The following is a 56,115-nucleotide window of genomic DNA, read 5'->3' on the forward strand; positions in this document are numbered from 1 at the left end:
CACGACGGTGGCGGGCGCGGGCGCGATCGTACTGTGGGGGGCAATGGCGATGGCAGTGTCGCCGATGCTGCAGTCGGCGGCCATGCGCACCGCGCCCGACGATCCCGACGGTGCGTCGGGGCTGTACGTGACGGCGTTTCAGGTCGGCATCACCGGCGGCTCGCTGGCCGGCGGGCTGCTGTTCGAGCGGGCCGGGACCTCGGCCAGTGCTGTTCCGCAACCGAGCGTGAGACTGACGGCCAAACCAGCGGTGCTGAGCCACGCGCCGAGTTGCGCAAGCTTCCATCCCGACATCTACCTACCTCCGGTCACGATCTTGATCTCCAGTGTCTCACAGGATGGTCTCCAGCTAACTCTCCAAACGGGCGACATACGACGCAACACGTGTTAGACGATGGTCTTGAACTGGCCTTTTGACGGCCGGCGAAGTGGCGAACGTTACCGCTGCAAAAGCTTCAGGGAACTACGAACAGGCGTTTACTGGCCGCGATGCCGACCGCGGCGACACCGACCAGCAGTGCCGAGGCCGCCAGCATGGCCGAGGTCCCGGCCCGCTCGAACAGCAGCCCGCCGGCCAGCGAGCCGCCGGTGATGCCGACCTGAAACGCCGTCACGTACAGCCCCGACGCACCGTCGGGATCGTCGGGCGCGGTGCGCATGGCCGCCGACTGCAGCATCGGCGACACTGCCATCGCCATTGCCCCCCACAGTACGATCGCGCCCGCGCCCGCCACCGTCGTGCCGGTGGTGTGATGCCCGCCGATGGACAGCGCCGCCAGGACGACGAACGCCGCCGACATCGCGGCCATGCAGCCGCCGGTGACCAGCTTGGGCCGATGGTCGACCGGCCGGGCCAACAGCGGCATCGCGATCAACCCGGCGGCACCGAATGCGGCCAGCAACCACGCCAGGCGGGCGCCCGGCACACCGACCACATCACCGATGATCACCGCGATGAAGGTGTAGGAGATGAAATGCCCGGTGACGGCGATCAGCATCAGCGTGCTCACCGCCACCAGTCGCCCGTTGCGGTGGTGATGGTTTCCGACCAGCGCCAGCTGATCGGTGGTGAGCACCAGGGGCGGCAGCGCTATGCGGGCGGCCAGGGTGATGGCCGCCGCCGCCACCGTGATCACCACTACCGCCAACCGCCACCCCCACAGCAGACTCATCGCCGACGTCAGCGGGATGCCGACCACCAGCGCGAGGCTGGTGCCGACATAGATCGCCGTCGTCGCGCGGCCCGAATGGCTGGGGGGCACCAACCGGGTGGCGATGGGCGCCAGCACCGACCACATCAGGCCGTGCGTGACGGCGCACAGCGCCCGGCCGCCGGCCAGCACGGCGAAGTTGGGCGCCAGCGCCGAAATCACCTGTGAAGCGGTCAGGCAGACCAGCGTGAGCAGCAGCACCCGGCGGCGCGGCCAGAACGCGGTCCAGCGCACCAGCGGAAGCGTTGTCGCCGCTGCCACCACCGCATACCAGGCCAGCAACGTCCCGACCAGCGCTTCGCTGACGTTCAGACCGGCCGAGATCGCGGGCAGCGCGCCTACCGGCAGGATCTCGGCGGTGGCGTAGATGAAGGCCGCGGCGGACAGGATCGCCAACCGCGCCGTGGTCTGTGGTGTCCACGGCCGCAATCGGGCATTTCCGGTTTCGACAGTCATGTGTTGGGGGCAGCGTCGAGGGGTGTGTGGCGCATGGCGCTCCCGGTAACTGCCGGCTCACATGGTAACGGCGAGCGGGTCAGGAACGAACCAACCGCGCAATTGCCGCCGAGGCTTCGGTGAGTTTGGCGTCGGCCTCAGCGCCACCGGCTGCGACGGCCCCGCTGACGCAGTGCGCGAGGTGTTCGTCGAGCAGGTTCAGCGCCACCGACCGCAGCGCGCTGTTGACCGCGCTGATCTGGGTGAGGACGTCGATGCAGTACTTGTCGTCATCGATCATCTTGGCGATGCCGCGCACCTGGCCTTCGATACGACGCAGCCGTTTGGCGTAGTTGTCTTTTCGCGGGGAGTACCCCGGAGCCTCGGTGGTCATGGCGCCCCCAACAGTCGGTTCATCTGATTGATCTCGGCTTGCTGAAACGGCAGGAGGGATTGCGCGATGCTGATCGCCTCCGGGCTCTTGCCGTGTTGAATCTGGTTCTGCGCCATCGCGATCGCGCCGCGGTGATGGGCGATCATCGTTTGCAGCCACAGCGTGTCGAATGCCGGGCCGCGCAAGGTGCGCAGCTTGTCGATGGTGGCCGTGTCCACCATGCCGGGAATGTCCGCGGCGTGGTCGCGGTCGGGGCTCCCGCCGGGGACCTCCCACTGCAGCAGCTGCGCCTGGCAACCCTGCAGCTCGGTGCGTTGCTGGGCTGCACTCTGGTCGGCGAACGCCACCAGCGCCGGGTCGCCGCTCTGGCTGTACACCATGGCCGCCAGCTCCAAGGACTGCTGGTGGTGGATCACGATGTCTTCCAGAAACCTCACGTCGCCGGGACTACCGGTGCTCATTCCTGCCGCGCTGGTCGACGCTTCGGGCGCCGGGGTGGGCGCGTGCTGGCAACCGCCGGCGGCAATGCTGACTATGGCCGCGACGACGACGGTGGGGACCGATCTCATGCGCCCACCTTAACGCATACCCCCGCGGGGTATTTATTCGTTTGGCCCGGTCCAGCCCTACCGGCATACTGAGCTGGTGAATTCGCCGAGCACCGACGCCGCCGGGGCGTCCGTCGATATCAAACCGCGCAGTCGTGACGTCACCGACGGCCTGGAGAAGACCGCCGCCCGCGGCATGTTGCGGGCGGTCGGCATGGGCGACGACGACTTCGCCAAGCCCCAGATCGGTGTGGCCTCGTCGTGGAACGAGATCACCCCCTGCAACCTGTCGCTGGACCGGTTGGCCAAGGCCGCCAAAGAGGGCGTCCTGGAAGCCAGCGGTTACCCGCTGGAATTCGGCACCATCTCGGTCTCCGACGGCATCTCGATGGGCCATGAGGGCATGCACTTCTCGCTGGTCTCGCGCGAAGTCATCGCCGACAGCGTGGAGACCGTGATGTGCGCCGAGCGGTTGGACGGCTCGGTGCTGCTGGCCGGTTGCGACAAGTCGCTGCCCGGGATGCTGATGGCCGCGGCTCGTCTCGACCTGGCCTCGGTCTTCCTCTACGCGGGCTCGACCATGCCGGGCTACGCAAAATTGTCCGACGGCACCGAGCGCGAGGTGACGATCATCGACGCGTTCGAGGCGGTCGGCGCCTGTTCGCGCGGACTGATGTCCCAAGAGGACGTCGACATCATCGAGCGCTCGATCTGTCCCGGCGAGGGCGCCTGCGGCGGCATGTACACCGCCAACACCATGGCCAGTGCGGCTGAGGCACTGGGTATGTCGCTGCCGGGCAGCGCCTCGCCGCCGGCGATCGACCGGCGCCGCGACGGGTATGCCCGCGCCAGCGGCCAGGCGGTGGTGGAGTTGCTGCGCCGGGGCATCACGGCCCGCGACATCTTGACCAAAGAGGCGTTCGAGAACGCGATCGCGGTGGTGATGGCGTTCGGCGGATCGACCAACGCGGTGCTGCACCTGCTGGCGATCGCCCGCGAGGCCGAGGTGGATCTGACCCTGGCCGACTTCTCCCGGGTGGGCGCCAAGGTGCCGCACCTGGCGGACGTCAAGCCGTTCGGGGCGCACGTCATGTACGACATCGACAAGATCGGCGGCGTGCCGGTCATGCTGAAGACCCTGCTGGAAGCCGGTCTGCTGCACGGCGACTGCCTGACCGTCACCGGAAAGACGATGGCGGAGAACATCGCCGAGCTCAATCCCCCGGTCGTCGACGGCAAGGTGCTGCACGCGTTGACCAACCCGATTCACCCGACCGGTGGCATCACCATTCTGCGCGGCACCCTGGCGCCGGAGGGTGCGGTGGTCAAGTCGGCGGGCTTCGACACCGACGTGTTCGAAGGCACTGCGCGGGTTTTCGACGGCGAGCGGGCAGCACTGGACGCGCTGGAAGACGGCACGATCAGCGCCGGCGACGCCGTGGTGATCCGCTATGAGGGACCCAAGGGCGGGCCCGGGATGCGCGAGATGCTGGCGATCACCGGGGCCATCAAGGGCGCCGGCCTCGGCAAGGATGTCCTGCTGCTGACCGACGGCCGGTTCTCCGGCGGTACCACCGGCCTGTGCGTCGGCCACATCGCCCCCGAAGCGGTGGACGGCGGGCCGGTCGCGTTCCTGCGTGACGGCGACAAGATCCGCCTCGACGTGGCCAACGCGACCCTGGACGTGGTGGCGGATCCGGACGAATTCGCCGCCCGCGCCCAGGGTTTCACCCCGCCACCGCCGCGTTACACCACCGGCGTGCTGGCCAAGTACCGCAAGCTGGTGGGCTCCGCCGCCCACGGCGCCGTCTGCGGCTGACCGTCGGCGGCCCCTGGGGCCCACCTGCCTGCGAGGGGACCACTCGCGGGGAGTTCGTCAGGCGTGCCTGGCTGACTCACCGCGCGCCCGCATACCGAAGTACGCGGCATTGAGGCCGAGGATCGTCAACACCGCACCGGTGATCACGTTGGACCAGATCATCTCGGTGCTCGGCGATCCGTGCATCAGGATCCAGGGCGAGGCGATGAACCACACCCCGAAGACCGGCAGGGCCCAGGCGAGCCCGTGCATGCGATCCAGTGCCGCCGCCATCCCGCACGCGAGGAAGGCGACGCAGAGTCCGACGACCAGGTTGGTGATGGTCAGCCTGGTGGTCGCGTCGAATCCGACGACCCACGGGGATACCGCCCCGTAGACGGCCGCAAGCAGCGTCAATCCGAAGGTTCCCTGCGCAGTCATCGACTCGGCGGCGCGCTCGTACCGTGCACGCAGAGCTAACAGATCAGGGTGGTGATCGATTGATGAATGGACTGTACTCATTTCGTAACCTTTCTGTTATTTAACAGGCGGTTTGGTGCCAGCTGCACCCATCCATCTGATGAAAGATTACGCCCGGACGCTGTTCGCCAGCAACGAAAAATTAGCCAGCAAGACGGGGGTCGGCCACCGCTAGTCGACGATGGCCAGGGCGAAGCCGTCCCAGCCCTTGGCCCCGACTGTCTGCAGCGCTGCGGCCCGCAACCGCGGATGTTTGCCCATCAGCTCCAACACGTCCCGGCTACCGCGCGCCGTCGCGTCATCCGAGCGCGGGTGAAGGATCGCGCCCTCGCGGATCACGTTGTCCACCACGATCACCGAGCCCGGACGGCTTAGCTGCACGGCCCAGTTCAGGTAGCCGACGTTGTTCTCCTTGTCGGCGTCGATGAACACCAGATCGAACGGCTCGCCGGTCAACGTGGGCAGGGTGTCCAGCGCGGCGCCCACCCGAATCTGCACACGATCACCGACGCCGGCCCGGTCCAGATTGCCCCGAGCCACCTCGGCATGCGTGGGTTCGTACTCCAGCGTCACCACCGAGCCAGTCGGCCCGACGGCGCGCGCCAGCCAGATGGTGCTGTAGCCACCCAGCGTGCCGATCTCCAGGATGCGGGTGGCACGGGTCGCGGTCGCCAGCAGATTCAGGAACTTGCCCTGTTGTACCGAGACCGCGATGGGCGGTAGACCGGCATCGTCGCTGGCGGCCAGCGCCGCTGTCAACGCCGGGTCTTCTCCGGCGAACAGGTTGTCCAGCAAGGCATCGACATCGCGGGGCGTGGGCTTTTCAGTCACTTCACCCAGGCTAGCCCGCGATCGCGCTTCCGGCTCCCGAATTTTCTTTACCCTATACCCCTATGGGGTATATAGTCAGAGGACCCGGCGCCCGCTGGGGGATCACAGAGGAAGGTGTGACACATGGCGAACTACGAGGATGGGACCGTACTGACGTGCGGCCACGACGGCTGTGGATGCCGGGTGCGTATCGAGACTGCGTGCCACTGCTCCGGAGCGAACGTGAGCTACCGCTGCACCTGCGGCGACGAACTGGTACCCGTCAGCAGCTGACGACAGACGGCGCCGGTGACGCACAACCTCGACCGTTGTGCGTCACCGGCGCCTCTTCTTGGTCTACACCACCTGGTCTGCTGAGGCCATGACAGAACAGACGCAGATCGTCACAAGGGTTCGCCGATGTCTGGAAGTAGCGCAATGTCCTGCGGTTGCCCGTTGCGGAAGAGGGCCGCGGTCTCACGGACATTTCTCTTCGCCCAGCCGACATTGAATTCGCTTAGCACCTCGTATTCATACCTGAAACGCTCTCGACGGTCACCGACTTCCCTAGATGCTTGTCGCGAGACGATACCTGCGCAGTACCAATAAAGTAGGTCATCGAGACTTCCCACCCGGTCGAATCCAAGTTTTCCCCGCTCGTAGAAGGTGAAGTGGTAGGAGCCATCCTCGTCGACGAAGATATTGAGCCCGTCATTGGTCCGTAGCCCGACAGGCATGGACCGGGCACCTAGGGCTTCCGACAGTTGATCGATCTCCACCTGGAGCGCGTTGGATTTATCGTCCAAAGGGCGGTCCATACTCATCGAGAACCCCTCGTCTTACGAGCTCCCACACGGATGGCCGGATGCCGTCGGGCGCAGTGATTACATATTGCGTCGCATTTGGCGATGGCGCCTGTCCGTAGTAAGGCTCAACTGGCCCTTGCACTATTTCCCAGCCGTCAGGCAATGGTTTCCCGGTGACAATATATCGATTGTAGTCCGAACCGACCGATTCCGGCGCCAAAGACCGGTCCGCAAATGGTGTGCCGTCTGGCGAGAGGTAGTGGCCCCATTCAGTACCGAACCTGTCGATAATCGTACCTTCAGTCAACTGTGCGGGCTGCGGAATATAGCCCGCCGGGAACCCGCCGTTTTCAGGCCAGACCCGGGTTTCAGGCCTGCCGAAGCTGGCCTCAAATTCTTGCCACGACAGACCGCCGGTCGGATTCCAGCCCCGCAGAACAGCCGCCGGCGCACCGCCCTCGGTCAGAACTTCGGCGGGCAGCCCCGCACGGACTATTGCTCCCTCCGCGCCAAAGGGAAGGGTCACTGCGGCCGAACTGACATCGAAAGCCTTCTCGCCCAGAAAGTATGCGGGACTGGGCGCATTCAGGGCGTCTTTGACTTGGGCGACACCCGCGCCGACCGGGTTGAGGAAGGAGTCACCGAGCCCCTTGGCCAGGCCACCCCACGATTCCAGGACGCCGGGGGCGCCTGGTCCGCCCTGCCCGAGCAGGTTCTTGACGGCCTCTTCGGTGGTTCGCCAACGTTCCCCGAAGCCATCGCCGAACCCCAACGGCGCCCGCCGCTGCGACTCGGGGGCAACGTAGCGCGATAGCGGCTGTTGGGCCTGCAGCACCGCTGCGTTGATGCGCGCTTCGATCTGATCTGGCGGAACTCCGTCGTTGGCCAGGATGTCCCGAGCCAAGACCTTGAAACTCTCCACATCCGCGGGGTTCAACGGCACCGGCGCAGCGGGCACGCCGTCTGCCGGCACGTCGCGGTCGGCCTCGAAGCTGCGTGCCACGACACCGGGGTCGTAGCCATCCTTGACCCGCAGGTTCGTCAGCGCAGACTGCAGCACCTTGGCATAGCCGCCGCGGATGAGCGTGACGTTTGACAGGACCGTCCGTGTGTCGGTTATCGCACCGTCCCAACACTTTTCGATCAGGCCATCAACGTCGTCGCCGTGCAACGTATACGCCAAGTAGTGGGTGTTGTAGTCAGCCAGATACTCGTCGTAGCCCCGCAGATTCGCATTGAGCGCCTCGATCTGCTCATCGCAGCGCTGCCGGGCCTGGGCCAGGGCGGCGGCGATGGTCTCCAAGTCGGCTGCGATCTGGCCGAGCTGCTGGTTGGAGGCGCGCAGGCCGTCCTTGACCCGTTGCACCTCGGCGCTGTTGTTGATCGGCTGCTCGCCGTTCTCGCGGTTGTACTGCTCGAAGTGCTGCTGGGCGGTGCGGAAGGCTTCCTCGGCCGCGGTGGACGAGCCGGCCGCCGAATGAAACGCCTGCGCCAGGAAGTTGATCTGGGCGGGGCTGCCGGCCTGCACGCCGTCGTCAACGGCCCACGGATCACCGCCCGCGGCGGCAACAAGGTCACCGAGCCCGAGATGCTGCAGGCTCGGACGACTCACGGCGCACCCGCGCTACTCGCCATCGTCAGATCATGACCGACACCGCACCAGAGCGCACGTCACCGCACACCCTCTTTGGCGAACACCACCCGCAGCACATAGCCCAGCTCCGGACCCATCACGATTTCGGCCAGCTCGCAGAATGTCGCGACGAATTCCGGGCCGTGCGGCGGTCGCGCGTCACACAGATGGTGCGCAATCTCATGCAGCACCACCAGTTCCCGCAACGCCCAGTCCACGCCGCGCTGATCCGGTACGGCGATAACGCCTGCCGCACCAAGCCTTTCGTAGTGCGCCGCCGCGGTTCCCCGGCGCGCGCGCACGCTCAGCGCAGAAGCATCCGGCCACCGGGCGCGCACCGTCGACAACGCCATCACGTCATCGACGTAGCGCCGGACGGCGGCCACCGAACCGAAGCGGGCCTCGGGCGGCAACGTCAGTTCGGTGCCGAAGAACTCCACGCTGCGCCTGCCGCTCTCGGCAGCGCGGTCGAACAAGGTGCGGACGAAGACCTCCGCGGCGTAGACCTTGGCGCGCTGACCGTCGCGCTCGGAAGCGCCGTCACTCAATGTTCCCGCGCTCACCGCTCCAGCGCGGACCGCGCCCCCGACAGCTCGGCATTCTCGCCCAGCCGGGCGTTGCGCCCAGCCCGGTCCCCGGCGCGTCGTGCCGCAGACGAATACCCCGCGGATGCCCGGGTGGCCCGCCAGGTGCCCCGCGCCTTGGAGTTACCACGGTAGAAGTCGTGAAGCTCGACCTCCTTGTTGCGCAACGCAATCGCGGTGCCCGGGGGCCGGCTCCGGTCCTTCTCGGCCGCGCGTCGGGTCTCGTCGCGGGCCTCGGCGAGTCGCTGGCCCACCCGAGCGCCGAATGCCAGATGGAAGTTCAGCCGAGCGGTGATGGTCGGGGTAGGGCGGTGCGCACCGGTGGCGATATAGGCGTCCGAGGCCCGGACCATCTGAACGACCAGGCTGGCATAGAGCGCATGGGTGGCGTCGATGTCCTCGGCGAATCCGTAGGCGTAGACATAGGTCGAGTTGGTCGCCACGTCGCAGCGCACGTCGTTGGCCGCGGCGATCCCCACGAACAGCTGCACATAGGTGCGCAGCCCCCGGGCGCCGGGCTCGCCGATGGTGATGGTGCGCTGCACCGGCGCGGTGGCCGCCGTCCGGGTGGCTGAATGCGCGCGAGCCACCGCCAGGTCGATAGAGGTCGCGGTGGCCAGCCGTTGCGCCGCCGCCATGAAGGCGTCGGCTTCGTGGGCGTTGTCGGTGCCCTCGGCCTGGCGCAACAGTGCGGCGATCCGCGCCAACATCTTGTCGTCGGTGCTCACTGCCGCCGCCCCTCAGCATCGCTGCGCTCTGCCTCGTCGTCGGTGCTCATGGCCGCCACGCTAACCGACATCGGCGACACCGCGCCGCCAGCAACTCACAGGTGCGCGTCGATCCAGCCCACCACGTCGTCGAGCACCTGCGCACGCTCGGGCTCGTTGAACACCTCGTGGTAAAGCCCCGGGTAAACGGTCAACCGCACATCGTTCGAACCGACGCACTCCACCAGCCGCCTGCTTCCCTCGGCAGGCACCAGACCGTCGTCAGCGCCGTGCACCACCAGCAGCGGCACCGTCAGTGCCTGCGCCCGCGTCGGCATGGTCTCGCCGACCTTCATCAGCGCCCGCGCCACCCCGGCCGGCACCAGACCGTGGTGCACCAGGGGATCCTCGTTGTAGGCGACCACCACCGCCGGGTCGCGCGAGACCAGCGCACTGTCGAGTTTCTCCACCGGCAGGCTCGGCGCGACAGCGCCCACCGCCTTCGCGACGAACGCCAACCCCGGCGACACCGTGTCGGTCATGGCCACCGCGGGTCCGGACAACACCATCAGCTGGTAGTCGTCGGGACGGTCGACGCCGTAGCTGAACACGATCGCCCCACCCATGCTGTGCCCGAGCACCACGCGCGGCAGCCCGGGGTGCTCGCGGGCAGCGATACCCGCCAGCGTGTGGAAGTCACCGGTGTATTCCGCGATGTTGCGGCACAGCACCCGCTTGCCGCCCGAGCGGCCGTGTCCGCGGTGGTCCAGCGCATAGGTCACCAACCCCGCGGCAGCGAACCGCTGTGCGACGTGGTCGTAGCGACGGGCATGTTCGCCGAAGCCGTGCGACAGCACCACCACGGCGCGCGGCCGCGCGTCGGGCGTCCAGGTGTCGTAGACGATCGGAACCCCGCGCACGCCTTCAAAGGTTCGCTCGGTGCGGGTCCCGAAACTGGGAGATGCCATCAGGGCAGCGTAACGGGCAAAGAGTCCGCCCAGGTAACCTCGCCAGCCATGGGACGAGTCGAAGGCAAAGTTGCGCTGATCAGCGGCGGGGCGCGGGGCATGGGCGCGGCACACACCCGGGCGCTGGCCGCCGAGGGCGCCAGGATCGTGATCGCCGACGTACTGGAGGACGAGGGCAGCAAACTCGCCGATGAGCTGGGGGCCGACACCGCCCGGTTCGTCCGCCTCGACGTCACCCAGGCCGAGCAATGGCAAACGGCCGTGGCGACCGCGGTCGATGCCTTCGGCGGCCTCAACGTGTTGGTGAACAACGCGGGAATCGCCAAGTACAACACCCTGGAGAACTTCGACGCGGCCGCGTGGCAGCAGGTTCTCGACGTCAACCTGACCGGAACCATGCTGGGCATGCACGCCGCCGTCGCCCCGATGAAGGCCGCCGGCGGCGGTTCCATCATCAACATCTCCTCGGTGGAAGGGATGCGCGGCACCGCCGGCCTGTACGGCTACGTCGCCTCCAAGTGGGGCGTACGTGGGCTGGCCAAGGCCGCCGCCGTGGAACTTGCACCGCACAACATCCGGATCAACAGTGTGCTGCCCGGCCTGATCCGCACTCGGATGACGATCGCGATCCCCGACGACTCCCTGCAGATTCCGCTGGGCCGGGGCGCCAAGTCCGCGGAAGTGTCCACCGCGGTGGTTTTCCTGGCCTCCGACGAGTCCTCCTACATGACCGGGTCCGATCTGGTCATCGACGGAGGCCTGTCCGTGGGCATTCCGCACAAGACCAGCTAAGACAGCATTTTCCCAGGTAAGAGCACCCGTCGGGCCAGCTTCTGAAACGTGTTCTATGATGGCCGGTCATGAAGACCAAGGGCGCATTGTTGTGGGAGCTGAACTCGCCGTGGCGGGTCGACGAGATCGAGTTGGGCGACCCCGTTGAAGGCGAAGTCCAGGTCCGGATGCACGCCGCGGGGATGTGCCACTCCGACTACCACCTGACCACCGGAGCCACCCCGATGGCCCTGCCCGCGCTGGGCGGCCACGAGGGCGCCGGCGTCATCACCAAGGTCGGCAAGGGCGTCACCGGCCTGGAAGAGGGCGACCACGTCGTGATGGCCTTCATCCCGGCCTGCGGCAATTGTCCGCCGTGTATGAAGGGCTTCCGCTCGCTGTGCGACCGCGGGGCCGTACTGCTGGGCGGCAAGGCCATCGCCGACGGCACCAACCGGATCCACGCCGGTTCGCACGAGGTCTCCGCGATGAACCTGCTCGGCACGTTCTCGCCCTACATGACCGTGCACCAGGACTCCGTGGTCAAGATCGACAAGGACGTGCCGTTCGAGACCGCGGCCATCATGGGCTGCGCGGTACCCACCGGGTTCGGTTCGGCCACCAACGTCGCCGAGGTCAAGCCCGGCGAGACCGTGATCATCATCGGTGTCGGCGGTATCGGCATGAGCGCCCTGCAGGGCGCGGTGCTCTCCGGGGCACGCCGCGTCATCGCGATCGACCCGGTCCCCTTCAAGCGTGACCAGGCGGTCAAGTTCGGCGCCACCCACGTCTACCCGTCCATGGCCGAGGCGATCATGCCCGTCATGGAGGAGACCTGGGGCCTGATGGCCGACAAGGTGATCATCGCCGTCGGCGACATGAAGGGCGAGTACATCGAAGAGGCGCTCATCCTGACCGCCAAGACCGGAACCTGCGTGGTCACCGGCATGGGCTCGATGGTCGACGCTGACGTCAAGCTGAACCTGTTCCTGTTCACCATGTTGCAGAAGACGTTGAAGGGCAACATCTTCGGCGGCGGCAGCTCACACATCGAGACCCCCAAGCTGGTGGGCCTGTACAAGTCCGGGCTGCTCAAGATCGACGAGATGATCACCACGACTTACAAGCTCGAGGACATCAACACCGGCTACCAGGACATGGTCGACGGCAAGAACATCCGCGGCGTCATCACCTACGACGAGTCGGACTGGTAGGCGGTTACTTCTTGTCCTGCGGCAGCCGGCAGCCGGTGTAGCCGGAGACCACGAGGTTGCCGCGGTAACCGACTTTGATGAAAAGACCGGTGGGACCGTAGAAGCCGACATCGTGATTGCCCGGCTGGTTCTGCATCACCTGAACCTCGGTGGCGTCCAGCTTGGCGGCCGCCGACTTGGCGGCCTGTTCGAGCTTGGCCCAGGCCTGCTCTGACACCGCGACATCCCGGGCAACCGCGTCCGGCAGGAAGTAACGCTTACCGCCGGTTTGCTCGTATGGCCGCTCGCAATTTCCGCCATCTCCCTCGTCCAGGGTCTCCCAGACGATGGATGGGATGAGTTGTTTTGCGGCGGAGGTTATTTCATTCATCGTGGCGGCTACCTGAGTTTGAGTGTCCTCAAACGACGGCAACGACTTGAGAACAGCCAAGGCCTCGGCAGCGACGCTGGACGGCGTGGGTTCATGCGGTTGGGACACGTGACATCCTGCGGTTAGTGCGACGATGGCCAAGACAGCGAACCGGCATCGTCGCGGCTGGGGTGGGGACACTTCGTGCAACTTCAATTTCCTTGAACCGCCTTGTCGCCCAGGCCGGCCAGGACCGCGGCGATGTTGTAGTTGGTCGTCCGCAGGCCTCCGCCGTCGGGGAAGCGCGGGTAGTCACTGTGCCCGTGGGCCTCTTGCAGGGTGATCGTGCCACCGTGGCCGTCGGTCACCGTGGAGGGCCCGGTAGCCAAGCGGGTGAATTCGGGGTTGGTGGCCGGGTTGGGCCCGAAGTCGCCGAGCTCGTTGTTGAGGTAGGTGCCGATGATCGGAATGCCCTGGCCGACCGCTCTGGCGTCGTAGACCCATTGGATCTTGTCGTCGGGGGCTTCCATGGCGAACACCTGACCATGCTGCAGGTGCAGGTCGCCGGGCGTGGACGCCTCGATTCCGGGAGATCCGTAGAACAGCGCCCGCGACACCCCGTGATCGCCGGGCTCCTGCAATGCCAGTCCGGTGGTCAGCGACCCGTAGGAGTGCCCGATCGCGGTGAGATCGGCGGGGCCCCCCAGGTGCGAGGCTTGAATCCCGTCGTAGAAGCGAGCCAGATCGTGGGCGCCGGCTCTGGCGAGGTCGTCGTGGGTGACTCCCCAGAGTCCGGCCAGCGATGCGGTCTTGTCGTCGAAGCCGGGAACCTGTGGGGGGTCGTACCCGATCCAGGCGATCGTCGAGACGGTATCGCTCTCGTGTCCCGGCTCGAACCGCAATTGCCGCAGTGCTTCCCGTCTGAGGTTGGTTGCTTCTTCGGTCATGTTCCCGATGCCTCCGTGCACCGTGGTGTTCAGCCCGGGCGCGGTGACCGAGACATGGGTGGCCTTGTCCGGATCACCGACCGCAATGGCCGCGCGGGCCTGCGTACCGCTCTGGGTGTCCAGCAGCATCAACTTGCGGTCTGGACTGGCACTGACCGCGGCGTCGACGGCCTTGAGGTCGTCCAGGTACTTCGAACCGTCCCGGGCTGCGTCGTATTGCCGTTGCCAGTTCTCGTAGGCGACGCGGTCATCGAAAATCGCGCCCGGCTCATTGGGGTGCGGAATGTTGTTGCCGGCAGCCCAGTCCGGATGCTGGTTGCGCAGCGCATCGGCCTGCGCGGCGGCGCCCTGCGCCCGGCTGAGTTCGTCAGCCAGATGCAGCTTGTTGTAGTGGTCGTAGCCCAAATGATCCGGCGGATCGCAGGGCATGCCCGGATGGTTGCCGATGTTGTGGTCTTGGCTGTAGAGCCAATCCTTCTGCCCCGGGGTCAGGCTGTTCCAGTAGTCGTTGAACTGCGTGGGATCGTCGGGCACGGGGCCCGGGGGCGCCGGCGCGTCCGCGTCGAACTTGCGCAGCTGCGCGTCGGGGTCGTAGCCGTCTCGTACCCGCAGATTCGTCAAGGCCTGTTGCAGGGTTTTGGAGTAGCCGTTGCGGATGACCGTCGCGTTGTGCAGCGCGGTCGCGGTATCGTCCTCGGCCAACTGGCGGCACGCGGCGATGTCCGCGTCGTGGTCGTAGCCCTGATTCTCCTGCTGCAGGTACACGCCGATCCGGGCGTCGAGGACGAGCAGGTTGGCGTTGAGCGCGGTGATGTTGGCCTGCGAGGCGGCGCGGGCCTGGGCCAGGGCCGCGGCGATGGTCTCCAGGTCGGCAGCGATCTGGCCGAGCTGCTGGTTGGTGGCATGCAGGCCGTCTTTGACTCGCTGCACCTCGGCGCTGTTGTTGATCGGTTGCTCGCCGTTCTCCCGGTTGTACTGCTCGAAGTGCTGCTGGGCGGCGACAAAGGTTTCCTCGGCCGAGGTGGCCGATCCGGCGGCGGAGTGGAACGCCTGGGCCAGGAAGTTGATCTGGGTGGGGCTGCCGGCCTGAAGACTGTCGTCGACCGCCCACGGATCACCGCCGGCCCGGGAAATGAGCTCGGCGATCTGCAGATGCTGCAGCGTCGGACGGCTCACGCGACCTCCGTATCCCCTCGGCGGTTGCAAGGAGACTACCGGCAATGACCAGGTTGCGCGTTAGCCTTGGAGCATGGGTTTGCTCGATGTGCGACGAGCGGACGACCGGGTGGCCACCCGTGCCCCGTGGCTCACCTCGCGGCATTCGTTCTCGTTCAACGATTACTACGACCCGGACAACACCCATCACGGACTGCTGCTGGTCAACAACGATGACGTCGTCGCGCCGGGCGCCGGTTTTGATACCCACCCCCACCGCGACGCCGAGATCGTCACCTGGGTGCTGTCCGGTGCACTGAGCCATCGCGATTCGATCGGCAACACCGGCGTCATCCATCCCGGCCTGGCGCAACGAATGTCGGCGGGCACCGGGATTCTGCATTCAGAGGAGAACCACTCTGCCAGCGAGCCAGTGCATTTCATTCAGATGTGGATCATGCCGGACTCACCGGGGCGTACTCCCGGCTACCAGCAGCACGACATCGGCGACGCCCTGGCGGGCGGTGGTCTCATCACCGTCGCCTCGGGCCGTGACCCTGACGCCGCGATCAGCATCGGCAATGCGGGTGCCACGCTGTACGTCGCGCGGCTACAGCCCGGAGACCATGTCGCACTACCTGACTCGCCGTATGCCCATCTGTTCGTCGCGCTCGGCCATGTCGATCTAGAAGGCGCCGGTCCGCTGCACACCGGCGACGCGGTCCGCTGCACCGGCGTCGGCGGCCGACGCCTTACCGCCTCCGCCCCGTCGGAGATCCTGATCTGGGAGATGCACAGCCGCCTCGGCGAATGAGCGCTGGCCATAACCGATCCGCCACCGACGCAGCACAATCCGGTCACGTAGGTTGTCCCGGCGGTTTCGGTGGCTACCGTAGGAATCTGGTGTCTCCCCCAGTCCGGAGCCGAAGGGACAAACAGTGTCGACCCCAGTGGCTTTCGCGCGCCGGCTGGCGGCTGGCTGCGCCGCGCTGCTGCTTTGCGCAGTCCTGGCGATCGGCCCGGGCCAGCCGACCGCGCAGGCCGCCGCCCAAGATCAGTTGGCCGCCGCGATCGCGCGGACCCCGGGCTCCTACCTGGTGTACAACTTCGGCGGCGGGCATCCCACACCGATGCTCAACGCCGCCGGCGAGTGGTACGAGATGTCCGGCGGCGGGCATCTGGTGGTTCTCAAGTCCGCCTCGCAGCGGATCGAGCCGCACCTGCTGGTCGACAGCCATCGCGGCGCTCAGGGCCGCTGCGAACGCGATCCGCGGGCCCGCACCAGCGAGGGACTGATGCAGGCCTCCGAGCTCTACACCCCGCTGCAGGCCTGGCAGGCGCTGGGTCGGCCCACGGTGGCGATCAACGCCAACTTCTTCGACATCCGCGGCCAGCGAGGCGGATCCTGGCGGACCACCAACTGCAGTTCCCCGCTGGGCGCCTACGTGGACAACACCCGGGGCAACGGCCGCGCCAACGTCGCGGTCACCGGCACCATCCCCTACGCCGGCAAACAAGGACTGTCCGGCGGCAACGAGCACTGGTCGACGCTGACCACGATGATCCTGCCGACTCGCGGCGCGCCCTATGTGGTGTGGCCGCGCGGTGGCCGCGACGGTGGGGACTACGACTCGGCCGGGCCGACGGTGACCGGCCTGGTGGAACGCGGGGACCGGTTCGTCGCGGTCAGCGGACTGGGCTTGCTGGCCCCTGGCGTCACCGGGCAACTCAACGACGGCGGGCCGAGCGCGGCACGCACTGCCGTGGGCTATTCGCGTGCCAAAGACGAGCTGTACATCTTTCAGGGCGGCCACTACACACCCGACAACATGCAGGATCTGTTCCGCGGCTTAGGCAGCGACCACGCCATCCTGCTCGACGGCGGTTCGTCGTCGGCGGTCGTGCTGCGCCGCGATGCCGGCGGCATGTGGACCGGCGCCGGGGTGCCACGCGGAACGTGTGACACCGCGCAGGTCCTGTGCGACGCGCACGAACGCGCGCTGCCCAGCTGGCTCGGATTCAACTAGCGGCGAAGCCGGGTCGCTATCGCTTAGGGCATGTCAACCTTGGCGGCCAGCCAACGGCCCTTCACCTTCTCCATCGTGATCACGATGCGGCTGCGGTCGATCTGCGCCTGGGGGGAGGTTTTGTTGCTCACCGACTGATCGACGAACAGCAGCACCTCAACCTTGTTCTTGGTGGCGGATTTGACCGCCGAGTCGATGACGGTGCCGTGCGCGGACGCCTTGTTGTCGATCAGCAGTTGGCGCAGTTGTTCACTGGACGCGCTGTAGATGTCCTTGAACTCGCCGGTGGCTCCGTCGAGGATTTCGGTGAAGTTCTTGTCGATCGCGGTGGGGTCCACACTGGTGAGCGCCAGGGTGTATTTCTCGGCGGCTTCCAGTGCCTGCGCGGCGGCCGCCGTGCGCTGGTGGTGGGCGAACAGCAGCCAGCCCTCGTAGGTCGCTCCGATCAGGCCCAGCGCCAGGACCGCCACGGCGATCCAGCGCCGATTCGGTTTCAGGCCGCCGATGCGTCCCCTGAGCCCAGCGGCCTCGCCAGCGGTCTCGTCAGCGGCGACAGATTCGGTGGACTCGGTTTCAACGGACTCGGTTTCAGCGGCCTCGGTTTCAGCGGCCTCGGTGTCGACGGTCTCGACCGCCGGTTCCACGGCCTCGGTTTCGGTAGCCGCCTGCTCGTCCTCACGGTCCGACACCTGAACTACCTCTCGTGGTCCGCCTGCTGGGGGCCGTCCGGCCGCAACGCCCCCCGAACCTACCCCAACCCGCTCCCGCGGGTTCTCGCTTGATGGCGGCGACCTGCAGCGCCCGGCTTCGCCGCGCTTGCAATCGCCGCTTAGGTGCAGGCCCGGGAATTCCGCAGGGCGTTGGCCCATCCGATTGCGGAGTCGATGTGTGGGCGGGTGAAGCCTGCCGGCTGCTTTTTGCGCATGCTGTCGGCGATGCGCGACAGCTGGAACAGCACGCCGGTCAGCTGTTCCCCGCCGTAGATCGGCGAGTAGGGACCGAAGTTGTCGGGGGTGTTGCGGATGGTCAACGGCTGCAGTCGTGGCCCCAGGAAGCCGGTCGACCGGTCGATGTTGGCCACCACCGCATCCGCCTGCGACTGCACGCCGGCGTAGGCGTCGCGGTGGTCGGCAAGGTTGCGGTTGAAGGCGTTGATCTGCCCCATCAACGGGTCGAACTGCGCGTTGAACCACTGGCACGAATCCGACATGCCGCCGATCATCTCGGGCGTCACCTGATAGGTGAAGGTGCTGTACGGCCAGATGTCCATGTGTGGAGACCAGTCGGTGGGCGCGGGGGTGAATCCCGGAAGCGCCGGCGGCTGATCCGGGTCGGCGAGCGCGGAACCCGGTGCCAGCACACCGGTGACTGCCGTCGCACACGCGACTGTGGCAGCGATCTGGGTCCACCCTGCCCGCTTCGGCACCGCCCCGATCTCCTTCCACGTCTCGCGCTTGTCCCGGTCGAGTATCGCCATCGACGCCCGCACGAGGATGCCAAAACCACGAAAACGCGTGCTACTGGCCGGTAACTCCGCCATAACCGGAGTCATGTTGCCTGAAGCGCCCTTGCCGGGGCATTGTGTCCGACATCATGTCCGGATGAAAGGTCGCGGCGAGACCCCATGAGCTCATCCCCCTTGGTAGCCATGCGTATCCTTTTTATCTACCCACCAGTTGGTCCGAGAAGTTCCGAACCCTACCGCGGAGTACGAACGCTGACTATGGTGGCCGCCATGGATCATCTGCCGCACCCGCGAACGGCAACCTCAGGTGATCTCACGACCACGATCGGCGACAAATGACCACCCAGGACGACCGCGACCTCGCCGCCGAGCCTGCGCTCGACGGAGTGGCAGCCATCCAGGACTGGACCGCCGGTTATGTCAACCGCCACCCGCTGGCCTCGCTGACCACCGTCGGCGAACAGTGCGTCCTGGCGGTGCGCACCGTGCAGTACTTCTTCTCCGACCTGTTCGGCGGCCGATTCCAATGGGGCGAGTTCGTCCGGCAGAGCGCCTTCATGGCCAACACCGCTGTGCTGCCGACGGTTTTGGTCGCATTGCCGATCGGGGTCACGCTCTCCATTCAGTTCGCGCTGCTGGCCAACCAGGTCGGCGCCACCTCACTGGCCGGCGCGGCTGCCGGGCTCGCTGTCATCCGGCAGGCTGCCTCGCTGGTGGCGGCCATGCTGATGGCCGCCGCGGTCGGGTCGGCCATCACCGCCGACCTGGGTTCGCGAACCATGCGCGAGGAGACCGACGCCATGGAGGTGATGGGCGTCTCGGTGATCCGTCGGCTGGTGGTCCCCCGCTTCGCCGCGGCCATCATGATCGGCGTAGCGCTGACCGGAATCACCTGCTTCGTAGGCTTTTTGGCCAGCTACCTGTTCAACGTGTATTTCCAGAAGGGCGCGCCCGGCAGTTTCGTGGCCACGTTCTCCTCGTTCGCCACCACCGGCGACATGATCGTCGCGCTGATCAAGGCCGTGGTCTACGGCGCGATCGTCGCGGTGGTGTCCTGCCAGAAGGGACTGTCCACCCGCGGCGGTCCGGCCGGCGTCGCCAACTCGGTGAACGCTTCGGTGGTCGAGTCGATCCTGGTTCTGATGATCGTCAATGTCGGCATCAGCGAGCTCTATAACGTGCTCTACCCACGGACGGGGCTGTGAGATGACCGCGTCGTCCTATGTCCCGGCATTCGCGCGCCCGCTGCTGCGCGCCTACCGGATGGCGTCCGAGCCGACCATCCGCTTGGGACACATGCTGGTGTTCTTCGGCCGCGCCGCGGCCGGTGTTCCGACCGTGCTACGTCACTACCGCAAGGAGTTTCTGCGGTTGCTCTCCGACATCGCCTGGGGCAACGGCTCCATCGTGGTGGGTGGCGGCACCGCTGGGGTGGCGATCGTCCTGGGCTTCACCGCCGGTGCGCTGGTGGCGATCGAGGGCTACAACTTTCTGAATCTGCTGGGGCTGGGGCCCGCGACCGGCATCATCTCATCACTGGTCAACACCCGCGAGCTGGCACCGATCATGGCCTCGATGGCGTTCGCGATGCAGGCCGGTTGCCGCTTCACCGCGCAGCTCGGCGCCATGCGAATCGCCGAGGAGATCGACGCCCTCGATTCGATCGCGATCCGGCCCATTCCGTTCCTGGTCACCACCCGACTGCTGGCCGCGACCATCGCGGTGATCCCGCTCTACGTGGCCTGTCTGGCGATCACCTACCTGACCTGCCAGCTGGTCACCGGCATCATCGGCGGCGGCTCCATCGGCCCGTACACGCACTACTTCACAATGATGTTGAGCGGCAAGGACATCGTCTACTCCGTGCTCAAGTGCGTGGTGTTCGTGTGGCTGGCCTCTACCGTGCAGTGCTACTACGGCTTCTACGCCTCCGGCGGACCCGAAGGCGTCGGGGTGGCCTCCGGCCGGGCCATGCGGGCTTCCATCACGATCGTGATCATGGTCAACATGCTGCTGACGATGGCGCTGTGGAGCATCGACGCCGGCGCAAGGTTCGGTGGCTGACATGGCCAACTCGCTCGACACCGACGGCCGCGGCCCCTCCGAACAGCAACTGCTGGGCGCGGGGATCGCGGTCCTGCTGGTGATCGCGCTGACCACCGGCGGCCTGTTGGCCAAGTCCACCGGCATGCTCAACTCCTACGTGCGGGTGGTGGCCGACCTGATCAACGTCGGCGACGGGCTGCCGGCCCAGTCCGACGTCAAGTACCATGGCCTGCTAGTCGGTAATGTCACCGACGTGATCCCCGCCGCCTACGGCAAACCCAACTACGTACACATCAACCTCAAGCCCGACTACGCCAAGGACATCCCGCATTCGGTGACCGCCCGCGTGGTGCCGTCCAACGTTTTCGCGGTCTCGTCCATCCAGCTGGTGGACTCCGGAACCGGTGGACCCACCATCCGTACCGGCACCCACATCGCCGAGAACGGCGAACTGTCCACGGTGATCTTCCAGACCACCGTGTCCAAACTGCGCGACATCCTGGCCGCCACCGGTCGCGGGCGCGAAGACCACAGTCTGGGCATCCTGGCCGCCGTCGGCGCGGCCACCGACAATCGGCGCGTCGCGTTGCTCAATGCGGGCGCGCACATGTCCCGGCTGCTCGATCAGCTCAACGGCATCGTCGCCACCGACCCCGGCCCATCGACCGTCTCGGCCTTGCTCGATGCCACCCATGGCCTGCAGTCCACCGCTCCCGACCTCGTCGACGCGCTGCACCAGGCCGTCGAACCGATGCGCGCGTTCGCCCAGAAGCGCGCCGAGTTGGCCTCGTTGGTCGGCGGTGGCCAGCACACCGTGGGTGTGGCCCGGGAAGCCCTGGACAACCACATCGACCAACTGATCCAGATCACCCACGACCTCACGCCCGTTGTTGGCGTGCTGGCCAACAACGCCGACAAGTACGTCCCGATCTTCACCCGGGTCAATCGGCTCTCCGAGAAATTCTTCGACCACTTCTACGACCCCGACCTCGTCTCCAAGAACACGCGGTTCAACCTGTCGTTCACCCCGATGCACACTTACACCCGCGCGGACTGCCCGCAGTACGGCGAGCTGAAGGGGCCGAGCTGCTTCACCGCGCCGATGATCGAGGTGCGTTCCGAGCTGCCTGAGAACATGCTGCCGCAGAACTACCACTTCCCGGCCGGCCTGGAACCGCCGGCGGGCACCGAGATCGGCCCGGATGGGAACCTCCGTGCCGTCGGACCGCCCCTGGTCAACCCGAATCGCAGCCTGGAGGGCACCAACCCGCCGCTGCCGTGGTGGACCGGCCCGGCCCCCCGGATTCCCAGCACCGGCGACCCGCTCGACCTCGGCCCGCCGCCTCCGCCCGAGCCGCCAATCCCGTCACTGCCGCATGCACCGGAGTGGCAGCCGGCCTCCCCGATGGCGCCCGCGGCCCCCGCGGCCTTCGGCGGCAACGTGGGTCCGGTCGGCAGCCAGGCCGAACGCAACCAGCTGGGCCTGATCACCGGCCAGCGTGAGCCGGCATCTGTGGCGGCGCAGCTGCTGCTCGGCCCGGTCGCCCGCGGTAACGCGGTCTCGTTCGTACCCGCCGACACGGGAGGCCACAAATGAGATTCCGCGGCCCGCTGATCGGACTGTCCATCTTCATGGTCGTCTCGATGGTGCTGACCTGGCTGGTCTATGCCACGCTGCGCCGCGACGTCTCTGGTGCGACGACGCCGTATGCGGCCGTGTTCACCGATGTGTACGGCCTGCGCGAAGGCGACGACGTCCGGATGGCCGGGGTCCGGGTGGGCCGGGTCGACGAGGTGGCATTGGAAGGGAAGTTAGCGAAGGTCTCGTTCATCGTCCAAAGCAACCAGAAGCTGTATGCCAACACCGTCGCGTCGGTGACCTACCAGAACATTATCGGGCAGCGTTATCTCGGGCTGTCGCTGGGCAAAGACGGCGAGTACACCGGGGGGGACGAACGAGTGCTGCCCCGCGGCGGCGTGATCGGGGTGGACCACACCGAACCGTCCTTCGACGTCGGCGCGCTGCTCAACGGCTTCAAACCGTTGATGTCGCTGCTGGATCCCAAGCAGGCCGACGATCTGACCCGGGGTGTGCTGGAGTCGCTGCAAGGCGACCAGGCGTCTATCACCGCACTGGTGGATCAGTCGTCGACGCTCACCGCGACGCTGGCCGGGCGCGACGAGGTGCTCGGCGACCTCATCACCAGCCTGAACCGGCTTACCGGCACCATCGCCGGGCAGAACGATCAGTTGGACCACGCGCTGACGCAGGCCCGGCGAGCGGTCGCCGACCTAGACTCGCGTCGCCCGGCATTGCAGTCCTCGGTCGGCTCCCTGGCCCAGGTGACCCGGCAGCTGTCGACGATCGCCGACGAGGTCTTCCCCTCCCTGGATGAGATGATCAACCGGGAACCCGGGTTCTCCAAGCACATGGCCGGAATCGAGCCGCAGCTGGCTTTCACCGGCGACAACCTGCCACTGCTGCTCAAAGGCCTGGGTCGGGTACTCGGGGACGGCGCCTACGGCTCCACGTATGTCTGCGACCTGAACATCACCGGGTTCTTTCCCGGCCTCAACGACATCACCACGATCATCGTCAACGCCGCCACGCCCGGCAACGCCACGCCCATCACCATGAAGAACCTGGCCTGGCACACCCCGAGATGCAGGAACACCGTCAATGGATAATCAGTCGCTCCGCAGGTGGCGCTCCCGGACACTGGAGTCCTACAACACCACCTGGCTGGGGTTCGCGGCATTGGCGGTTGTCGCGGTCGTCGTCGCCGCGGCGCTGCTGGTCAAGCTGGCCGGCTTCGGCTACACCCGCTACACCGCGGAGTTCGCCCAGGCCGCGGCGCTGGCGCCGGGCAATCCCATCGTGATCGCGGGCATCGAGGTGGGCCGGGTAACGAGCATGCGGCTCGCCGGCGATCACGTCGAGGCCGGTTTTACCGTGCGCAACAACATTCCGCTGGGCAAAGACACCGGGGCCAAAATCCAGGTGATGACGATCCTCGGGTCGCGCTACCTGCGACTGGAACCCGACGGCCCGGGTTCGCTGCCCGACAAACGGATCCCGCTCGCCCACACCGAGGTGCCCTATTCGCTGGAGTCGCTGCTAGAGGACGCCACCACCACATTCGACCAGGTCGACTCCGACCAGTTCGGCCAGTCCCTGGCCGTGCTCGGCCAACAGCTGAGCGGGCTGCCCCCGGTGGTTCCACAGGCGATGGCCAATCTGCACACGCTGTCGAAGATCACCGCCGACCGGCGTGATCAGCTCGGCACCCTGCTCGCCAGCACCCAGCGGGTGGCCAACACCTTGCACAACCAGCAGACGAACCTGGGCAACCTGGTCGATCAGGGCCAGGATTTCCTCGGGGAACTGGTAGCGCGACAGCACACCTTCCACGCCATGCTGGCTGCGCTGACCAGTCTGGTGGGTCAACTGAACAACATCGTGGTCAGCGACCGGACGATGCTCGACGACATGCTGGCCAACCTGCGTGCGCTATCCGACATGCTCGGCCAGCATGACGACCTGCTGCGCAGCCTGCTGCAGGCCGCACCGCCGCCATTGCGGGGTCTGACCAATGCCACCGGCTACGGACCGGCTTTCGAAACCTACCTAGTTAACGGGATGGCGATCGACTCGTGGATGTGCGCGATCAGTGGCCGCGCCAAGCAGTTCGGCATGATCGAGTACTTCAAGGACTGCAAATGAGCGCCCCGCCGACCGCCACCCGCAGCCGCCGCCGTGTCGCCGCGCTGGTGAGTGCGCTGACCGCAGGAGTACTGCTCGTCACTGCCGTGGCCGCCTACTACCTCAACCCGTTCGGCGGACACATCACCGTCACCGCCCAATTCGGCAGCGCCGCAGGCCTCTACGAGGACAATGTGGTTGCGGTGCTCGGAATGCCGGTGGGCAAGGTCACCAAGATCACCCCGAAGGGCGGGTACGTCGAGGCCGAGTTCACCGTCGACCGCAACGTAAAGATCCCAGCCAACGTGCACGCGGTGACCATCAACACCTCGATCCTCACCGCTCGGCAAGTCGAACTGACGCCAGCCTATACCGGCGGTCCGGTGTTGGCCGACCACACCACTATCGGGCTGAACCGCACCCGGACACCAGTGGCATTCGATCGTGTGCTTGACATGCTCGACAGGGTTTCGAAGTCGCTCAGCGGCGACGGCAACGGCAACGGGCCGGTAGCCGACGTGATCAACGCCGCCGCCGACATCGCCGGCGGCAACGGCGCGAAGATCAAGTCGGCCCTGAGCGAATTGTCTCGGGCGTTGCGACTGAGCTCCGACCGCGGCGAGGCGACCGGTGATCAGTTGACCTCGATCATCGTCAATCTTAGCTCGCTGATGGACGCGGCGGCCCGCAATGACGCGAGGCTGCGTCAATTCGGTTCCACCACCCGCCAATTGAGTCAGATGCTCGCCGACGAGGACTTCGGGGCGGGACGCACTGGGCGTAAGTTCAACGAGATCATCACGCAGGCGACCGCCCTGCTGCAAGCCAACCGTGACAACCTCAAGCAGAGCATCCTCAACGGCGACACTGCCGTAACCACCCTCGTGGATAAGCAGCGCGACCTGGCGGAGCTAATAGACCTGCTACCGCTGGCGCTGGACAACATCTACAACGCCGTCGACACCAACAACGGGGCGATCCGGGCTCACACCCTGGTCGACAAGAGCCTGGTCGACAGTCAAAGCACCAAGGAGCTGTGCAACATGATGCATTTGCGGCAATTAGGCTGCGGCACCGGAACCTTGGCGGATTACGGCCCGGACTTCGGGCTGACGTACGTCCTCGACGGACTCTCGATGATGGGGCAGTAGGCGATGGCATTGCGACGGAAACGAACGCCCAGGGCGACGCTGGCGCTGCTGTGCAACGCGGTCATCACTGCTGGCTGCACCACCAGTGGGCTGGACAGTCTGCCGTTGCCAGCTCCCGGCATCGGCAGCGGCGGCTATCTCATCACCGCGGTGTTCGCCAACGCGCTGAATCTGCCCGGGCACGCCAAGGTGAAGCTCTCCGGCGCCGATGTCGGCCAGCTGGAGTCGATAGTCGCCCGTAACTACACTGCAGTCACCACGCTGCGCATCATGGACGGTGTCCGGATTCCGTTGGGCAGCACGGCTGAATTGCGGTCGGCGACCCCGCTCGGTGACGTCTTCGTGGCGGTCAAACCGCCGACTCAGGTCGACCCGTCGACGCCGCTGCTCAAGGGTGGCGACATCATCGGGCTGGAGTTCACCGCGTCGGCTGCTACGGTAGAATCGGTGCTGAGTTCGGCGGCGCTTCTGGTCAACGGTGGGGCTGTGCAGAACTTCACCAATATCGTCAACGGCGCCGGCAAGGCGACCGGCGATCAGGGCCAGGCGTTCGGCAGGCTGATCAACCAGTCCAATGAGCTGCTGACAAAACTCAACGCCCGCTCCGGTGAGATCGAGACCGCGCTGCGTGAGACCAGCCGGCTTGCCGACCGGCTTGATGCCCGCAGCGCGGCGCTCACCGATGTGCTCGACGCGGCGGGTCCGGCCACCGACACGCTGGTGGACAACACCGGTCGGCTGGCCGATCTCGTCGAGCAACTCGGCGCGACCAGCCAGCAGCTGGCCCGGTTCCCGTCGATTGCCGGGACCGACGCTTCCGGGCACAGCTTCATCAAGGACGCCAACGTGCTCGCTGGCGCATGGAACGACGTGGCTATCGACCCCGACACCAGTCTGGCCGCGCTGAACCGGTTGCAGGCGCCGATCATCAAGATGACAGCTGGGTCGGCGGTTTCGTTACGGGCAGGTTTTGACAGGCTGGTGTGGGGGTCGATGCCTGACGCCGGCTTCAAAGGAGACCCAGCATTTCACGGCCCGAAGCGCTACGACTGGGCGAAGCTGGCCGGCTCCATCAAGTACGCGCTGTGGCGACTACAGGAGCGCGTGGTGGGGCGCGGCCCGGACTCCGATATGGGGCTGGCGCCGTGGACCGCGGTCGGCCCGCCGATACCTCCCACCCCGGCGGAGGGCGATGTAGCAGCAGCGGAGCTCGGCCCGCCGGGACCAGGGCCGACACCATGATCGAGGCACTCAGCCGGCGCATCGTCGGCTTGGTCCGCGCCGGCGACCGGCGAAAGAACCTGCTGTCAGGGCTCGCGTTGGCGATGACCCTGGTGGTCGCGACCGGCTACCTGCTGGTGGGGGCGCTGCGGGTGAACCCGGCCCGCTCGACCTACCAGATCACGATCGCGCTGCCGGATTCCGGTGGGCTGCTGGCCAACCAGGACGTGTCGGTTCGCGGCGTTCCGGTGGGCCGGATCGAGTCGCTGCGGGTCAGCGGTACCGGTGTCGATGCGGTCGCCAACATCTCCTCGACGGTGAAGATTCCGGCGGCCAGCACGGTGCGCGTGTCGGGCCTGTCAGCCGCCGGTGAGCAGTACATCGACTTCGAGCCCCCGTCGGAGACCGGACCGTTCCTGTCCGCCGGCAGCGTCGTCTCGCGGGACCGCGCCACAACCCCGATCCCGATGTCGCAGTTGCTCGCCGACGCCAACGGCATGCTGGCGCAAACCGATCCGCGCAAGCTCGACCTGATCAAAAAGGAGCTCAGCCTGTCCGACGAGGGTCCGCAGAAGCTGACCGACATCGTCAACGGCGGCACCTTTTTGCTGTCCACCCTGGATTCGGTGCTGCCGGAGACGGTGAGCCTGCTGAAGTCGAGCCGGGTGGCGCTCACCATGCTCAGCGATGTCAACAACGGGGTGGCCGTGACGACCGAGAACCTCGACAAGGTGCTCACGGGCATCAACCGGATGATCGGCGGCTACCATCGATTGGTCGACCAGGCGCCCGGGATGCTGTCGGCGGTCGACGGACTCTTCGATGACAATTCCGACACCATGGTCGGGTTGCTGGGCAACCTGACCACCGCGGCTCAGCTGCTCTATGTCCGGACTCCGGCGCTCAATGCGTTGTTCCCCGCCTACCGCGGTTCGACGCTGGAGGCGCTCGGTACGGCCTTCCACGACAACGGGTTGTGGTTCACCGCCGACCTCTATCCTCGCTACACCTGCGATTACGGGACCCCGCGGCGGCCCCCTTCTGCGGCGGACTACCCGGAGCCGTTCCTGTACGGCTACTGCCGTGACACCGACCAGTCCGTGCTGGTGCGCGGCGCCCACAATGCGCCACGCCCACCCGGCGATGACACCGCGGGACCGCCGCCCGGTGCAGACCTGGCGGCGACCACCGACCCGACACCCAAGGGCCGCTATACGATTCCCACCCCCTACGGCGGTCCGCCCCTGCTGATCGAGCCGCCTCGTTGATGCTCAAGGAGATGCCGCGGTGAGCACCGCCGACGAACCGACCGCCGAGACCGCCCCCGAGGACGTGGAAGAGACAGCCGCGCCGCCGGTGCGCAGGCGTCGGGTCCCGTGGCGGATGGCGCTCGTCGCGGCCGCCTATCTGGCAGTGTTCGGGTTGGTCATCGGGCTCGGCTGGCAGTTGTGGCAACAGCATCGGGTCTCGAGCGCGGAAGCCGCCGGACGACAGGCAGCGGTGGACTACGCCCAGGTGTTGACCAGCATCGACTCTGACAAGGTCGACGACGACTTCGACGCGGTCCTCAACGGTGCAACCGGGGAGTTCAAAGACACCTACACCAAAGCCAGCGTCAACCTGCGGCAGCTGCTGATCGACAACAAGGCCAGGGCACAGGGCACGGTGGTCGAGTCGGCCGTGCAGTCAGGTTCCAAGGACACCGTTGTGGTGCTGGTGATGGTCAACCAGACCATCACCAACACCATGCGGCCCGACCCGCGAGTGGACCGCGCCCGGATGAAGATGACGATGCAGAAGGTCGACGGCCGGTGGCTGGCGAGCAAAGTCGAATTGCCTTAGGAGGCATGCTATGTGGGCGACCCGGCTAGTGACGGGCATGCTCGCCGCGACACTTGCGGTGGCCACGGTGTCCGGGGCACCGGTCGCCGGCGCTTCGGCGCCGTCGTTCTGCAGCGGGCTGGGCGGCAACTGGGACGGGCAGTACTGCACTACCGATGTGCACTCGGAGCGGCTGGCCACCCGCTATATCCGGATGGCGGTGCCCGGGGACCTGGTCGACCACCCGATCGCCGGACCCCCGATCCGCGACTACCTGTCGAAGTTGTTCACCAACTGGCGCACCAAAGGCGCCTCCATGGTGGCCGACAGCTGGGGAAACGAGAACTACGAGATCTTCCAGCACGGCAATGCATTGACCGCGGTCTTCCACGAGGACTACCACTCCGACGGTCCCTACATCAACAACGCCTACCGGACTTTCACGTTCGACATGGGGGCCGGTGGCCGGCAACTGCAATTGGCTGACATCACCAAACCCGGGATCGACCCGTTGGCGACGATCCCGCAACTGGGCGAGCCCTACATCACCGAGGCGCTGGACCGGGCATTCTGGGAACACCGCCCGGGAGACTATCCCTTTGTCCCGGAGCGCTTTACACCCGACAAGGTCTTCTCCGGCGGCTACCGGTCTTGGGCTCTCACCCCCGACGAGCTGATTCTGTACATGCCCGACTACCCGGTCAGCCACGACAGCCCGATTCAGTACAACCAGATGCAGTGGTACATGGACGGTGGCAACGTGCAGGCGCACATCCCGCTGTCGGCGCTCAGCTCGATCCTGCGCCCGGAGTACGGCGGGTCCTGAGCGCGCTCGGGCCTATCAGCCGTAGCGGAACAACGCCAAGCTCGCCGCGACCACGACCCCGGCCATGGCGATGACCGGCGCCACCACAACGTGGGTCAACGTTGCGCCGACAATGGCGCCGAGGATCATCACGAAAACGACGCCGTAGCGCAGCTTTCCGCGGTCGCCGGTCCCACCGGCCAGCCGGCTGTCCACCCCGATACCGACGATCGTCGAGGTCAGCACCGTGGTGTAGAGCTCCTGGATACCGAACTGACGGGCAGTCGAATTCTGCACACCGAACGCGACCGCGAGGCCGGCGATCAAGAGCAGCTTGCTGTTGCTGTAGTAGCCCAACACACCCATTCCAGCCAGCGCCGCCAGCGCCAGCAGCAACACCGCCTCCAAACCGAGCGCAACCGTCAGCCAGCGCCGGCGGCTGTGTTCACCGAAGATCCGGAACAGCCGTCCCCCGATGACCGCGCCCATCAGGAATCCGCCGACCGCCACGATCGCGGCGGTCAGATCGAAGCCGGTGCCGGGGACGAACAGGAACCCCAGGAAGATCGCATTGCCGGTCATGTTCGCGACGAACACCCGCCCCAGCACCAGCACGCTGATCGCGTCCACGAGGCCGGTGGCGAACGTCAACAACAGCAAGGCCACCACCGTGCGCCGTCGTGACAACGGCGACGCGATCGGCATGCTCCCCCCCGTTACCCTCGACCCGGCCCGCGCTCAGCCCTGCAGACGCGGGGTGAGGTCCAGCGAGGTGATGGTCGGCATCCTGGTGACCACCCAGCGGTTCTGGTCACGCTTCATGAAGAGCCGGTAGGTCAGGTACTTGATCTGCGGGATCGATTTGCTCAGTTCACTGGTCGCCGTGGTGTTGGTGTAGACGATCACCGTGGCCTCGGGCCCGTCCAGAGTCTCGACGGCCGCACCGACGATCTCGGTGGTGTCGGTGACCCTCGCCTGCTTGTTGCTGTCTGCGATGGCGTCGATGAATTTCCGATACTGGGCTTCCAGGTCGCCGCTGAGATACACCGAGGCGCGGTCCGGAAGGGAATCCATGTTGTCCGGCGTGTAGTTCCACAGCGTGTGGATCGCCCTGGCCGCGGTCCGGGCGATGTCGAGCTTGGTGGCTACCTCGGCCCGGTCGATGAGATACGGCTGTGCTGCCGCGCCCGCGAATGCGGCGGCGCCGACGAAGGCCGCGGCTGAGACCGCAACCGCAAGCCGCACACCGAATTTGCGCCGGACCGGGCGCTTGTCCGCCGCCGTCTCGGCCTCGACCGCCTCGGCCTCGGCCGTCTCCTCGACCGTCTCCTGGGCCTCCGCTTCGGCTTCCAGATCTACGTCGGCGGCGTCGGGCTCTTCGGTCACAGCACCTGGTTCAGATTGCTGATCTTCCACTGGTCCCCTTCCTTCTGCGCTGTCGCCAACCATCGGGTTGCCACCTTGACATCGTGTTTGCCGTCGGACGACTTGCCGCTGTTCTCAACAGCCACCAGCATGCTGACGCTGCCTTCGTCGTTCCACCGTTCGACACCGGCCGCGGTCACCGTTCCCGTGGTCGGCTCACTGCGCGCCACCGCGATCAGGATCTGATTGGCCTTCTCCTGATACTGCTGGGCGAAATCCCCGGTGGCATGGTCCATGACATTGGCCAGATAGTCGTTGGCATGGAACGGATCCGGCGAGGTGAACATCGTCATGAACGATTCCACCGCGGCCAGCGCCTCGACGTCCCGCAAGGCTGCTCGCCGGTGTTGCTCGTGGGTCACCAGCGTCACCGCGCTGACCGCGACGGCAGCGGCGGCCACCACCAGCGAACTCGCGATCACCATCGGCAGCCGCCGGCGCCGGGGCACCGCCCGGTCGACGAAGAGCGGCTGATCGTCGGTGTCGACGCGGCGGCGCGGACTCATCGCTCCCCCTCGGCCGGCAGCGGCTTACTGACGACGGCGAGATCATCGACGCGCCAGGTTCCCGCGGCCTCGGCGAACGCCACCCGGACGGTGGCGCTGATCAGACGTTCCTTGCCGGCTGTTCCACGCTGGCCCTGCAGGAACAGCAGCATCGTGGCACGGTGCGGGGCGGCGTCGAGTACCGCCGCATCGGTGACCCGATAGAAGTTCGGAACCGGCTTGGCATTGCGGATCGCGTCCTGCTGCGGAACCAGCTGCTCGCGATACTTGTCGGTGGCCAGCGACTGCGCGCGGTCGAAGTCGCCCTGCAAGGTCTCGGGATCGTAGGACAGCATGTCCGCGACGATCTTCGGGCCCTGCCGGGCGATCTGGGCTCGGGCCAGATCCGACTTGTGGTCACGCTGGTAGACCACCGCGTAGGCCGTGGCGGCACCGACGAGGCTCAGGGCGGCCGCGGCCACGAACACCGCCATGGTCACGACCCGGATGTTCGCCGGGGGCTGTCGTGGGTCGGCCGGGCGGACCTCGGTCCGGGCCACGAGGTCGGCAAAAGTACGCCCGCGGCGGTCCCGCAAAGGCCAGATCCAGCCGAGCAGAGCCGGCACGGTGTCGAGCAGGTGCGCCGCCTCGCGCAGCAACAACCGGGCCGCACCGACGGCCGGAGCCGACCCTTCGCCGCCCCGCACCACTTCGATTCCGGTGAACGCGCGGCCCAGGCTCCAGCCCTTGATCGCCGGCAACAGGATCCGGTTGACCTCGGTGGCCAAGAACGCCAAGGCGCCGGTGATGGTCGCGAGCCACCACCAGGGTCCCCCGAACGGGAAGCACAGGGCGGCCATGCCCATCGTCACCATCACTGCCGAACCCGGCAGCAGGTCGATCGCCAGCGCCGTCGCGCGGGCGCGCCACCGGGCCGGTTCGATGCGCGGCGCGTCGGCCAGCGGGTCGGTCACCTGGCCACCTGGTCGAGCTTCGCGATTCGGTACTGCCCGTCCTCCCGGACCATCCGGGCCCGCAGCCGGTAACCGACCTCTTTGCCCTGAGTCTCGATGTTGTCGATCTTGACCCGGAAAGCCACCAGGGCGTCGACCGAACCGTCGGGGTTGTTCCGCTCCACCGCGGCGCCCATCTCGGTGAGTTCGGCGTGGACCTTCGCCGCCTGGTAGGCGTGCACGAACATCTCCGCGTACAGGGCGACCTGGGTGCGGAACTCGCCGGTCGTGCAGTTCAGGATCTTCTGCTGCGCCAGGGCGATGTCCCGCCCATCTGGCGCCTGAGTGGCCACCACGCACTCCTTGGCCGCGGCGATCGCTTCGGCATTGTCGCGGGCCAGCGCCTGGCTCGCCACGTGGTCGCGCAGGCCGACAAAGCCGGCTGCCACCAACCCGGCGGCCAACAGCAGCAACAGCACACAGATCCCCACCTGCTGGCGACGGCCAAGACGCGACGGCGCCGATTCGGCGTCTACTGCCACCGAGTCGGCCGACTCCTGCGAGTCCACCGGCACCGCGTCCTCAGTGCCCTCAGTGCCCAAGGCCGAGGTATCTGCGGTCTGCTGGTCCTCGTCCGTGCTCACCGGAACGGTGCCAGCATCCCCTTCCATCCGTCGTCTCCTATGTTCATCGAGTTCTCGACGGAGTATTCGACGCCGTCTGGCCCCACCGCTTGGCCGCTCTGCGGATTGTAGATCGCGGCTGGTCCCCCACCGGGGGTGTAGATGCAGGGGTTCGGTTGTTGCCCGTTGCACTGCACGCTACCGGTCCCCGGCCGTGACAGCGGGTCGTTCACCGGCGGCGGCGACGGCGGCACCATGTCCGCCGGCAGGGGGTTGAGGCCGGTGTTCACCGACGGCGCCGGAATCACGTGGCCGGGCTCGACCGGCTGGTCACAGCGCGCGCCCAACGCCGGGCAGTTCCGGATCTGGTTCGGATCGCCGTACCAGGGGTTGGTGCCCAGCGGGACGTACGGTTTGTCGCTGCGGCACTCCTTGGGTGTCGCTGCGCGTTTGCCCGGTACGTCCACACACGGGATGTTGCGGACCCCGCGAACGCTGTTGGCCGGCGTGTCCTGCGGAATCCGGCAGGAGACGTCCGGTAGTTCGGCGGGGCTGGTGTCGGCGAACGCCCGCCATTGGGATGCCGGGACGAAGCCGGTCAGACACGGCGGCGGCGTGTTGAGGCTCAGGCCCGGAACCGGCACCGGAAAGATGGGGCCGGGGACGGCACCGAGGGCAACGCCCATCGAGCCCCGGCCCGGGTTGGTGGCAGTCACGGTCTGGATGATGGAGCCGGCCTGCGGCAGGAAGACCAGTACCTGCTCGGTGTTCCGGTTGTAGCGCTTGGCCATCTCGGTCAGGATCGACGCGTTCGCCATCAGCTGGGGCAGCGTGTCCTTGGTGTCGTTGAACACCGTGTGCACCTGGTCGATCAGCGGCGGTAGATCCGACACGATGTGCTTGACCGTGTCTTCTCGGCTGGCCGCCTGGCCGGCGAGAACGTTCAGGTTGCGCGCCCATTGGTGGATGGCGTCGCCGGAGTCGACCTGGCTCTCGATGATCGGTGCCGACTTCTCCACGATGTCGTCGACATCGGCGAGGTTCGTCTTGAAGTCACCGACGATGGCCTGGGTGGCGTCCACGAGCCGCTGCAGCGACGGTCCCAGGCCCCCGACGGCGGTGGCCGTCTCGTCGAGCAGGGCCGCGATCTTGCCGGCCGGCAGCGCGGCGAGTCCGCGGTTGGCGGTGTCCAGCGCCGGCCCGATCGCCGACGGGACCGTGCTCTTGGTGATGGTCTGGCCCGGCTTGAGGTACTGGCCCGGATTACCGGTCGACACCAGATCCAGGTACTGCTCACCGATCGCCGACACCGAATGCACGTTGGCACCGGCGTCGACGGGGATCTTGTATTTGCTGGCGATCTGGAAGGTGGCCTGCGCCCCGGTCTCGGTCGGTTCCACACTGGTGACCCGGCCGATGATGGTGCCGCGGTAGGTGACGTTCGCGGTCTTGTACAGGCCGCCCGCCTCGGGCAGGTCCGCCTTCAGCGAGTACTGGCCCAGGCCCGCCAAGGTCGGCAACCGCAGGTAGTAAACGCCCAACACCAGCAGCGCCACCGCGGTCAGGACGCTGAAGATCGCCAGTTGACGCTTGATCTGAGGTTTCAGCAATTCCGGTCAGCCCTTTCCACATACGGACCGCCGGGTGCGGTTGCCGGGTTCGGCGTGTACCGAACATCCGGGACCATCTTCTCCGGGTCGTGGCCAAAGGACTGCTCCAGTGCCCGCAGCATTCCGGAGAACCCGGTACCGGTCAGGATCGCGTTGTCGATGGACGCGTAGGTGAGGTCCACCATCAGCGAGGTGTTGATGAAGTCACCGCGGACCGCCTTAAAGGCACCGTCGACGTGGTAAGGCGCGGTGATCATCACCTGCAGCAGGTCGGGCAGATACGGCGACGCCTTACGGAGTTCCCGCGCCGGGCACTGGAACGAGGTGAGCACCTTGTGCAGGTCGGACCGCGCGGGCGCGATCTGGGTGTTGACCTGGGTGCCCATCGCGCCCAGTGCCTCGACGGCGTTGATGAAGATCCCCTGCTGCGCGTTGAAGTACTTGAACAGCGGCGGGAAGTCGGTCAAGGCCTTCTCGAGGGTGTCGTTGTGGGCACCGAAGTAGCTCAGCAACCGATTGCTGGAGTCGATCGCCCGGGTGATGTCCTCACGCTGGTCGTTGAGGTTGCCGATGAAGGTGTCCAGCTTGGTCAGGAAGGCGTGGATCTGGTCGGCGCGCCCGTTGGACAGCGCGGCGAACTCGGTGGTGATGGTGTCCAGGTCCGACAACCCGCCGCGCTGCAGCAGCAGGGCAATACCGGCCAGCGTCCGTTCGATCGTCGGGTACGACGTCGAATTGCTCAGTCCGATGGTGTCACCGTTTCTGAGTTCGCCCTCCGGGTTGTCCGGGGACTTCAGTTCGATATGCTGCGAACCCAACAGGCTGGTCTGACCGATCTTCGCCGTGGCGTTGCGTGGCAGGTGAACATCCTTGTTCAGCTTTAGCTTCAGCGTGGCGACCCAGTTCTTCAGCTCGATCCGCTCGACCGCGCCCACGAACACATCGGCGACCAGGACCCGGCTGTTGCCGTTGAGCGCCAAGGTGTCGGGCACCTGGACGTAGACCGTGTAGGCACCGGCGCCACTGCCCGGACCGCCCGGCAACGACACGTTGGCGATACCGCGCCAGCTGCTGCACGACGTCAACGTCAGCGCGGCCATCAGCAGCACGAGCGCCTGCCAGCCGCGCCGGCCGACCGTGTTCATCGCTGTCCTCCGTCTCATCAGCCGTCACCTCGCGGCGCCATCGGTGCCACCGGCCCCGGAATCACGTTCGGGCCCGGCGGAGGCGGCGCGATCGGACCCACCCCGGGAGGCTGGCCGATGAACGGCAGCGGGCCGGGCGATTCGTCATAGGAGTTGGGCRGGCCGGGCGGGGTCTGGAACTGCGACTCCACCGGTGCCGGGTCGGGGCCACCCATCAACTGCGCCAGCGACTCCGGGGTGAGCAGCCGCTCGGTGTCGTGGCCGGGCTGCACGCCCTGCATCCCAGGTGCGGTGATCCAGCCCGGCTGGGTGTTGCGGTGCGAGAACGGGGTGTCGGGCACCCAGATCCCCGGGACAGTGGTGTCCTTGTATCCGGGCGGCGGCTGCAGCCGGGGCTCGGAGTAGGCGATCTCCTTCGGTGTGGTGAACGCGCTGTTCCAGATGTTGATACCGAACGGCAGATAGTTGAACTTGATCGCGTCGGCGATCGGCGCCAGGTATTCCGCGCACAGCTCCGCGGAGTCCTGGTAACCCAGCCGGCTGCCGGCCTGAATCGCGCTACACAGGAACTGCATCGGGTTCGCGAAGTTTGCGATAACCGGGTAGCTGAGCACCATGCCCTGCGCCGGGTGGTAGATCTCGTCCACGCCAGCCAGCACGTTCGGCAGGATGTGCAGCGCGGTCTCGAAACCATCCAGCGCTTCCGGTTGCGTGATGGCGGTGGTCACCTGTTCCACGTTGTTGATGCTGTGCACCAATGGCTTTGCGTTCTGGTTGAGGAACGCCTTGACGATCGTCATCGTCGCGTAGAACTGGTCGGTGGCGGTCGCCAGTGCCTGGTCGGTGCTGTTCAGGTTGCTGGCGAACTTGGCCAGATCATGGTTCAGCGCGACGAACTGCTGGTCGTTGTGGTCCAGCGCCTTGACGAACAGCGACAGGCTGCGTACCACCGCGAAGAAATCACCCCGGCCCTTGTTCAGGGCGGTCAGCGCGTCCGACAGGCTGTTGAAAGCGGTGTTGAGCTGCGTGCCCTTGCCGGCCAGCCCGTCGGCGAAGGATTCGATGGCGTCACCGATCGGGCCCTTGGGCTGCTCCGCCGTCGGCCCCAGCTTGTCGATGATGTTGGTGACATCGTTGCGCAGCGTGTCCCATTCCACCGGGACCTCGGTACGCTCCTCCGGGATCACGGCCTTGTCGGCCAGCACCGGCCCGCCCCGGTACGGCGGCTCCAGCTGAATGGTCCGCGACGCGACCAGAGTCGGGTTCAAGATGATCGCCTTGGCGTCGGCGGGCACCTTGTACTTGTTGTTGTAGTGCAGGGTGACTTTCATCTTGTCGCCGGCCGGCTCGATCTTGTCGATCGCTCCCACCCGGACACCCATGATCTGCACCGCGTCACCGGGGTACAGCGCGTCGGTCTGTGGGAAGTAGGCGACGAGGCTGGTGCTGTTCAGCTTGCGAAAGAGCTGCACTCCTCCGAAGCCGGCAACGAGGGCCAGCGCCAACAGCAGCGACCCGACGATCACCGTCGTCCGCGATCGCTCCGGCAGTCGCAGGTTGCGAACATCAAAGACGGTACTCACGGACGCTCACTCCCTCTTGCGCCACCGCCGCCACCGGGCTGGCTGTTGCCGCCTTCACCAGGCGTGATGAACGGTGCCGGTAGCTGGTTGCCGGGTCCAGGCGGAACAGGCGGACCGGGTGCCCGCGGTGCCGGTGGGGGTGCCGCGCCCGGGTTGGCGGGAGCCGGACCGGCGACCGGGCCCATCGGCTCCGAACGCCCGCCCGGGTTGGCGTCGGGCATCGGAACCGGCGTGCCCGGCACCACCGGCGGCGTCTCGCCCGGACGACCCGCGATCGAGATGCCCGGCGACGACGGGATGCCGTCCGGGTTGGGCGGCGAGACCAACACATCGGTCGGCCCCGGGTACGGTCCGCTCCGTCCGAACGGGCCGTCGTTCGGGTCCAAGTTGGCGCATGGCAGCGGGTTGCCCGGAGTCGGGAACATGCCCGCGGCAGGTGCGTACGAGCACGGCGAACCGGGCGCGACGGCCGGCCCGGGGTGCTCGGGGGTGCCCTCAAGCACCTGCGGAGCGGGCGGCGGTGCACCATTGGCGAACCGATTTCCGTTCGGGTCGGGGTAACGGAACTCCGGCAGGCCGGCGTTGCGCCAGAATTCCTCGGGCGAGATGCCACGCTTCTTGAACGCCGCGTCCACCCAGGGCTGCAGGATCCAGTACGGGATCAGGTTCAGCGTCGAGACCTTGAAGTAGGGGCCCGATGCCATCGCCTCGTTCACGATCGTCAGGTACCTGCCCAGGATGGTGAACATCTCCCGCAGGTCATCCTGGCGCCGCACCAGCATGTCGGTGATGGTGGAGGCCTCTTCGAAGACGTGGTTCAGATCCAGACCCGGATTGTCGCGGACCAGGCCCTGAACCTGTTCGCCGAAATAGGCGATGTTGCCTAGCAACGCCGAGATCGCCTGGCTGCGCTGGTTCACTGCTGCCGAGAGGGTCTGAGTATTGCGCAGCAGCGCGTCGATCTGGTTGCTGCGGTCACCGATAACGCTCGCGACCTGGTTGGTCTGTGCCAGCAGGTGAGTGATCTCGTCGTCACGTTTGCCGATGGTGTCGGAGAACCTCGCGACGCCGTCGAGCGCGTCGCTCAGGTCCGGGTAGGTCTGATCGACCGTCTCCGACAGCACCTTCAACGACTTCTTGACCGTGTCGATGTCCCAGCCGGAGGCGGCCTTGGTGGCGTCGAAGACCGCATCGTAGAGCTGGTAGGGGGTGGTGCTCTGGCCCAACGGCAGCACACCCTGCGGCGCTATGCGGCGCTCACCCTTGGGCTCGATCGACAGCACCTTGCGGCCCAAGATGGTGTCGGTCTTGACCCCGATCCGGCTGTCGCTGCCGATCGGGTTGGCACCGACCGAGAACTTCACCAGCACGTGGTCGCCCTCGATCGACAGATCTTGTACCTTGCCGACGTCCACGCCGGAGATGCGCACCTTGTCGCCGGCGTTCAGGCCGCCGCTATCGGAGAGCTGTCCGAAGTAACTCGGTTCGGCGAAGAGCATCGGCACCGTGGTGAAGGTCTGCCCCACCAGGGTTACCAACGCCACTGTGGCGACACCGATGATGCCGATCCGTGCCCGGTTGGGCGGTTCCAGAGTCCTCACTGAGGCGTGCACCTCCCCGTCGGTTGCTGCCACAACCGAGCGTTTCGCACCGGCCCGCCCGGCTGCAATCCAGGAAGCTTGATAGTCACGTCGCAGAGGTAGAAGTTGAAGAAGTCACCGTAGACCCCGGTGCGCCCGATCAACTTCAACGCCCTCGGAATCTTCTGCAGCAGCTCGTCGACATCGGCGAGCCGGTCCGGCGGCTCCGGACCGGCCACCGGGAACAGGCTGTGCAACTGCGTGCGGTTGTCGGCCAGCAGATCCGCCAGATTGCCGGCGGCGTTACCGAACTCCGCGGTGCCGTTCGCCAGCGGATCGGCGTGGCTGTTCAAACCCTTGACCAGCTTGTCGAAGTTGTCGACCGTTTCGTCGAAGGTCTGGCGATGCCGGACCGCGGTGTCCAGCACCACGTTCAGGTTCTTGACGACCTCGCCGATGGCCGCGTCGCGGTCGGCGATGTGAGCGGTCAACTGAGCGGTCTGCTCCAGGATGTCGTTGATGGTGCCGCCTTGCCCCTGGAAGACCGTGACGATGGTCGAGGCGATGGTGTTGATCTTCTCCGGGTCCAACGCCCGGAACACCGGCTTGAATCCACCGATCAACGCGTCCAGGTCCAGCGCCGGCTCGGTCCGGGAGGCAGGAATGAATCCGCCCATGGGCAGCCGCTGATCGGCACCCTCACCTTCGCCGCGCTTGAGCTCCAGGTAGCGGTTGCCGATGAGGTCGTCGTAACGGATCTGCGCGGTGGTCGACTGGAACAGCGGCAGTGATCGGTCGACGTCGAAGTCGACCACGGCCCGACGACCTCCGTCGACCAGCCGGACCTTTTTGACCTTGCCGATCTCCACGCCGGAGGCGCGCACGAACTGCCCCTGACGCAGGCCGCTGGCGTTGCTGAATTCGGCGGAGTACCGAGCCGTCCGGTCGAACCGGATCTGCCCGAAGACCACGACGAGGCCGACCGTGAAGAGCAGCAGCACCGAGCCGACGGCACCGAGTTTGAGGGCGGTTCTGGTGATGTTCATGGGTTAATCGTGTATTCCCCGACTTGGCGACCCCAGATGTAATCAACAGCCAGGGGCGATCCGGTTTCAAAGTGGTTGAACGGCGCTTGGCTGACTCCCGTGTCGGCGACCAGGTAAGGCGCCGGCCAGAAATCGTGAGTGATCTCCTGCCAGCAGCCCGGCGCACCGCCGGGGCCACCGCGAGCGTTGTAACGCGGCAGGTTCTCGGGATAGATGTACGGGTTGGCCGGTCCGACCAGCTCACTGTTGGTGGCGAGCGAGTAGCCGTCGCCGCCGAGGAAGTCGTAGACCTTGGGTGCGCCCTCGGCGAGGTTGCGGATGGCGCAGAACAACTCCGGGCTGTACTCGTCCAGCAGTGCCGACACCGGGACCAGGTCGGAGAACTGCGCACGGAAGTACGGCCCGAACCGCTGGGTGACATCCGCCCCGAGGTTGCCCACCCCGGCGGCGCCCAGCAACGCGGCGTCCAGTTCCTTCTGCTGGTTGGTGATCGTCTTGACGGTGACGGACGAGGAGTCCAAGAAGCCGATCAGATCCGGCGCTCCGTCGGCGTAGACCTCGGCCAGGGTTGCGAAGCCCTTGAGGTCGCGACGGAACGAAGGCATCCGTGCGTTGACGTCATCGAGAATCGCGTTGCCGTTGACCAGCGATTCGCCGAGCTTGTCGCCCAGCCCGGTCAATGCCTCGGCCGCGGCGTGCAGCGTCAGATTCAGCTTGATCGGGTCGACATGCTCGGACAGGTTGTTGATGGTCTCGAACAGTGTGTTGAGCTCCGTCGTCACCGAGGTCGCGATGATGTTCTTGCTGGTGATGCGTTCCCGCGCCGGGTGTTCCGGGGCGGTCAGCGACACGTACTTGTTGCCGAACAGCGTGGTAGCCAGAATGTCGGCTTTGACGTTGGACGGGATCAGCTTGAGGTACTTGGGGTTCACGTCGAGGGTGAACTTGGCAGCCGGCTTGTTCTCGTACTCGGTCGGCGCAATGGCAGCCACACGCCCGATCTGGACGCCGTTGTAGGTCACTGGCCCACCCGGATCCATCACCAGACCGGCACGCGGCGCGACCATGGTCAGCGACGTCGTCTTGGTGAAGGCCCCGCGGAACTGGCCGTAGACCAGGCCCGCGATCAGCGCCAAGACCGCGAAGGTCACCACGCCCGCGATCCGGAACGGCGGGTTGTGCACTTTGTTCTGCTTCCCGGTTGCCATGCGCGTCACATCGTTAGGTTGAAGTTGGGGTCGACGCCGTAGAGCGCCAACGCTGCGAGCAACACGACTGTGGGCACCGTGATCAGGGACAGCCGCATCGACTGGCCCACCGCGCTGCCGACACCGACCGGACCGCCACTGGCGTTGAAGCCGTAGTAGCAGTGGGTGACCATGACCACCACGGCGATCAAGATGGTCTCGATGAACGACCAGAACACATCGTCTGGCCGCAAGAACGTTCGGAAGTAGTGGTCGTAAGTACCCGACGACTGCCCGAAGAACAACGTGGTGACGATCTGGGGTGCGGCGAACGCCATGATCAGCGCGAGGGCGTACAGCGGGATGATCACGGTGAAGCCCGCCACCACGCGGGTCGACACCAGGTAGGCGATCGAGTTGATCCCCATCACTTCGAGGGCGTCGATCTCCTCACTGATGCGCATCGCGCCGAGTTCGGCAGTGGCGCCGGCTCCGACCGTCGCAGCCAAGGCGATACCCGCGTTGACCGGACCGACCACGCGGACGTTGACCAGGGCGGCGGCGAAACCGGTGTAGGTCTCCACACCGATGTTGCCCAGCGAGGTGAACCCCTGGATCGCGATCAGCGAGCCGCCGGCCAGCATCACGAAGCCCATGATGGCGACGGTGCCGCCGATCACGGCCATGGCGCCGGTGCCCATGCCCAATTCGGCGACCAGGCGCAGCGTCTCGGTGCGGTACCGGCGCAGCGCCCAGGGGATTTCCCGGAGGGCGGTCAGCGAGAACCAGCCGAGCCGACCGCTCCTTTCGAGCCCGCGGCCAGCCATCCCGACGTAGCGCTGGTAGTTCGCAACCAGCCCGGGAAAACGGCCCCGGACAACTGTCGATGTCGACATGTCAGGTCCCCGTTCCGAACTTCACGCCGATGGTGGTCAACACCACGTTCACGGCGAACAACGCAAGTACGCACAGCACGACGGTTTCGTTCACGGCCGTACCCAGGCCCTTGGAGCCGCCGCGGACGGTGAGGCCGCGGTAGCAACCGACGAGGCCGGCGATAAGTCCGAACACGCTGGCTTTCACCGTCGAGATGATCACCTCGGGCAGCCCGGTCAGCAGAGTCAACGTCGACAGGTAGGCGCCGCCGGACACGTTCTGCAGGTAAACGCCGAAGAGGAAGCCTCCAGCCAGGCCGATCACGATCACCAGGGCGTTGAGGAGCAGGGCCACTACGGTCGCGGCGATCACCCGGGGCACCACCAGTCGATGGATCGGGTCGATACCGAGCACTTCCATCGCGTCGATCTCTTCGCGAATGGTGCGGGCGCCCAGGTCGGCACAGATCGCGGTGGACCCGGCCCCGGCCACCACCAGCACGGTCACCAGCGGCCCCAACTGGGTGACCGCGGCGATGCCGGCTCCGGCTCCGGAAACGTCGGCAGCACCGAACTGCGCCAACAGGATATTCAGCGTGAAGACCAGGAGAACGGTCAGCGGAATGGCAACCGCGATGGTCGGAATGATGGCGACGCTGGTGATGAACCAGCCCTGCTGCACGGTCTCACGCCACTGGAACGGCCGTACGAAAAGCGCACGGGCGGTCAGAGCACACATTCTGAAGAATCCGCCGACCATGATCAGCGGCGGCAGCACCCGATCCCGGAGGAAGTCGGCGACACGGGGACGCGCTGGAGCTGTCACACCACCCCCCTCACCAGAAATCCCGCCGCACGACTCAGCAAGGAACCGCGTCGCACAGTGTCTTCTCCGTCCGTCGTTCAGCGAGACCCGCGTCACCTTATCGGCCCGAAGTGCCCTTGGCGACCATCGGACCATACCTGATGGCTGCGTGAGAGGGACATCGAACGAGCGGAACCTGCGCGGGTTTCCTACCGGAGAGTAACGTGCCGCGACCTCACTCATCGCTGTTTCGGGCGGCATCGCTTGGGGGGCTGCCCTACTCGGATCCCTGAGCCGCCCCGTAGTTAATGCGCAGTTCGGTTTTGAGCACTTTCCCGGCCGGGTTGCGAGGCAGGGCCTCGACGATCTCGAGCGCCTTGGGGTGCTTGTAGCGCGCCAGCCGCTGCGTCAAGAAATCGTCGAGGTCGGCCAGGGTCAGGCCCGCCCGCGACAGCGCGGCGACCGCGATCGGAACCTCGCCCCAGCGCTCGTGCGGGCGACCGATAACGGCGACCTCGGCAATATCGGGGTGATCGGCCAGCACGTTCTCCACTTCGGCGCAGTAGACGTTCTCGCCGCCGGAGATGATCATGTCCTTCTTACGGTCGACGACCCAGACGTAGCCCTCTTCATCCATCCGGACCAGATCGCCGGAGTGGAACCAGCCGCCGGCAAAGGCCTCAGCGGTGGCCTCCGGCTTGTTCCAATACCCGCTCATCAAGGTGGGCGCCCGGTAGACGATCTCGCCCACCTCACCGACGGCGACGTCGTTCATCTGCTCGTCGACGACCCGAGCGCAGACGGTCGGAATGACGGTGCCGACCGAACCGCGCTTTCTGGTGGCGTCCTCACCGAGCAGGATGCAGGTGACCGGCGACATCTCCGTCTGCCCGAAGGCCGCCAGGATCTTGGTGCCGGGGAAGGTCTCCGCCATCTGCCGCAGCAACGCATCAGAGGCCGGCGCCGCTCCCCACGACATGGTCCGCAACCGGATGTCGCGCGGGTTGGCCTGCTGCTGAGCGCAGACCGCCTGCCATTGCGCCGGCACCAGGAAGATGCCGGTGACCCGTTCGGCGGCCAGTACGTCGAGCAGTTGGCCGGCGTCGAACGCACCGAGCGGGTTGATGACGGTCGGGATGCCCAGCCACATGCCGGGCAGCAGGTTGCCCACACCGGCGATATGGAAGAACGGCACTCCGATGAAGGCCACGTCGGAGGTGCCGGTGCCGGCGGTGTGCAGCGCGGTCATCGTCTGGCCGACCAGGTTGGTGTGGGTGAGCACCGCTCCCTTGGGCAGACCGGTGGTACCCGAGGTGTACATGATCAGGGCCGGCGAATCGTTGGGAATGTCCACCGGCGCATGCGGTTCGCCGGTCTCGTTGATCAGGTCTTCGTAGGCGATCAAGCCGTCTCCGGCCGAATCGCCGGCGACCACCAGGGTCTGCACCACATCGGTCAGCTCCCGCACACCAGTGGCGACCGGTACCAACGCCGGTTCCGTGATCAGCACCCTGGCCTCACAGTCGGTGACCAGATAGGCGATCTCCGGCGGGGTGAGCCGGAAGTTGACCGGAACGGCGATCCCGCCCAGCATGTTCGCGGCCAGCACCGACTCGACGAACTCGGTGCGGTTGAGCATCAGGATCATCACCCGGTCACCGGCGCGGACCCCACGGCGGCTCAGGGCGTCGGCCAGCGCGCCAACGCGATCCCGCAGCTGCGACCAGGTGGTGGTCTGGCCCAGGAACCGCAGTGCCGGAGCGTCCGGTTTCATCAGTGCGTGCCGGTCCAGCTGGTTGACCCAGTTCTGTCGACGCGCCCGGTAGGGCTGCTCGGCGGGATCAACGGTTGCGTGGCTCAATTCGGTTCTCCCGCTTTGTGCTAGCCCGAAGCCAGTTCTTCGGCGCGCCGTTTGAGATTGTCAGCCAGATAGTCCAGGGCGTTGCTGAAGGCCTTCTTGAGCATCGGCTTGGGTACCGACATCTGCGTCTCGACGTTCATGTCGACGGTGAGCAACGTGGTCGGGCCGATCTCGACCACCGAGAACAGCTGCTCCTGCTTGCTGAACAGGTCGCCCTGCTGGAGCACGGTCTGAATCTGGGTGGCATTGGGGTAGTAGACGGCCTGGATGAAGGTGCCGTCGAAACCGGAGTAGGAGGCATCCAGCCGCAGCTGGCTGGGCCGGCCGTCGTCGTAGCGGGCCAGCACCCAGATCCCTTTGACCTCTTCGTTCCACTGCGGGTACGCCTCGAAGTCGGCCACGATCCCCATGATCGTTGCAGCGTCGGCGGCGACTTCGACGGTCTTGCTCACGAGCGGCACCCGCCGAGCATAGCCACCGGCGAAACAGCCACCGAGCTAAACCTGGGCGGTGGCCAACAACGCACGAATACCGTCGGGGATCGGCACCGGCCGCCGGGTACCGCGGTCGACATAGACGTGCACCCAGTGCCCGAGCGCGGCCACCAGGACCGCGTCATCGCCCGTTGCGGCGCGAAACACCGCCAGCCGGTAAGTCACGCTGCTGCGGCCTAACCGGGTGACGGCCAGCCCCACCGCGAGCCGGTCCGGGAAGGCGAGTTCGCCCAGGAAGCGGCAGCCCGATTCGGCGACCACCCCCAGCTCCGGGGCCGCGACGGGGTCTATCTCGACGTGTGCGGCGATCCAGCCGTTGATCGCGGTGTCGAACAGCTGGTAGTACACGGCGTTGTTGAGGTGGCCGAACATGTCGTTGTCGGCCCAGCGGGTCAGCACCGGCCAGTGCACCGGAAAGTCCTGGCTGGTCAACCCTTCCGGCGCGGGCGGGACCGCTGCGTCCGAACTCATGGTTGTATTCCAGCATGACCACGATCCGCGGTGCGGTGCTGGAGCGGATCGGGGCGGCGCGCCCCTATGCCGCCTCACGCCCGTTGACGGTGACAGACGTGGAGCTGGCGCCGCCCGGCGACGGTGAGCTGCTGGTGCGGGTCGAGGCCGCCGGGGTCTGTCATTCCGATCTGTCCGTGGTCGACGGCAACCGGGTGCGGCCGGTGCCGATGCTGCTCGGCCATGAAGCCGCCGGCATCGTCGAAGCGGTCGGCGCCGGGGTCACCGCGGTGCGGCCGGGCCAGCGGGTGGTGCTGACCTTCCTGCCCCGCTGCGGCCACTGCGCGGCCTGCGCCACCGACGGCCTGGCGCCGTGTGAGCCCGGCAGCGCCGCCAACGGCGCGGGCACCCTGCTCGGCGGCGGGCAGCGGCTGCACCGCGCGGACCAGACCATCTACCACCACCTCGGGGTCTCCGGGTTCGCCACGCATGCGGTGGTCAGCCAGACCAGCGCGGTGCCGGTACCCGACGACGTCCCGCCGACGGTGGCCGCCTTGCTGGGCTGTGCGGTGCTGACCGGTGGCGGCGCGGTGCTCAACGTCGGCCGTCCGGGGCCGGGCGACGCCGTCGCGGTGGTCGGACTCGGCGGAGTGGGGATGGCCGCGGTACTGACCGCGTTGGCCCACGACGGCGTGCAGGTGATCGCGATCGACCGGCTGCCGGACAAGCTGGCCGCCGCAACGGCGCTGGGCGCGCACCGCACCTACACCCCGCAGCAGGCACTCGACGCGGGCGTGCGCGCCCCGGTGGTGATCGATGCGGCGGGTCATCCCGCCGCGCTGGAGACCGCGATCGGCTTGACCGCACCGGGCGGGCGCACCATCACCGTCGGCCTGCCGCCTCCGGACGCCCGGATCAGCGTCTCCCCACTGGGTCTGGTTGCCGAGGGTCGCTCGTTGATCGGCAGCTACCTGGGGTCGGCGGTCCCCGCGCGCGACATCCCGCGCTTCGTGGCGTTGTGGCGGGCCGGCCGTCTGCCCGTCGAGCAGCTGGTGTCGGCGACCGTGCCACTCGAGCAGATCAACGAGGCCATGGACGCACTGGCCGACGGTGCCGCGGTACGTCAGATCATCACGTTCGCTTAGCACCGACGGCCGGTTCGAAGCTGAAGTCGGCGGTCCGGAACCGGCGGGTCATCGCCCAGAAGGCCCCGGCACTGCGCGGCCACTGGGTGACCACCCGGCCGTTGGCGGCACGAAAGTAGTTGCTGCAGCGGGTGGTCCACACCGTGCCGTGCATCCACCGGTCGATCTTGGCGATGAAGTCGGCCAGCGCGGCAGGGCGCACGGCGACATAGGACTTGCGGGTGCGGCGCAGGTGTTTGAGCACCCGAACGATGTAGCGCGCTTGGGCTTCCAATACGAAGATGACGCTGTTGGAGCCGACGTTGGTGTTGGGCCCGTAGAGCATGAAGAAGTTGGGGAAGCCGGGCATCGCCATGCCGAGGTAGGCGCGGGGCCCGTCGCGCCAGGCCTGTTTGAGTGTGGTGGCGTCCTCACCGGTCACCTCGATCTGACCGAGGTAATCCGCAGCGGCATATCCGGTGGCGCACACCACCACGTCGACCTCGCATTCGGTGCCGTCCTCGGCGACCACCGATCGGGAACGCAGGGCCCGCGCCGGGCTGGGCACCACTTCGACGTTGGGCCGGGTCAGCGCGGGCAGGTAGTCCGAGGAGAACACCAGACGCTTGCAGCCCAGCGGGTGGTCGGGGGTGAGCGCTGCCCGCAACTGCTCGTCGGCGATGGAGTCGCCCAAGAGTTTTCGCGCGATGTCGGTGAACTCGCGGGTTTTGTCGCTGCCGTTCTCGATCACCGCGATGTTCGACTCGCTGCGCAGCCACAGTCGCGTCCGGTACAGCCGCTGGGCCAGCGGGATGCGGTCGAGGGCCCATCGCTCCCGCGGGGTGTAGCGACGGTCCGGCTTGGGCAGGATCCAGGTCGGGGACCGCTGCAGCGAGTACACCTTCTCGGCGACCTCGGCCAACTCCGGCAGCAGTTGCGCCGCGGTCGAACCCGTCCCGAGTACGGCGACTTTCGCACCGGCGAGCGGCACCGAATGATCCCACCGCGCCGAGTGCATCACGGTGCCCCCGAAGGGCTGTTCTTCGATCAGGTCGGGCAGCACCGGCTGGGTGAACAACCCCACCGCGGAGACCACCACGTCGAACCGATGCTGCGCACCGTCGCTGCTGCTCAGACACCACTGCCGCCCGTCCGGCTCCCAGCGGGCGGCGCGAATCTCGGTGCGCAGCCGCAGATGTGCGTCCAGGCCGTGGTCGGCCGCGCAGCGTTCGAAGTAGGCCAGTATCTCGGGTTGCTGCGACCACAGCCGCGACCAGTGCGGATTCAGGTCGAACGAATAGGAGTACAGGTGGGATTTGACGTCACATGCCAGCCCCGGATACGTGTTGATCCGCCAGGTGCCGCCGACGCCGTCCTCCCGGTCGAAGATGGTGAAGTCGGAGAATCCGGCTCGCCGCAACAGGATTCCCAGCGCCAGCCCTCCCGGCCCTGCACCGATGATGCCGACCGACGGGCCTTGCCCATGCCTGGTCATCGGATCTGCAGGCACTGGCCGCCGTCCACCACGAGCTCGGCGCCGGTGATGAAAGACGCGGCTTGCGAAACCAGGAATGCCACCGCGTCCGCCACCTCGGCCGGGCGGCCGAGCCTGCCGCCCGGCGACACCGCGGCCAGGCGCTGCTGAGTGCCGTCGTCGAGCATCGGGGTGGCGATCGGCCCGGGAAATACCGCGTTGACCCGGATGCCCGTCGAGACGAGTTCCGCGGCGACGGTCTGCGTCAGGCCGCGAAGCGCCCATTTCGACGAACCGTAGGCGCTGTGCCGGCCGAAGGGTCGGATCGCCCCGGTGCTGCAGGTGTTGACGATAGCTGCACCTTCGGCCGCCCGCAGTTGGTCCAGGGCCGCCTGGATGCCCAGGAATGCGCCCAGACAGTTGACCCGCCAAGCCCTTTCGAAGCCGTCGGGCGTCTCGTCGGCGATCGTGGCCCGGTGCAGGATGCCGGCGTTGTTGATCAACGCGGTCAGCGCCCCGAACCGCTGAATGGTCGCCGCCACCGCGGCCTCCCATTCCTCAGGACAGGTCACGTCGAGGCGGACGCCGATCAGCGCGTCGTCGGCCCGCGCGGCGACGGCGGCATGCAGCTCAGCTTCGTTGATGTCGCAGGCGACCACCGCGAAACCGTCGGCGAGCAGCCGTTCGGTGATGGCCCAGCCTTGGCCCCGGGCGGCGCCGGTGACCAGTGCAACCCGTGCCGGGGTCATCGGCCCCTCGCTTCCTCGAGATGTTCCAGGGCTCCTCGGCGCAGCGCCGCAGACTCGGCAGCCAACGTGATCATCTGGTAGCCCAGCCCGGCCAGGGCCGCTCCCGCCGCTCCCGATCCGCCGTGGATCGCCGCGATCACGCCCGCTTCGGCTGCCGCGGCCCGGATCCGTGCCATCGCCGCGAGCAGGTCGGGATGCGTGGTGGATTGGGCGACGTCGACGCCCATCGAGATCGCCAGATCGGCGGGCCCGACGTAGATTCCGGCCAGGCCGGGAACCGCACAGATGCGTTCCACGTCTGCCAGGGCCGCGGCGGTCTCGATCATCGCGAAGACATCCGCTCGCGATTCCAGGCCGGCCAGATCGCGGCCCAGGCCAGGCCGCAGCGGCCCGAAGCTGCGGATCCCGGCCGGCGGGTAGCGGGTGGCGGCCACCGCAGCGGCGGCCTGTTCGGCGGTCTCGATCAGCGCGATGATGACCGCGTCGGCGCCGGCATCGAGCACCCGGCCGATGGGGGCAGCGTCCGCGTTGGGCAATCGGACCGCGGTGGCGATCGGCAGGTGTTCGGTGTGCCGCAGCATGGCCGCGATGTCGGCGTCGTCAAGGTAACTGTGTTGGGCGTCGAAACCCACGTAGTCATAGCCGGCGCGGGCGAATTCCTCCGGGCCCAGCACGGTGGGCCCGGTCACCCAGCCGCCCCAGAGCGGGGCCCGGTCCGCCACAGCGGCGCGCAGCGCCGACGTCATGCGACCATCGCGATCTTGACGCGGTCCGGCACCGGTCGGGCCGCCAACTCGAAGGCAGCCTGGGCTTCGTGGCAACCGAAGACATGAGTTACGTAGTTGCGCAACAGCTCCGGATTCTCCGCGGCGAATCGACCTGCGGCTTCCAGCATCCGTCGCCGATCCTGGGTCACTCCGGAGATCAGCGTGAGATTGTTGCGCAGCATGGTCCGCATACTGATCGGATAACTGTCGTCGTCGGGGACACCGAAGTAGAACACCGTGCCACCGGGTGCGGCGGCCTCGATGGCGTGGCCCAGGGTGGCGACCTGGTGCCCGACCGCCTCGATCACGATCTCCGGGCGGTCGCCGGCGTCAAGGTGGCGCACCCAGCGGTCGCTGGTCGCCTGTACCACTGCGTCAATTCCGAAGGCGGCAGCCACATCTCGACGGTCGACCGGGTCCACCCCGGTGACGCGGCGCGCCCCCGCCGCTTTGGCGACGGCGCTGAACAGCAGACCGATCGAGCCCTGACCGATCACCGCCACATGGCGGCCGGCCAGGTCGGGCAACTGTTCCACGGCGTAGAGCACGCATGCCAGCGGTTGCAGGCCCACGGCTTGGGCGGGTTCCAGCGCCGGGTCGTAGGCCACCAGTCCCTCGCCGTCGCTGATCACCCGTTCCATCAGTCCGTCGAAGCCCGATGCCCACCCGACGACTCGGTCGCCGCGTCGATGCTGCGGGTGCCGACTGGTGATGACGTCGCCGACGATCTCATGGATCGGGAAGCCGAGTTTCTCCGCGGCCGCGGCGCCGTCGTCGCCGGGCAACCTGCCCTGCGCGCCGCGAAAGGCCGGCAGGTCACTGCCGCATACCCCGGCGGCCACGAACTGCAGCAGCACCTGCCCGGCGCCGAGCTCCTGCTCGGTGGGGTCGGGGGCTTCTATCTTCTCGAACTGATACGGCGCGATCAACCGGTACGCCCACATCTCAGACCTCCACCGGGATGGTGTTCCAGCCCCACTGAAAACTGGACGGCAGCCGGGTCGCGCCGTCGTCGGCGATCTGAAAGTTCGGGACGCGGCGCAGCCATTCCTGCACCAGGACAGTCACTTCCAGCCGGGCCAGGTGATAGCCGATGCAGAAGTGCTGCCCGCGACCGAACGCCAGTGACCGTTTGATCGGCCGGTCCCAACGGAATTCGTCGGGTTCGGGGTATTCGCGTCCGTCGCGATTGGCCGACGCCAGCAGGGTGATGATGCGTTGGCCCGGCTCAACAGTCGTGCCGTGCAGCGTGAACGGTTTGCGGGCGGTGCGCGCGAACCATTGCGCCGGTGCGCAGTAGCGGATCATCTCCTCGCGTGCCAGCTGCACCGTGTGGTGCGGATCGGCCCGTACCGCGGCTAGTTGATCCGGACGCCGAGACAGTTCCCACAACCCGTGCGCGACGATCTTGGGCACGGTCTCGGTGCCGCCGATGAAGATGCAGAGCAGTTGTGTCGCGGCTTCGACGTCATCGAGATCGCTGCCGTCGGGCAGTCGGTAGGCCAGCATCCCGTCGACGATCGGCAGTTCGCCGGAGCCCTGCTCAGCGCGCCGGCGTTGCACCGCCGGGATGAGGTACTGCAGGTAGTTGGGCCGCGCCGCGGCGGTGTCCACCCCGCTGCCGGCCTGCGCGAGACTTCCGGCGTTCACCGTCGCCAACACCTCTGCGGCGCATTCGACCGGAATGCCTAGCAGTTCGCAGACCACTTGAGCCACCACGACACCGCCGTAATCACAGGTCAGGTCGAACTGGCCCTGCGGAAGCAGCTCATCGAGCCGCTGATTGGCCAATTCACGGACCCGGCCTTGCCAGTCCACCACCGAGCGGGGCCGAAACGCCGGGGACTGCAACCGGCGAATGTCGTCGTAGATCGGCTTGTCGAAGACGGCGTGGAAAGGCAACGGGTGCAGCGGCGGGTCCGGCACCGGGCCGCTGTTGTGGTGCGCCAGCACGGTGGCCGCCGGCAGTGTTCCCTCCGAGGCCACGAACGTTCCGTCACTGACCGCCAGTACGTCCCAGATGTCGTCGAAGCGCGACAGGGCGTACAGATCCCACTGCGGGACGTAATACATCGGGTGGTGATCGCGTAGCACCCGGTAGTACGGCAGCGGGTCGGCCATCACCGCCGGGTCGAACGGATCGTAGGAGAACTCCGGCGCGGCAACGCTTGTCATGTGTCGTCTCGCTGCAGCGGGCAGGGCGGCAGTGCTTGCAGGATCGAGTCCTCCCAGCCGTCGCGTAAGGCGGGCGCCACACTCATCCACGTCACGATCTCCGCCGGCGGGTGGTCCTTCCACGACGGGTAATGCTCGGCGAAGCAGTCCCAGCCGCCGTCCAGTGCCCAGTAGTGGATGACCTCGTTGTAGCGGAACGTGGTGGTGAACGAACCGAGCCAGCGCTTGCCGGTGCTCTCCGACCACGGCACATATAGGCGTTCCAATTCCCGGATGTAATCGTCTTGGCGACCGGGTTTGGTCTGCATGATCTCCTGAATGACAACGGTCGCGTCGAAGTCGGCCGCGCGCAACTCAGCCAAGGTCCTGTTGTGCGGGCCGGGGTACATGATGCGGCCCTCCCCCGATGCTCCGATTCCGGCGAGGTAGGCCGACCATTCGGCCGCCGGCGGGGCGTGGCTACCGCCGCGGCCCTGCGCCCGCCCGATTCGGGCGTAGTCGGCGAACGCGTCGATCTCCCAGATGATCGTGACCTGCGGCCAGTGCCCGTTGTAGGCGGTGGACTCCCACAGCGCGAACAGCCGGGCACCCAACTCGGTCATCATCGGCTGGTAGATCTCGGTGAAGTTGCGGGTGAAGTCGTCGCGCAGCCCACGGCCCAGATTGATCGTCTCGTGCAGGTAGAGCAGGGTGTGGTCGTAATGCTTGCGCATCAGCCGACCGGGACCAGGTCGGAATTGACGGGCAGGCAATGCTTCTGGTCACTGCGGAAAATCTCCGGCCCGTCGCACGGCGCCGCGTGCCCGGCGGCAGCAAGCGCCTGCCGCTTGAACGCCCGGCCCGCCACGGTGGGCAGGTGCTGCACTGGGCTGAGCCGATGGCTGACCTCCAGCGGCCAGCGCTCGCCCCACAACACGACCTGGGTCAGGCTGCTCCGCAGGGCGTGATGCACCCGCGCCCTGATACGGGGATCGGTGGCGAGCGCGTCGGCGACCACCGCCAGGCTGTGTCCGGGTGCATCGCTGTGCGCGGCAGACAGTTCCGTCTCGAGGTCTGCGGTATCGAGCCCCAGGATCTGCAACGGCCGGACATCTTGGTGCGGCGGCGCCAACACCCGCACATCCCAGCCGGTCGCCGCACGGTGATACAGCCACCCGCCGGCCGCGTGCACCAGGTCGGCGACATCGGGGGCGATGACATCGAGGCGGTAGCGCAGGTGGGGGTCCCGCGTCAGGGAATCCAGGGCCGCAGCGGTACTCGTCATCGCATCATCCCAGCTCGTCGTGAGAATCTCAGACGGTGCCGCTGGCCGGGCGAACTGTCCGGCCGCGCAGCACAACTTCTCCGAGATATTACAGTTGAAGCTAAATTTGTAAAGCCGAATGAGGTGGACACGGGTGGGAGCGCGATGAGTCTGGTTGCCGGACACGGTCCGCTGAGCACCGAGCGCGCCGGCTGGTTCGCCCCGGAGATCACCGGGGCCCTGGTGTACGTCGAACCGCATCCGCGCCGCGTCCGGGCGATCCGGGGGGAGCGCACCGTGATCGACACCGAACGCGCGCTGCTGGTGCATCGCCAGGGCGAGCCGCTGGCCTACGCCTTCCCCGCGGACGCCGTCGGCGATCTTCCGCACCGGGCGCTGCCGGAGGCATCGGGTTTCGTGCAGGTTCCGTGGGACGCCGTGGACGCCTGGTTCGAAGAGGGCCGGCGGCTGGTGCACTACCCGCCGAACCCCTATCACCGGGTCGATTGCCGGCCCACCCGGCGCGCATTGCGGGTCGAAGTCGACGGAGTGGTCCTGGTGGACACCGATGACACCGTGATCCTGTTCGAGACGGCCCTGGCACCGCGCCTGTACGTCGCCGCGGACCACGTGCGCACGGATCTGTTGCGGGCTTCGACGACGTCGACCTACTGCAACTACAAGGGCTATGCCCGCTATTGGTCCGCGTTCATCGGAGACACCGTCATGCCGGACGTGGCCTGGAGCTATCCGGACCCGCTGCCCGAGAGTGCACCCATCGCAGGTCTTTTCAGCTTTGATCTGTCGCTGGTCGGCGGTTTCGCCGAACTACCCGGCGCGGCAGGGCGCCCGCGGCTATAGCCGCGAGTGCTCGGCGATCTTGTTGTCGCTGGTGCGCAGCGGCCGGATCAGGCCGTCCTGGGCGAACGAGGCCAGGATAGCGCCCTCCTCGGTGTGCACGGTGCCGCGAACATAGGACATGCCCGCGCCCACCTGGGTGCTTTCATGCCCGTAGAGGATCCAGCCGTCCCAGCGCACCGGCTCGTGGAAGCTCACGGTGACCGTCATGGGAGCGGTGGACACCGTCAGGTGCGACTGGCTGGTGCCGATCCCGGCGTGCGCGCGCATCGTCGTCGAGATGCCCAGATGTCCGGTGAAGTAAGCGATCAGCGCTTTGGCGAGATCGTCGCGGGCGGGAATGGGCTCATAGTGCAACCAGGCGTAGAGCTCCGGCGGGCCCACCTCGTCGGGGCTGTTGACGTCGACGACGTCGACCAGGCGTACCTCGCGTCCGGTCATCGGCATGGCACAGGGGTTGGACTGCGCGGGGCCTGCCACTTCAGGGCGGGGCAGGTGGTGGGTGATCACGTCGGCCGACGGAACATCCGCCAGCACGGTGATGGTTGCGCAGCGCTTCTGGTTCTGCAGCACTGAGATCACCGCGGTGGCCGTGGAACGGCCCTCGTTGACCACGTCGATCACGTATTCCGCCGCCGGTCCGACCAGCACAGCCCGGGCGAACACCGCGTGCACCGACCGGACGGACTTGTCGCTGAAGCGTTTCGCCGCCGCGACGATCGCCTGCGCCACCAGTTGGGTGCCTTCGACGACTTGGCGCTCGTCGTCGCCGGCCAGGCCGGTCGCGCCGGTGAACCGGTCCGGGCCGTCGGCCGTCACCTCGAACAGGTCCAGCAGGCCGCCGACTGACCATTGCGGCGCGGCGGAAGTCTCGGTGGCCGGAGATGCTTCAGACATTCCGCGAGCGTGACATTTGAAGCGAATTTTGTAAAGTAGGCCTAACCGCGCCCGCGGCCGCCGGACAGGAGGGCGACAGTGTTGGGTATCGCCGAAACGAGTTCACAGCAGGACAACCCGGGTTCCGAGTCCCCGCCGGTGCCGCTGGCGGGCGGCTTCTGCTTCGGCGAGGGCCCGCGCTGGTTCGAGGGGCTGCTGTGGTTCTCCGACATGCTCGGCGAGGCGATCCACACCGTGAACCTGCGCGGCTCGATGACCACGGTGCCGCTGCCGGGACACACTCCCAGCGGGCTGGGTTTCCGGCCGGACGGAACGCTGTTGATCGCCTCGGCGTCCGATCGCAAGGTGCTCTGCTACGACGGTGACACCGTGACCACGCTGGTCGACCTGAGCGAGCAGGTGCCCGCGGACCTCGGCGACATGGTGGTGGACGCCGCAGGCCGCTGCTACATCGGGTCGCAGGCCTACTCCGGCGGCGTGCTGGTACGCGTCGACCCCGACGCCGGCGTGCATCTCGTCGCCGAGGATCTCGACTTTCCCAACGGAATGGCGATCGCCCCGGACGGCGGCACGCTGATCGTCGCCGAGTCGATGGGCCGCCGGCTCACCCGGTTCACCATCGAAGCCGACGGCGGGCTGCGTGACCGCCGGGTGTTCGCCGACGGGTTGGACGGACCACCGGACGGCATTGCGCTGGACGCCGCCGGCGGGGTCTGGACGGCGATGACCCTGGCCAATCATTTCGAGCGCATTACCGAGGGCGGCGTGGTAACCGACCGCATCGCAACCGGCGAGCGGGCTGCGATCGCGTGCGCGCTGGGCGGGCCGAGTCGCCGCACGCTGTTCCTGCTGTCCAGCCCCACCGCCTACCCGAAGCGCCTGATCGGCACCCGCGACTCGCGCTTGGACACCGTGACCGTGGAGATCCCCGGCGCCGGATTGCCCTGAGGTGGATTCGATGACCGACTCCTACTACGAGTTACTGGACGCCGCCGATCCGCGGGGCGAGAAGTTCGGGGCCACCGATCTGGTGCGCGGCACGTGGTCGGCTCAGATCCAGCACGCCGCACCGGTGTCGGCGCTGCTGGTGCGGGCACTGGAACGCTTGGCGGCGCGGGACGACACCCGGCTCAGCCGGGTCAGCATCGACCTGTTGGGCCCGGTGCCCGCCGAAGGCGCGCTGTGGGTGCGCGGCCAGGTCGACCGGGCCGGCAAGCAGATCGAACTGGTCAGCGCCGAGATGCTGGCACCCGGCCCCGACCAGCTGCCACGACCGGTCGCCCGTGCATCCGGTTGGCGGTTGCAGACGTTGGACACCGGCGACGTACAGCACGCCTCGGCTCCCCCGCTGCTGCCGGTCAGTGCGGCACAAACCAACAACATGCAGCAGAACTGGGACCGCAACTACATCCACAGCCTGGACTGGCGGTGGCTGACCACGCCGTTGGCCCCCGGCGCCGGTGAAGCCTGGATCTCGCCGCTCGTGGACCTGGTCAAGGGTGAAGTGATGACTCCGCTGCAGCGGTTGTTCGCGGTGGCCGACGACGCCAACGGGGTCGGCACCAAGCTCGACATCAGAAAGTGGACGTTCCTCAACACCGACCTGGTGGTGCACGTGCACCGGGTTCCCGACGGCGAGTGGATCGGCATCCGGGCC

Annotated in this window: 58 protein-coding genes and 1 pseudogene (1 of these 59 only partly in view); 21 read left to right on the forward strand and 38 right to left on the reverse strand. The window is 67.0% G+C overall.

Annotation, left to right across the window (positions count from 1 at the left end; genetic code table 11):
• A pseudogene (locus EJK91_RS12675) lies at window positions 1-193 on the forward strand (MFS transporter); the annotation flags it as partial.
• A gap of 262 nt (window positions 194-455) precedes the next feature.
• Here the strand turns inward: EJK91_RS12675 and EJK91_RS12680 are convergent.
• From EJK91_RS12680 to EJK91_RS12690, 3 genes are all read right to left on the reverse strand, one after another.
• A complete protein-coding gene (locus tag EJK91_RS12680) occupies window positions 456-1,667 on the reverse strand; it encodes an MFS transporter (RefSeq protein WP_024442662.1) in 1,212 nt (403 codons plus the stop codon).
• Window positions 1,668-1,746: 79 nt separating this feature from the next.
• Window positions 1,747-2,040 (reverse strand): metal-sensitive transcriptional regulator, encoded by a 294-nt coding sequence (locus EJK91_RS12685; protein ID WP_024442661.1) that lies wholly within the window; start codon window positions 2,038-2,040, stop codon window positions 1,747-1,749.
• Window positions 2,037-2,609, reverse strand: a complete 573-nt coding sequence (locus EJK91_RS12690) for a DUF305 domain-containing protein (protein WP_125079108.1) — start codon at window positions 2,607-2,609, stop codon at window positions 2,037-2,039. Before EJK91_RS12690 ends, EJK91_RS12685 begins: the two co-directional genes overlap by 4 nt.
• Window positions 2,610-2,682: 73 nt before the next feature.
• On the opposite strand from EJK91_RS12690, the gene ilvD reads away from it, so the two are divergent.
• Window positions 2,683-4,407 (forward strand): dihydroxy-acid dehydratase, encoded by a 1,725-nt coding sequence (gene ilvD / locus EJK91_RS12695; protein WP_125079109.1) that lies wholly within the window; start codon window positions 2,683-2,685, stop codon window positions 4,405-4,407.
• Between the two features lie 57 nt (window positions 4,408-4,464).
• Here the strand turns inward: ilvD and EJK91_RS12700 are convergent, their stop codons facing one another.
• On the reverse strand, window positions 4,465-4,908 hold the full coding sequence (locus tag EJK91_RS12700; RefSeq protein WP_125079110.1) for an SPW repeat protein: 444 nt from the start codon (window positions 4,906-4,908) through the stop codon (window positions 4,465-4,467).
• 129 nt (window positions 4,909-5,037) lie between these two features.
• The gene (locus EJK91_RS12705; RefSeq protein ID WP_125079111.1) at window positions 5,038-5,697 is read right to left on the reverse strand and encodes an O-methyltransferase; all 660 of its coding nucleotides are present in this window, start codon (window positions 5,695-5,697) and stop codon (window positions 5,038-5,040) included.
• Window positions 5,698-5,820: 123 nt separating this feature from the next.
• Between EJK91_RS12705 and EJK91_RS12710 the strand changes: the two genes are divergently transcribed.
• Window positions 5,821-5,970: a metallothionein gene (locus EJK91_RS12710; protein WP_125079112.1), complete on the forward strand. Its 150-nt coding sequence runs from the start codon at window positions 5,821-5,823 to the stop codon at window positions 5,968-5,970.
• 110 nt (window positions 5,971-6,080) lie between these two features.
• Here the strand turns inward: EJK91_RS12710 and EJK91_RS12715 are convergent, their stop codons facing one another.
• From EJK91_RS12715 to EJK91_RS12735, 5 genes are all read right to left on the reverse strand, one after another.
• Window positions 6,081-6,413 carry an Imm63 family immunity protein gene (locus EJK91_RS12715; RefSeq protein WP_125079130.1) on the reverse strand — a complete coding sequence of 111 codons (333 nt, stop codon included), beginning with the start codon at window positions 6,411-6,413 and terminating at the stop codon, window positions 6,081-6,083.
• Window positions 6,414-6,471: 58 nt separating this feature from the next.
• Entirely contained in the window at window positions 6,472-8,094 is a 1,623-nt protein-coding gene (locus tag EJK91_RS12720; RefSeq protein ID WP_125079113.1) for a TNT domain-containing protein, read from the reverse strand.
• Between the two features lie 59 nt (window positions 8,095-8,153).
• Window positions 8,154-8,663, reverse strand: a complete 510-nt coding sequence (locus tag EJK91_RS12725; protein WP_125079131.1) for a TIGR04338 family metallohydrolase — start codon at window positions 8,661-8,663, stop codon at window positions 8,154-8,156.
• A gap of 11 nt (window positions 8,664-8,674) precedes the next feature.
• Window positions 8,675-9,409, reverse strand: coding sequence for a DUF2786 domain-containing protein (locus EJK91_RS12730; protein ID WP_046300650.1), 735 nt, complete (start codon window positions 9,407-9,409; stop codon window positions 8,675-8,677).
• Between the two features lie 113 nt (window positions 9,410-9,522).
• The gene (locus EJK91_RS12735) at window positions 9,523-10,374 is read right to left on the reverse strand and encodes an alpha/beta hydrolase (protein ID WP_046300640.1); all 852 of its coding nucleotides are present in this window, start codon (window positions 10,372-10,374) and stop codon (window positions 9,523-9,525) included.
• 48 nt (window positions 10,375-10,422) lie between these two features.
• Between EJK91_RS12735 and EJK91_RS12740 the strand changes: the two genes are divergently transcribed.
• Window positions 10,423-11,166 carry a glucose 1-dehydrogenase gene (locus tag EJK91_RS12740; RefSeq protein ID WP_125079114.1) on the forward strand — a complete coding sequence of 248 codons (744 nt, stop codon included), beginning with the start codon at window positions 10,423-10,425 and terminating at the stop codon, window positions 11,164-11,166.
• A 68-nt stretch (window positions 11,167-11,234) separates the two neighbouring features.
• Window positions 11,235-12,359, forward strand: coding sequence for an NDMA-dependent alcohol dehydrogenase (locus EJK91_RS12745; protein WP_067968924.1), 1,125 nt, complete (start codon window positions 11,235-11,237; stop codon window positions 12,357-12,359).
• A 4-nt stretch (window positions 12,360-12,363) separates the two neighbouring features.
• Here EJK91_RS12745 and EJK91_RS12750 read toward each other — a convergent pair whose 3' ends face one another.
• Both EJK91_RS12750 and EJK91_RS12755 read right to left on the reverse strand, forming a co-directional pair.
• Window positions 12,364-12,837 (reverse strand): LppA family lipoprotein, encoded by a 474-nt coding sequence (locus EJK91_RS12750; RefSeq protein WP_125079115.1) that lies wholly within the window; start codon window positions 12,835-12,837, stop codon window positions 12,364-12,366.
• 83 nt (window positions 12,838-12,920) lie between these two features.
• Window positions 12,921-14,831: a putative alpha/beta hydrolase gene (locus EJK91_RS12755; protein ID WP_125079116.1), complete on the reverse strand. Its 1,911-nt coding sequence runs from the start codon at window positions 14,829-14,831 to the stop codon at window positions 12,921-12,923.
• A gap of 73 nt (window positions 14,832-14,904) precedes the next feature.
• On the opposite strand from EJK91_RS12755, the gene EJK91_RS12760 reads away from it, so the two are divergent.
• Window positions 14,905-15,624, forward strand: coding sequence for a pirin family protein (locus tag EJK91_RS12760; protein WP_065152312.1), 720 nt, complete (start codon window positions 14,905-14,907; stop codon window positions 15,622-15,624).
• 124 nt (window positions 15,625-15,748) lie between these two features.
• On the forward strand, window positions 15,749-16,837 hold the full coding sequence (locus tag EJK91_RS12765; protein ID WP_065152311.1) for a phosphodiester glycosidase family protein: 1,089 nt from the start codon (window positions 15,749-15,751) through the stop codon (window positions 16,835-16,837).
• Window positions 16,838-16,860: 23 nt separating this feature from the next.
• Here EJK91_RS12765 and EJK91_RS12770 read toward each other — a convergent pair whose 3' ends face one another.
• Both EJK91_RS12770 and EJK91_RS12775 read right to left on the reverse strand, forming a co-directional pair.
• Window positions 16,861-17,526, reverse strand: coding sequence for an Mce protein (locus tag EJK91_RS12770; protein ID WP_125079117.1), 666 nt, complete (start codon window positions 17,524-17,526; stop codon window positions 16,861-16,863).
• A 140-nt stretch (window positions 17,527-17,666) separates the two neighbouring features.
• A complete protein-coding gene (locus EJK91_RS12775) occupies window positions 17,667-18,314 on the reverse strand; it encodes a hypothetical protein (RefSeq protein ID WP_052956957.1) in 648 nt (215 codons plus the stop codon).
• Between the two features lie 323 nt (window positions 18,315-18,637).
• Between EJK91_RS12775 and EJK91_RS12780 the strand changes: the two genes are divergently transcribed.
• From EJK91_RS12780 to EJK91_RS12825, 10 genes are read left to right on the forward strand one after another with little or no spacing between them, the layout of a single operon-like run.
• A complete protein-coding gene (locus tag EJK91_RS12780) occupies window positions 18,638-19,507 on the forward strand; it encodes an MlaE family ABC transporter permease (RefSeq protein WP_047320377.1) in 870 nt (289 codons plus the stop codon).
• A gap of 1 nt (window position 19,508) precedes the next feature.
• Window positions 19,509-20,366 (forward strand): ABC transporter permease, encoded by an 858-nt coding sequence (locus tag EJK91_RS12785; protein ID WP_047320376.1) that lies wholly within the window; start codon window positions 19,509-19,511, stop codon window positions 20,364-20,366.
• Between the two features lies 1 nt (window position 20,367).
• A complete protein-coding gene (locus EJK91_RS12790; protein WP_047320375.1) occupies window positions 20,368-21,945 on the forward strand; it encodes an MlaD family protein in 1,578 nt (525 codons plus the stop codon).
• Window positions 21,942-23,036: an MlaD family protein gene (locus EJK91_RS12795; protein WP_046283295.1), complete on the forward strand. Its 1,095-nt coding sequence runs from the start codon at window positions 21,942-21,944 to the stop codon at window positions 23,034-23,036. The genes EJK91_RS12790 and EJK91_RS12795 overlap by 4 nt, the downstream gene beginning before the upstream one ends.
• Window positions 23,029-24,072 carry an MCE family protein gene (locus EJK91_RS12800; protein ID WP_047320374.1) on the forward strand — a complete coding sequence of 348 codons (1,044 nt, stop codon included), beginning with the start codon at window positions 23,029-23,031 and terminating at the stop codon, window positions 24,070-24,072. The genes EJK91_RS12795 and EJK91_RS12800 overlap by 8 nt, the downstream gene beginning before the upstream one ends.
• On the forward strand, window positions 24,069-25,202 hold the full coding sequence (locus tag EJK91_RS12805; protein WP_082108104.1) for an MCE family protein: 1,134 nt from the start codon (window positions 24,069-24,071) through the stop codon (window positions 25,200-25,202). The genes EJK91_RS12800 and EJK91_RS12805 overlap by 4 nt, the downstream gene beginning before the upstream one ends.
• Before the next feature lie 3 nt (window positions 25,203-25,205).
• Complete coding sequence (locus tag EJK91_RS12810) at window positions 25,206-26,444, forward strand: MCE family protein (RefSeq protein ID WP_047320373.1); 1,239 nt, start codon at window positions 25,206-25,208, stop codon at window positions 26,442-26,444.
• Window positions 26,441-27,691 carry an MlaD family protein gene (locus EJK91_RS12815; RefSeq protein WP_047320372.1) on the forward strand — a complete coding sequence of 417 codons (1,251 nt, stop codon included), beginning with the start codon at window positions 26,441-26,443 and terminating at the stop codon, window positions 27,689-27,691. Before EJK91_RS12810 ends, EJK91_RS12815 begins: the two co-directional genes overlap by 4 nt.
• Before the next feature lie 19 nt (window positions 27,692-27,710).
• On the forward strand, window positions 27,711-28,265 hold the full coding sequence (locus tag EJK91_RS12820; protein ID WP_047320371.1) for a hypothetical protein: 555 nt from the start codon (window positions 27,711-27,713) through the stop codon (window positions 28,263-28,265).
• Between the two features lie 10 nt (window positions 28,266-28,275).
• Window positions 28,276-29,070 carry a mannan-binding family protein gene (locus EJK91_RS12825; RefSeq protein WP_047320370.1) on the forward strand — a complete coding sequence of 265 codons (795 nt, stop codon included), beginning with the start codon at window positions 28,276-28,278 and terminating at the stop codon, window positions 29,068-29,070.
• Window positions 29,071-29,085: 15 nt separating this feature from the next.
• Here EJK91_RS12825 and EJK91_RS12830 read toward each other — a convergent pair whose 3' ends face one another.
• The 16 genes from EJK91_RS12830 to EJK91_RS12905 all read right to left on the reverse strand — a co-directional run bounded on the left by EJK91_RS12830 (window position 29,086) and on the right by EJK91_RS12905 (window position 45,192).
• Window positions 29,086-29,754: a YoaK family protein gene (locus EJK91_RS12830; protein ID WP_047320369.1), complete on the reverse strand. Its 669-nt coding sequence runs from the start codon at window positions 29,752-29,754 to the stop codon at window positions 29,086-29,088.
• A 33-nt stretch (window positions 29,755-29,787) separates the two neighbouring features.
• Window positions 29,788-30,498: a hypothetical protein gene (locus EJK91_RS12835; RefSeq protein ID WP_052956956.1), complete on the reverse strand. Its 711-nt coding sequence runs from the start codon at window positions 30,496-30,498 to the stop codon at window positions 29,788-29,790.
• Entirely contained in the window at window positions 30,432-30,980 is a 549-nt protein-coding gene (locus EJK91_RS12840; RefSeq protein WP_047320409.1) for a hypothetical protein, read from the reverse strand. The genes EJK91_RS12835 and EJK91_RS12840 overlap by 67 nt, the downstream gene beginning before the upstream one ends.
• Window positions 30,977-31,933 carry an RDD family protein gene (locus tag EJK91_RS12845; RefSeq protein WP_047320367.1) on the reverse strand — a complete coding sequence of 319 codons (957 nt, stop codon included), beginning with the start codon at window positions 31,931-31,933 and terminating at the stop codon, window positions 30,977-30,979. Before EJK91_RS12845 ends, EJK91_RS12840 begins: the two co-directional genes overlap by 4 nt.
• Complete coding sequence (locus EJK91_RS12850) at window positions 31,930-32,583, reverse strand: hypothetical protein (protein WP_047320366.1); 654 nt, start codon at window positions 32,581-32,583, stop codon at window positions 31,930-31,932. Before EJK91_RS12850 ends, EJK91_RS12845 begins: the two co-directional genes overlap by 4 nt.
• On the reverse strand, window positions 32,553-34,145 hold the full coding sequence (locus EJK91_RS12855; protein WP_047320365.1) for an MCE family protein: 1,593 nt from the start codon (window positions 34,143-34,145) through the stop codon (window positions 32,553-32,555). Before EJK91_RS12855 ends, EJK91_RS12850 begins: the two co-directional genes overlap by 31 nt.
• Window positions 34,139-35,290, reverse strand: coding sequence for an MCE family protein (locus EJK91_RS12860; protein WP_047320364.1), 1,152 nt, complete (start codon window positions 35,288-35,290; stop codon window positions 34,139-34,141). Before EJK91_RS12860 ends, EJK91_RS12855 begins: the two co-directional genes overlap by 7 nt.
• A gap of 17 nt (window positions 35,291-35,307) precedes the next feature.
• Window positions 35,308-36,873 carry an MCE family protein gene (locus tag EJK91_RS12865; protein ID WP_125079118.1) on the reverse strand — a complete coding sequence of 522 codons (1,566 nt, stop codon included), beginning with the start codon at window positions 36,871-36,873 and terminating at the stop codon, window positions 35,308-35,310.
• The gene (locus EJK91_RS12870; RefSeq protein ID WP_047320362.1) at window positions 36,870-38,474 is read right to left on the reverse strand and encodes an MCE family protein; all 1,605 of its coding nucleotides are present in this window, start codon (window positions 38,472-38,474) and stop codon (window positions 36,870-36,872) included. Before EJK91_RS12870 ends, EJK91_RS12865 begins: the two co-directional genes overlap by 4 nt.
• Window positions 38,471-39,499 carry an MCE family protein gene (locus EJK91_RS12875; protein ID WP_125079119.1) on the reverse strand — a complete coding sequence of 343 codons (1,029 nt, stop codon included), beginning with the start codon at window positions 39,497-39,499 and terminating at the stop codon, window positions 38,471-38,473. The genes EJK91_RS12870 and EJK91_RS12875 overlap by 4 nt, the downstream gene beginning before the upstream one ends.
• Window positions 39,496-40,707 (reverse strand): MCE family protein, encoded by a 1,212-nt coding sequence (locus EJK91_RS12880; protein WP_105294445.1) that lies wholly within the window; start codon window positions 40,705-40,707, stop codon window positions 39,496-39,498. The genes EJK91_RS12875 and EJK91_RS12880 overlap by 4 nt, the downstream gene beginning before the upstream one ends.
• 5 nt (window positions 40,708-40,712) lie before the next feature.
• Entirely contained in the window at window positions 40,713-41,582 is an 870-nt protein-coding gene (locus tag EJK91_RS12885) for an ABC transporter permease (protein WP_064890491.1), read from the reverse strand.
• A 1-nt stretch (window position 41,583) separates the two neighbouring features.
• On the reverse strand, window positions 41,584-42,321 hold the full coding sequence (locus tag EJK91_RS12890) for an MlaE family ABC transporter permease (protein WP_105294450.1): 738 nt from the start codon (window positions 42,319-42,321) through the stop codon (window positions 41,584-41,586).
• A gap of 322 nt (window positions 42,322-42,643) precedes the next feature.
• Window positions 42,644-44,227 (reverse strand): fatty-acid--CoA ligase FadD5, encoded by a 1,584-nt coding sequence (gene fadD5, locus EJK91_RS12895; protein WP_046283313.1) that lies wholly within the window; start codon window positions 44,225-44,227, stop codon window positions 42,644-42,646.
• 20 nt (window positions 44,228-44,247) lie between these two features.
• The gene (locus tag EJK91_RS12900; protein ID WP_125079120.1) at window positions 44,248-44,688 is read right to left on the reverse strand and encodes an SRPBCC family protein; all 441 of its coding nucleotides are present in this window, start codon (window positions 44,686-44,688) and stop codon (window positions 44,248-44,250) included.
• A 36-nt stretch (window positions 44,689-44,724) separates the two neighbouring features.
• Complete coding sequence (locus EJK91_RS12905; protein ID WP_125079121.1) at window positions 44,725-45,192, reverse strand: acyl-CoA thioesterase; 468 nt, start codon at window positions 45,190-45,192, stop codon at window positions 44,725-44,727.
• A gap of 14 nt (window positions 45,193-45,206) precedes the next feature.
• On the opposite strand from EJK91_RS12905, the gene EJK91_RS12910 reads away from it, so the two are divergent.
• On the forward strand, window positions 45,207-46,316 hold the full coding sequence (locus tag EJK91_RS12910) for an alcohol dehydrogenase catalytic domain-containing protein (RefSeq protein WP_125079122.1): 1,110 nt from the start codon (window positions 45,207-45,209) through the stop codon (window positions 46,314-46,316).
• On the opposite strand, the gene EJK91_RS12915 is transcribed toward EJK91_RS12910, so the two are convergent.
• Genes EJK91_RS12915 through EJK91_RS12945 form a run of 7 tightly spaced genes read right to left on the reverse strand, consistent with a single transcriptional unit; the run spans window position 46,303 to window position 52,724 of the window.
• Window positions 46,303-47,790, reverse strand: coding sequence for a flavin-containing monooxygenase (locus EJK91_RS12915; RefSeq protein WP_125079123.1), 1,488 nt, complete (start codon window positions 47,788-47,790; stop codon window positions 46,303-46,305). The two genes, EJK91_RS12910 and EJK91_RS12915, sit on opposite strands and share 14 nt — an antisense overlap.
• The gene (locus EJK91_RS12920) at window positions 47,787-48,518 is read right to left on the reverse strand and encodes an SDR family NAD(P)-dependent oxidoreductase (protein WP_024442933.1); all 732 of its coding nucleotides are present in this window, start codon (window positions 48,516-48,518) and stop codon (window positions 47,787-47,789) included. The genes EJK91_RS12915 and EJK91_RS12920 overlap by 4 nt, the downstream gene beginning before the upstream one ends.
• The gene (locus tag EJK91_RS12925) at window positions 48,515-49,264 is read right to left on the reverse strand and encodes an HpcH/HpaI aldolase family protein (RefSeq protein WP_125079124.1); all 750 of its coding nucleotides are present in this window, start codon (window positions 49,262-49,264) and stop codon (window positions 48,515-48,517) included. The genes EJK91_RS12920 and EJK91_RS12925 overlap by 4 nt, the downstream gene beginning before the upstream one ends.
• Entirely contained in the window at window positions 49,261-50,229 is a 969-nt protein-coding gene (locus EJK91_RS12930) for a zinc-binding dehydrogenase (protein ID WP_024442935.1), read from the reverse strand. The genes EJK91_RS12925 and EJK91_RS12930 overlap by 4 nt, the downstream gene beginning before the upstream one ends.
• A 1-nt stretch (window position 50,230) precedes the next feature.
• A complete protein-coding gene (locus EJK91_RS12935; protein WP_024442936.1) occupies window positions 50,231-51,460 on the reverse strand; it encodes a cytochrome P450 in 1,230 nt (409 codons plus the stop codon).
• Entirely contained in the window at window positions 51,457-52,173 is a 717-nt protein-coding gene (locus EJK91_RS12940) for an NIPSNAP family protein (protein WP_125079125.1), read from the reverse strand. Before EJK91_RS12940 ends, EJK91_RS12935 begins: the two co-directional genes overlap by 4 nt.
• Window positions 52,173-52,724: a hypothetical protein gene (locus EJK91_RS12945; protein ID WP_051190283.1), complete on the reverse strand. Its 552-nt coding sequence runs from the start codon at window positions 52,722-52,724 to the stop codon at window positions 52,173-52,175. The genes EJK91_RS12940 and EJK91_RS12945 overlap by 1 nt, the downstream gene beginning before the upstream one ends.
• A gap of 144 nt (window positions 52,725-52,868) precedes the next feature.
• Between EJK91_RS12945 and EJK91_RS12950 the strand changes: the two genes are divergently transcribed.
• Window positions 52,869-53,564: a DUF427 domain-containing protein gene (locus EJK91_RS12950; RefSeq protein ID WP_125079126.1), complete on the forward strand. Its 696-nt coding sequence runs from the start codon at window positions 52,869-52,871 to the stop codon at window positions 53,562-53,564.
• On the opposite strand, the gene EJK91_RS12955 is transcribed toward EJK91_RS12950, so the two are convergent.
• Window positions 53,559-54,458, reverse strand: a complete 900-nt coding sequence (locus EJK91_RS12955; RefSeq protein WP_024442940.1) for an acyl-CoA thioesterase — start codon at window positions 54,456-54,458, stop codon at window positions 53,559-53,561. The two genes, EJK91_RS12950 and EJK91_RS12955, sit on opposite strands and share 6 nt — an antisense overlap.
• 87 nt (window positions 54,459-54,545) lie before the next feature.
• On the opposite strand from EJK91_RS12955, the gene EJK91_RS12960 reads away from it, so the two are divergent.
• Complete coding sequence (locus EJK91_RS12960) at window positions 54,546-55,406, forward strand: SMP-30/gluconolactonase/LRE family protein (RefSeq protein WP_046301081.1); 861 nt, start codon at window positions 54,546-54,548, stop codon at window positions 55,404-55,406.
• 10 nt (window positions 55,407-55,416) lie between these two features.
• Window positions 55,417-56,115, forward strand: the 5' portion of a protein-coding gene (locus EJK91_RS12965) for a thioesterase family protein (RefSeq protein WP_024442942.1). 108 nt of this gene lie beyond the right edge of the window; only the first 699 of its 807 coding nucleotides appear in the window; the start codon lies at window positions 55,417-55,419; its stop codon lies beyond the right edge, outside the window.

The organism is Mycobacterium sp. P7213 (assembly GCF_900604305.1).
GTDB lineage: Bacteria > Actinomycetota > Actinomycetes > Mycobacteriales > Mycobacteriaceae > Mycobacterium.

Coding starts and splice junctions, on each gene's coding strand:
- EJK91_RS12680 (WP_024442662.1), bottom strand. CDS start 1,667: ATGACTGTCGAAACCGGAAATGCCCGATTGCGGCCGTGGACACCACAG.
- EJK91_RS12685 (WP_024442661.1), bottom strand. CDS start 2,040: ATGACCACCGAGGCTCCGGGGTACTCCCCGCGAAAAGACAACTACGCC.
- EJK91_RS12690 (WP_125079108.1), bottom strand. CDS start 2,609: ATGAGATCGGTCCCCACCGTCGTCGTCGCGGCCATAGTCAGCATTGCC.
- EJK91_RS12700 (WP_125079110.1), bottom strand. CDS start 4,908: ATGAGTACAGTCCATTCATCAATCGATCACCACCCTGATCTGTTAGCT.
- EJK91_RS12710 (WP_125079112.1), top strand. CDS start 5,821: ATGGCGAACTACGAGGATGGGACCGTACTGACGTGCGGCCACGACGGC.
- EJK91_RS12715 (WP_125079130.1), bottom strand. CDS start 6,413: ATGCCTGTCGGGCTACGGACCAATGACGGGCTCAATATCTTCGTCGAC.
- EJK91_RS12730 (WP_046300650.1), bottom strand. CDS start 9,409: ATGTTGGCGCGGATCGCCGCACTGTTGCGCCAGGCCGAGGGCACCGAC.
- EJK91_RS12735 (WP_046300640.1), bottom strand. CDS start 10,374: ATGGCATCTCCCAGTTTCGGGACCCGCACCGAGCGAACCTTTGAAGGC.
- EJK91_RS12740 (WP_125079114.1), top strand. CDS start 10,423: ATGGGACGAGTCGAAGGCAAAGTTGCGCTGATCAGCGGCGGGGCGCGG.
- EJK91_RS12745 (WP_067968924.1), top strand. CDS start 11,235: ATGAAGACCAAGGGCGCATTGTTGTGGGAGCTGAACTCGCCGTGGCGG.
- EJK91_RS12760 (WP_065152312.1), top strand. CDS start 14,905: ATGGGTTTGCTCGATGTGCGACGAGCGGACGACCGGGTGGCCACCCGT.
- EJK91_RS12775 (WP_052956957.1), bottom strand. CDS start 18,314: ATGGCGATACTCGACCGGGACAAGCGCGAGACGTGGAAGGAGATCGGG.
- EJK91_RS12780 (WP_047320377.1), top strand. CDS start 18,638: ATGACCACCCAGGACGACCGCGACCTCGCCGCCGAGCCTGCGCTCGAC.
- EJK91_RS12785 (WP_047320376.1), top strand. CDS start 19,509: ATGACCGCGTCGTCCTATGTCCCGGCATTCGCGCGCCCGCTGCTGCGC.
- EJK91_RS12790 (WP_047320375.1), top strand. CDS start 20,368: ATGGCCAACTCGCTCGACACCGACGGCCGCGGCCCCTCCGAACAGCAA.
- EJK91_RS12795 (WP_046283295.1), top strand. CDS start 21,942: ATGAGATTCCGCGGCCCGCTGATCGGACTGTCCATCTTCATGGTCGTC.
- EJK91_RS12800 (WP_047320374.1), top strand. CDS start 23,029: ATGGATAATCAGTCGCTCCGCAGGTGGCGCTCCCGGACACTGGAGTCC.
- EJK91_RS12805 (WP_082108104.1), top strand. CDS start 24,069: ATGAGCGCCCCGCCGACCGCCACCCGCAGCCGCCGCCGTGTCGCCGCG.
- EJK91_RS12810 (WP_047320373.1), top strand. CDS start 25,206: ATGGCATTGCGACGGAAACGAACGCCCAGGGCGACGCTGGCGCTGCTG.
- EJK91_RS12815 (WP_047320372.1), top strand. CDS start 26,441: ATGATCGAGGCACTCAGCCGGCGCATCGTCGGCTTGGTCCGCGCCGGC.
- EJK91_RS12825 (WP_047320370.1), top strand. CDS start 28,276: ATGTGGGCGACCCGGCTAGTGACGGGCATGCTCGCCGCGACACTTGCG.
- EJK91_RS12830 (WP_047320369.1), bottom strand. CDS start 29,754: ATGCCGATCGCGTCGCCGTTGTCACGACGGCGCACGGTGGTGGCCTTG.
- EJK91_RS12835 (WP_052956956.1), bottom strand. CDS start 30,498: ATGGTTGGCGACAGCGCAGAAGGAAGGGGACCAGTGGAAGATCAGCAA.
- EJK91_RS12840 (WP_047320409.1), bottom strand. CDS start 30,980: ATGAGTCCGCGCCGCCGCGTCGACACCGACGATCAGCCGCTCTTCGTC.
- EJK91_RS12850 (WP_047320366.1), bottom strand. CDS start 32,583: ATGGAAGGGGATGCTGGCACCGTTCCGGTGAGCACGGACGAGGACCAG.
- EJK91_RS12860 (WP_047320364.1), bottom strand. CDS start 35,290: ATGAACACGGTCGGCCGGCGCGGCTGGCAGGCGCTCGTGCTGCTGATG.
- EJK91_RS12875 (WP_125079119.1), bottom strand. CDS start 39,499: ATGAACATCACCAGAACCGCCCTCAAACTCGGTGCCGTCGGCTCGGTG.
- EJK91_RS12880 (WP_105294445.1), bottom strand. CDS start 40,707: ATGGCAACCGGGAAGCAGAACAAAGTGCACAACCCGCCGTTCCGGATC.
- EJK91_RS12885 (WP_064890491.1), bottom strand. CDS start 41,582: ATGTCGACATCGACAGTTGTCCGGGGCCGTTTTCCCGGGCTGGTTGCG.
- EJK91_RS12890 (WP_105294450.1), bottom strand. CDS start 42,321: ATGGTCGGCGGATTCTTCAGAATGTGTGCTCTGACCGCCCGTGCGCTT.
- EJK91_RS12905 (WP_125079121.1), bottom strand. CDS start 45,192: ATGAGTTCGGACGCAGCGGTCCCGCCCGCGCCGGAAGGGTTGACCAGC.
- EJK91_RS12910 (WP_125079122.1), top strand. CDS start 45,207: ATGACCACGATCCGCGGTGCGGTGCTGGAGCGGATCGGGGCGGCGCGC.
- EJK91_RS12915 (WP_125079123.1), bottom strand. CDS start 47,790: ATGACCAGGCATGGGCAAGGCCCGTCGGTCGGCATCATCGGTGCAGGG.
- EJK91_RS12920 (WP_024442933.1), bottom strand. CDS start 48,518: ATGACCCCGGCACGGGTTGCACTGGTCACCGGCGCCGCCCGGGGCCAA.
- EJK91_RS12925 (WP_125079124.1), bottom strand. CDS start 49,264: ATGACGTCGGCGCTGCGCGCCGCTGTGGCGGACCGGGCCCCGCTCTGG.
- EJK91_RS12930 (WP_024442935.1), bottom strand. CDS start 50,229: ATGTGGGCGTACCGGTTGATCGCGCCGTATCAGTTCGAGAAGATAGAA.
- EJK91_RS12935 (WP_024442936.1), bottom strand. CDS start 51,460: ATGACAAGCGTTGCCGCGCCGGAGTTCTCCTACGATCCGTTCGACCCG.
- EJK91_RS12940 (WP_125079125.1), bottom strand. CDS start 52,173: ATGCGCAAGCATTACGACCACACCCTGCTCTACCTGCACGAGACGATC.
- EJK91_RS12945 (WP_051190283.1), bottom strand. CDS start 52,724: ATGACGAGTACCGCTGCGGCCCTGGATTCCCTGACGCGGGACCCCCAC.
- EJK91_RS12950 (WP_125079126.1), top strand. CDS start 52,869: ATGAGTCTGGTTGCCGGACACGGTCCGCTGAGCACCGAGCGCGCCGGC.
- EJK91_RS12955 (WP_024442940.1), bottom strand. CDS start 54,458: ATGTCTGAAGCATCTCCGGCCACCGAGACTTCCGCCGCGCCGCAATGG.